Raw genomic sequence first — 56267 nt, forward strand, 5'->3', positions numbered from 1 at the left:
GGTCCCCCCCCCACCAGCTCCCTCCCGGCCCCCCGCTCCCCCCCGCCCGCCCCGCCCCCCGGTCGCGTTCCCGCGCGCCGAGGGCCTCGGCCTCTAGCGCGCCGCCTGGGCCTCGGCCGCCGCCAGGACCGTGGCGAGCAGGCCCGGGAAGAGGGCTTCGAGGTCGTCCTCGCGCAGGGCGTTGAGTTTGGCCGTACCGCGGTACGTCTGCCGGATGACTCCGCCCTCGCGCAGCACCCGGAAGTGGTGCGTCGTCGTGGACTTGGTGACCGGGAGGTCGAAGTACGAGCAGCTCAGCTCGGCGCGCTCGCGCGCCATGTCCCGGACGATCCGCAGCCGTACCGGGTCCGCGAGCGCGTGCAGCACCGCCTCCAGTCGGATCTGGTCGCGCGTGGGGTGTTCGAGGGCGCGAGGGCTGGTGGCGGTCGTCATGGCGGCGGCTCCACTTCATCCGGGATACGGCCATTGTACGAGAACCCTCGTAGTTTGACAGATGCCGTACTACGATGGTTACCGTACTAGCGTCCTTCGAGGCATCCCGAAACGGAGTCCGTCATGAGCGTCGCCCTGTTCGAGCCCTACACACTGCGGTCGCTGACCGTCCCCAACCGGGTGTGGATGGCGCCCATGTGCCAGTACTCGGCGGAGATGACCGGACCGAACGCGGGTGTCGCCACGGACTGGCACTTCGCCCACTACGCCTCCCGGGCCACCGGCGGCACCGGACTGATCCTGGTCGAGGCGACCGCCGTCGCCCCCGAGGGCCGGATCAGCCCGGCGGACCTCGGCCTCTGGAACGACACCCAGACCGAGGCCCTCCGCCGCATCGCCGGCTTCCTCAAGGACCACGGCACGGTTCCCGGCATCCAGATCGGACACGCCGGACGCAAGGCTTCGACCAAGCGCCCCTGGGAGGGCCGCGGGCCCGTCCCCGCGGGCGGTCCCGGCTGGCAGCCCGTCGCTCCGAGCCCCGTCGGGTTCGCCGACGGCTACCCGGTGCCGACCGAACTGACCGTCGAGAAGATCCATGAGATCACCGGGCAGTTCGCGGACGCGGCCCGCCGCGCGCTCGACGCCGGTTTCGAGGTCGTCGAGGTGCACGGCGCCCACGGCTACCTGATCGGCGAGTTCCTCTCCCCGCACAGCAACCACCGCACCGACGCGTACGGCGGTTCCTTCGAGAACCGGACCCGGCTCGCCCTGGAGGTCGTCGACGCCGTGCGGTCCGTGTGGCCCGAGGAACTGCCCGTCTTCTTCCGCATCTCCGCCACCGACTGGCTGGAGGAACAGGGCTGGACGGTCGACGAGACCGTGCGGTTCGCCGCGCTCCTCCGCGAGCACGGCGTCGACCTCCTCGACGTCTCCAGCGGCGGCAACGGCGGACCGGCCGAGATCCCGGTCGGCCCCGGCTACCAGGTGCCCTTCGCCGCCCGCGTCAGGGCCGAGACCGGGCTGCCGGTGGCCGCCGTCGGTCTGATCACCGAGAGCGAGCAGGCCGAGAAGATCGTCGCCGGCGGCGAGGCCGACGCGGTCCTCCTCGGCCGTGAGCTGCTGCGCGACGCCTCCTGGGCCCGCCGCGCCGCCCGCGACCTGGGTGCGTCGACGCACGCGGCGCCGCCGCAGTACGCCTGGGCGATCTGAGCACCACGACGTGACCGCCGCCCCTCTGGATCACAGGGGTACGGCGCGGCGCGGGCGCCCCAGGGAGTGTCCGGGAGCCGTTGTCAGTGGCCGGGTGCAGACTGGCCCGTATCCGCGACAACGGCGTCCTGGAGGTTGGCAGACATGCCCGACGTTCTCCTCACCGTAGGCACCCGCAAGGGACTCTTCATCGGCCGCAGGCACGACGGCCGATGGGAGTTCGACGATCCGGCCTTCCCCGCGCAGGCGGTCTACTCGGTCGCCATCGACACCCGCGGTCCGACCCCACGGCTGCTCGTGGGCGGGGACAGTGCCCACTGGGGGCCGTCCGTCTTCCACTCCGACGACCTCGGCAGGACCTGGACCGAACCGGCGCGGCCGGCCGTCAGGTTCCCCGAGGACACCGGCGCCTCCCTGGAGCGCGTCTGGCAGCTGCATCCGGCACCCGAGCACTCCCCCGGCGTCGTGTACGCGGGGACGGAGCCGGCCGCGCTCTTCCGGTCCGGGGACGGCGGGGAGTCCTTCGAGCTCGTCCGGCCGCTGTGGGAGCACCCGACCCGCTCCCAGTGGGTGCCGGGCGGGGGCGGCGAGGCCGTGCACACCGTGGTGACCGACCGGCGCGACCCGGAGGCGGTCACCGTCGCCGTGTCCACCGCCGGGGTGTTCCGCTCGCAGGACGGCGGGGCCGCCTGGGAGCCTTCCAACGAAGGTGTGTCGGCGGTGTTCCTGCCGGACCCGCATCCGGTCTTCGGGCAGTGCGTCCACAAGATCGCCCAGGACGCGGGCAATCTCGACCGGCTCTATCTGCAGAACCACTGGGGTGTCTTCCGCAGCGACGACGCGGGTGCCAGCTGGACGGACATCGGCTCCGGCCTGCCGTCCGACTTCGGCTTCGCTGTCGCCGCGCACCCGCACCGCCCGGACACCGCCTATGTCTTCCCCATCACCGCGGACTCCGACCGGGTCCCGGCCGGCCGTCGGTGCCGGGTCTACCGTACGACCGACGCCGGAGCCACCTGGGAGCCGCTGAGCCGGGGCCTGCCCGAGGGAGACCACTACGGCACGGTGCTCCGGGACGCACTGTGCACGGACGACGCGGACCCGGCGGGCGTGTACTTCGGCAACCGCAACGGCGAGCTGTACGCGAGCGCCGACGACGGCGACAGCTGGCGACTCCTCGCCGGACACCTGCCGGACGTGCTGTGCGTGCGGGCGGCCGCGATCTGAGCCGGGCGGTTCCGAACCGGAGCGGTTCCGAGCCGGGTGATCCGAGAAGGTGCCCCGGGAAGGGTGATCCGGACCGGATGACCCGGACCGGATGACCGAGCCGGGTGCGTCCGTGGCCTCCGCCGTACGGAGGGGGCCACAGCCGGATCAGGGCAGGCGCCAGTCCACCGGCTGGGCGCCCTGCTCCAGGAGGAGTTCGTTGGCGCGGCTGAAGGGACGGGAGCCGAAGAAGCCGCGGTCCGCCGACATCGGGGACGGGTGCGCGGACTCGATCGCCGGCAGGTTGCCGAGGAGCGGGCGGGCGTTGCGCGCGTCGCGGCCCCACAGGATCGACACCAGGGGCTTGCCCCGGGCGGCGAGCGCGCGGATCGCCTGCTCCGTCACCTCCTCCCAGCCCTTGCCGCGGTGGGCGGCCGGCTTGCGGGGGGCGGTGGTCAGCGCCCTGTTGAGGAGGAGGACGCCCTGCCGGGTCCAGGGGGTCAGGTCGCCGTTCGACGGGCGGGGCATCCCGAGGTCGGTGTGCAGCTCCCGGAAGATGTTCTCCAGGCTGCCCGGCAGCTGGCGGACCTCGGGCGCGACGGCGAAGCTGAGCCCGATCGCCATTCCCGGTGTCGGATAGGGGTCCTGACCGACGATCAGGACCCGCACGTCGTCGAACGGCTGCTGGAACGCCCGCAGTACGTGCTGTCCGGCCGGCAGATAGGTCCGGCCCGCGGCGATCTCCGCCCGCAGGAAGTCACCCATCTCCGCCACGCGCCCCGCCACGGGGCTCAGGGCCTCCGCCCAGCCGGGCTCCACCAGTTCCTTCAAAGGTCGCGCTGTCACGGTCCGTCACTCTACCGGCCTACAGTGACACCCGGTTCGGGCGCCGTCCCCGGCCACCCCCTAGACTCCGCCCACTCCCCCGCCCCACGCGTTTCGAGGACGGTGCACCGTGACCTCTGTCGTCTCCGCGGCTTCCGTGAACGACCCTTCCGGCGCTCTGGTCGTCGGTGTCGACTCCGGGGGTTCCGGACTCCGGATCGCACTTGCGGAGGCGGCGGGCGGCGCCGTGCTCGGCACCCGATCGTCGCGCGAACCGGTGCGGACCGGACCCGGCGGCATCTCCGCCCGGCACTTCCTCGACCAGGTCCTGCCGGCCGTCCGGGCCCTGACGGAACCTCACGGCGCGCGGCCGGTCGTCGCCGTGGCCGTGGGCGCCGCCGGCACGGCGACCCTCGGGGACGAACTGCGGGCCGAGCTGCCGGGCGCCTTCGCCGAGGCCTGGGGCGTACGGCGGCTCGCGCTGGCGGCCGACGCGGTCACCGCGTACGCCGGTGCGCTCGGGCAGCGGCCCGGGGCCGTCGTCGCCGGCGGTACGGGGATGATCGCGCTCGGCACGGATCTGACGTCCTGGCGGCGGGCCGACGGCTGGGGCCATCTCCTCGGCGACTGCGGCAGCGGCGCCTGGATCGGCCGGGCCGGCCTGGAGGCGGCCATGCGCGCGCACGACGGGCGCCGCGGCGGTTCGGCGGCGCTCCTGGCCCGGGCGGAGAAGCTGTTCGGTCCGGCGACCGGCCTGCCGGGCGCGCTCTACCCCCGTACCGACCGGCCCGCCGTGCTCGCCTCCTTCGCGCCCGAGGTGGGAGGGTGCGCCGCCGAGGACCCGGTGGCGGCGGACATCCTGACGCGGGCGGCCCGGCACATCGCCGAGGCCGCCGAGGCGGCGTGCCCGGCCGGGCCGGGGGCGCTGGTGGCACTGACGGGCGGCCTGTTCAGGATGGGCGAGCCGCTGCTCGTACCGGTGCGCGCGGCCCTCGGGGAGTTCGTTCCGCAGGCGCGGACGGTGGACCCCGCGGGGGATCCGCTGGCCGGGGCCGTCGCACTCGCGGCAGCGCTCGCCACCGGCACGCTGCTGCTCCCGGAGGACCCCGCACTGCTGCGCCTGTTCGGGGAGGACGCTCCGCGGGCGGCCTCATCCGCCCAGGTGGGAGGCGGTGCGCCGACCCGCGACGAAGGCGGGAACCGCATTCCGGACGCACCTGAGGGGGGACATAGAGGGGCAGAAGGCGCATGATCGTACCTCAGCCGACGCCGCCCCGGACGAAACCAGTAGCATGCGGCGCCATGAGCTCCCCCACTGGGCCTGCTTCCGGCCTGCCTGTACGAATGCCTCGACCCCGTCAGTCCGGGCGGCACCGTCGCCCCGAACCCGCGGCGGCGCCCGAGGGCGCTCCCGCACTGGTTCTCGCTGTGCCCGGCGTGCCGTCCGCCGCCATACGCTCTCTGGCCGAAGAGGTCGTGAGCATCGCCCGTTCCGAGCTGCCCGGCCTCGACGCCCTGATCGGCTTCGTCGAGGGCGACGACAGCGAGTACCCCTCGCTCACGACCGTGCTGACGGCCGCCGCCACGCTGCGCACCGAGCGGTACGAGCTGGCCATGGCCGCCGGCCGCGAGGTCAGCGCTCCCACCGGCCCCGCCTCGGTCGTCGTGCCGCTGCTCGCCGGTCCGGACAGCGCCCAGACGCGCCAGGTCCGCCAGGCCGTCATGGACGCCGGCAACACCGCCGAGCTCACCGACGTCCTCGGCCCGCACCCGCTGCTCGCCGAGGCGCTGCACGTGCGTCTCTCCGAGGCGGGTCTGGCCCGTGCCGACCGCGCCCGGCTGTTCACGGTCGCGACGGCCGCCGACGGCATCATCCTCGCCACGGTCGGCGGCGAGGAGGCGGTGCAGGCCGCGGGGATCACCGGCATGCTGCTGGCCGCGCGCCTCGCCGTGCCCGTCATCGCCGCCGCCCTCGACCAGGAGGGTTCGATCGCCTCCGTCGCCGAGCAACTGCGCGGTTCCGGTTCGGAGCAGCTCGCGCTCGCCCCGTACCTGATCGGCCCGGAGCTGGCCGACGGCCTGCTCGACGAGGCCTCGAAGGAGGCCGGCTGCGCCTCCGCGGAGCCGCTGGGGGCCTACCCGGCGATCGGCAAGCTCGTGCTCTCGCAGTACACGGCCGCGCTCGGCATCCCGCCGCAGCAGCCGCAGGGCGCGCCCTCGTTCTGAGGACCGCCACCCCGCCCGTACGCCGAAGGGCCCGCACCGACGTCCGGTGCGGGCCCTTCGGCGTCGCGACGCACGGTCCCGCGGGTGGCCAGGGGGCTGCGGCCCCGTCCCTCAGCCGAGGACGACGCAGGAGGCGGCGGGGGCCTCGATGGAGCCCCCGCGCGCGGGGACCCCGGTCTCGGGGTCGAGGCCGAACCAGGTGACGTCGCCGGAGCGCTCGTTCGCGGCGTACAGGTGCCGGCCCGACGGGGCGAGCGTGAGGTCGCGGGGCCAGGTGCCACCACAGGGCACGGTGGCGACCAGGGCGGCCTCGGCCCCGTCGGCGTCGAGGGCGAGCACGGCGAGGGTGTCGTCCCCGCGCACGGCGGCCCAGAGGAAGCGCCCGTCGGGGGCGACGACGACTTCGGAGGGGTAGCTGGGGCCGGGGGTGCCCTCGGGGACGACGGGGGTCTCACCGAGGGGTTCGAGGACTCCTGCGCCGGCGTCCCAGCGGCAGACGGTGAGGGTGGGCTCCAGCTCGTTGAGGACGTACGCGTGCGTGCCGGCCGGGTGGAAGGCGAGATGGCGCGGTCCTGTGCCGGGGCGCAGTGCGGTCTCCCCGTGGACGGTGAGGGCTCCCGTACCGGGGTCCAGGGCACAGATCCGTACGGAGTCGGTGCCGAGGTCCACACTGACGATCCAGCGGCCGCTGGGGTCGGGAAGCACCTGGTGGGCATGCGGGCCGGCCTGCCGGGAGGCGACGGGACCGCTGCCCTCGTGCCGGAGGACGCTCGCGGCGGGGCGGGCGGTGCCGTCCTCGGCCAGCGGCAGGGCGGTGACGCTGCCGGAGGTGTAGTTGGCGGTGAGGAGGTGCCCGGCGGCGAGGGCGAGGTGGGTGGGTGCGGCGCCGTCGACGGGGACGGGCGCGCCGAGGAGCCGGGGTTCGGGCCCGCCGACGTCGAAGGCGGCGACGGCCCCCGCCCCGGTCTCGGACACGGCGTGCAGCACAGGGCCCGCGAGGGCGAGGAACGAGGGGTCGTCGAGGGCGTCGCTGCCGCCGGTGACGGTCAGCGCGCCCGTCTCCTCGTCCACGTCGGCGGCGAGGACTCCCCGCCCGCCCGCCGAGGTGAAGGAGCCGATGTACGCCCGCACCGCCCTCGGGTCCCGAACCGTCTCTGTGCCGCCCACGGCGCCTCCCCTGTCCCCGTGGCCGGTCGCGGTCGACCGGCCTGCGTCCGGCCGACGGTAGCAGGCGGTCTAGACCAAAGCGGGTGGGCGGGCCGACGCGACGGGTCGACGGCGGGGGCCGTGGCGGTGACGACGGCGGGGGCCGGTGGCTTGGTCGGCGGGCGGCGGGGGCCGGGGCAGCCAAGGCGGGGGCCGGTGGCGGCGGGGGCCGGTGGCGGCGGGGGCCGGTGGCTGCGTCCGGCGGCGTCCTCCGCGATGCCGAGGACGCGCCGCGGAGGGGCCGCGGATGGGCAGCGGAGGGGCCGCAGACACGTCCGGGAGACGCCGGAGGCGGGGCCCGTCCGTGGCCCGTCTCCGGGCATCTCCCCGGCCCGGCCCCGGGAAGTGCCCCGGAGACGCGCCGCCGGCAGGCCCGGGGAGTGCCCGCAGACACGCCTGGGAAGTGCCGCAGACGCGCCCGGAGACACCCGAGGCGGGCCGTCGGCGGGTCGGAACGGTCAGGAGCGGACGAGCAACGAGCCCGGCGGCGTGCGCAGCGGCTCGTCCAGCGCGGCAAGGAGCTTCTCCAGGCCGCTGACGTGGCCGAGTGCCGCCTGGCCGACGGCCGGGGCGACCGCGCCCTCCGCCGCCACGCGCTCTCCGGCCTCGCGACCGCCCTGGGGTGACGTCAGCCGTTCCACCGCGGCCTCGACGCGCCAGCAGGCCGCGGCGAGGCGCGCGTCGTGGCTCGCGGCCGGGTCGGCCGCCACGGCGGCGAGCCCCCGTACCTCGTCGGCGCACTCGTCGAGCAGCGCCAGGACCCGCCGCGCGCGGGCCTTCCGGCCGCGGAACGGGCTCAGCGGGTGGACCAGCGGGGCGACGGAGAGCCGTACGCGTCCGAGCAGCAGCTCCAGCTCGGCGGCGTGCGGGGTCGGGTCGGCGTCCTCGTCGCCGGACAGGCGCCGCAGGGAGGCGGAGGTGGCGGACCGCACGCCTTGGAGCGCGCGCTGGATCCAGGCGTCGTTGATCGCGTGGGTGGTGACCGGGAGGATGAGCAGCACGGCGAGCGCCGCGCACACCGCGCCCACGGCGGTCTCCTCGAGACGGAGCACCAGCAGCGCCGGGTCGAGCACACCGAGGAGCCCGTAGAGCAGACCCGCCATCACGGTCACGGCCAGCATCATCCAGCTGTACGAGACGGGCGCGGTGTAGAAGATGCCGAAGACGCAGACGGCCACCAGGGCGGCCGTGGGCACCACGGCACCGTCGAGCGGGATGGCGACGATCATGCCGACGGCGATCCCGATCACCGTGCCGAGGACCCGGCGGAAGCCGCGTACGAGCGTCTCGCCGCGTGACACGGTGTTGACGAAGATCCACCACGTCGTGCCGACGGCCCAGTACCAGCGGTCCTCGGAGAGCACCTGGCCGATGGCGAGCGCCACGGCGCACGCGGCCGCGGCCTGGATCGCCTGCCGGGTGGTCACGCGGGAGAGCCCGGTGCCGGGCAGCGGGGCCGGCACGGCGGGCGGAGGCGTACGGCGTTCCAGCCGCCACAGGAGGAAGCGCACCGCGCCGGCGGCTGCCAGGGCGATGCCGACGGCCGCGTACAGCTCGGGGAGTTGCCCGGGGACGGCGTGCAGGAACTGGGTGGTGAAGAAGTTCATGAACGCGAAGATCCCCAGTGCGTGGCCGCGGGGGCCCCAGCGCCGGGCGTAGACCCCGCAGAAGACCACGGCGAGGAAGGCGACGTCCCGCAGCAGTGTGATGTCGTGCAGCGCGGTGGCCAGGGCGAGGACGGGGAAGCCCGCGGCCGGGAGGAGCAGGGTGGTGACGGCCTGCGCGCGGACGGTGGAGTCCATCACGGTGAAGAGCGCGAGCAGCGCGGCCAGACCGCCGGTGATCGACGCGGTGAGCGAGAGGCCGGCGAGCTCCGCGAGCGCGACGGCGAGCGCGATGCCCATGACGGCGCGCAGCGAGTTCTTCAACCTGACGTGCCCCGGATCCGGTGCCACGAACATCCTCTTCACGGCTGTGAACCGCCCCCTCGTCTTGCCTCTCGTCCTGCCTCGCGGCGTCCCGGGGTGGTGGGAGCTCGCGGACATGACGAAGGCGCCGCGGTCCGGACCGGCCTCGTCGCCGCCCCGGCGCTGCGCGGCGCCGAAAGTACCTGGATACGCCAAGGAAACCATCCGTGGCGCCTCTGGCTCAACTCAGGACCCATCGGGTGGACCATTGGCCCAGTGATCGACGGTCCCCGGTGGCCGCCCGGCGGCCAACGGACCACTCCGGATCCGGCACGCGCCGGCGTTCCGGCCGGGTCACTCCCGGCTCCGGCGCTCCAGGTCCTGGACCGCGCGGGCGGCCTGCGCGGCGGCGCGGCGGGCCTCCCGGACGGCGACCTCCGCTGCCGTCACCGCCCTGCCGGCGGTCGTGGACGCCGCCCTCGCCTCCTGTCGGGCCTGCCGGCCGGCGTGCAGCTCACGCTCCAGGCGACTGACCAGCTCGGCCGCCTCTTCGGCGTCCTCCACGGCCGCCTGCCGCGCGTCGCGGGCCTCGGCGAGCTCCCGCTCGCACCGGCCGATCTCGCCGTCGGCTTCCTCCGCCGCCGCGCGGGCACGTTCGAGCTCGCGCGACCGGGCACGTTCGCGCTCGCGCAGCCGCCGCGCGCCCTCGCCACGGGCCGCCTTCTTCTTCGGCGTCGGCGGTTCGGCGGCTCCGGCCGCCTCCTCACTCGCGGTGGTCGCGGTGGTCGCCGTCGTCTCGGTGGTCGCCGTCGTCTCGGCGGCTTCGGCCGCATCGGCGGCCGGGGCCCGGCGGGCGGGCACCGCCTCCGGCGCGATCGCGGGGAACCCGACCGCCGCTTCGGGCACCGTGACGAGCCGGCCCCTCGACCACTGCTCGGCCACCTCCCGGTCGGCGAGAACACCGTGCAGGGTCTGCTCGATCTCGTGCAGCACCGTGTCGCTCACGGACAGCCCCGCTTCCGCCGCGAGCCCGGCGGCCGAACGGGCGAGCGCGGTGATCAACTGCTGCCGCTGCCCGCTCGCCGCCCGCAGCTGCTCGGCGTCGAGCGTGCGGTGGGCCTCCCTCAGGGTCTCTCCCAGGGCCAGGAACTGCCGGGCCTCCTGCTGCCGCTGGCGGGCCAGTCGGTTCGCCGCCCACGCGGCGAGCGACGGGCGCCGCAGCGCGGCGACGGCCTTCGCCGCCCTGGCGTCCTTCGCCGCGCGCGCCCGGGCGACGTACGTGTCCCGCGCGGCCACGAACTCCGCCGGCCTCAGGCCGTACAGCTCCTCGGCGACTTCCTCGACATCCACGCCGCCCACTCTGCGCCGATCGCGCGCCGGGGCCGGGATCACGCTCGGCGCCTCCGCCGGATGCCCGCCTCGATCACTCGCTCGGGGCCCCCGAGGACGGTCGGCTCTCCGCCCCGCGTCCTGTGCCTCTCCGCCGCCTCTTCACCCTGCCGTCCGCTTCACTCCTCCGTCAGTGCGCGCGTGGCCGGGCCCTGGAGGACGCTGCCGTCGGCTGCGAAGCGCGAGCCGTGGCAGGGGCACTCCCAGCTCTGCTCTGCCTCGTTGAAGCCCAGCTCGCAGCCCATGTGGGTGCAGCGTCGTGCCGTCCGCAGGCCCGCCACGTAGTGGCGCGCCACCGTGGACTGGTGCCGTACGACCCCGGGCACCTCGCGTACCGGCAGGTGGCGGCGCGGGTCGACGAGCTCCGTCCAGGCCGGGCGCGGCGCGCCCGTGACGTGCGCGGTCAGCAGGCGGCCGGCGGCGACGCCGTTGCTGAGGCCCCATCCGCCGAAGCCGGTGGCGAGGTAGACGTGCTGGGTGTCCGGGTGCTCGTGGCCCACGCAGGGCATCCCGTCCGGCGTGTGGACGTCCTGGGCGGCCCACCGGTGGATCTCCGTCGCCTCGGCGAAGCCCGGCAGGTGCCCGCGCGCCCAGCCTTCCAGTGTTTCGTACCGCTCGGACACGCCCCCGCTGCCCGGCTCGAACGCCTCGCCCGCCACGATCAGCAATCGCCGTCCTTCGCCCAGCGGAGCCGTACGCACCGACCGGGCGCCGTCGTCCGGTGTCACGTACATCCCGTACGGGGCATGGCGTGCGTCCACGGACGCGGCGACGACGAGTTCCCGGCGCACCGAGAGGCGCACCAGGAGGCTGCTGTGGCAGCGGAGCGGGAAGTGGGTGGCGAGGACGACGTCCCGGGCGTGGACCGCGGCTCCGCCCTCCACCGTGACACGGCATTCGGCGCCGTCGTGGAGCTCGGTGACGCGCGTGTTCTCGTGGAGGCGACCGCCCCGCGCGACGAAGTCGTCCGCCAGGCCGAGCAGGAACCGGCGCGGGTGGAACTGCAGCTGGCCCTCCGCCCGCACGGCCGCCACGATCGGGTACGGGAGCCCCGTGTCCGTCACCGTCGTGGCCCGCAGGCCGGCCTCCCCTGCGGCATCCGCCTCCTCGCGGATCTCCGCCGCGCTCCCCTCGTCGACGGTGTACGTGAAGGCCGGCCGGTGTTCGATCTCCGCCTCGACGCCCAGTTCCGCGCAGTCCCGCACGACCTGACGCAGGGCGTCCTCCTGGGCGTCGGCGTACAGGGCGGTCGCCTCCGCTCCTCGGCGGCGGCGCAGGCGGGCGTAGCTGAGGCCGTGCAGGGAGGTCAGTTCGCCGGCGGCGTGCCCGGTCACGCCGGACGCGATCCGGTCGGCCTCCAGGAGGACCACGTCGGCCCCCGCGCGGACCAGCCCCCGGGCGGTGCACACGCCGGCGACACCGGCCCCCACGACGACCACGTCGGCGAAGAGATCACTGTCCAGGGGCGGGTGCGCGGCGCCGGGCGACGGCGCCGACGCCATCCAGTACGAGTTCCCGGATCCGCGTCGCATGATCGCTCCTCTCCGCGGGTGCCCGGCGGACGGCACGCGGTACTCCTCCTCCGGAGATACCCGCAGCCACCGGGCTCAGTCGCCTTCCGGCCACCGCGGTGCGCTCGCAGGGGCCCTGGAGGAGCGGATTCCGTACCGGAATGAAACGATTCCGACCCCAGGTGCCCCCGCGCGGGGCCGAAGGAACCGAGGAGGACCGCCGAGTATGGCCGTGGACGAGCTCGACACCCGGATCCTGCGGCTGCTCATCGAGCAGCCGCGGACGAGCGTGCGCGAGTACGCGCGGATCCTGGGCGTGGCGCGGGGCACCGTACAGGCCAGGATCGACCGTCTGGAGCGGGACGGGGTGATCACCGCCACCGGTCCGGTGCTCTCTCCGGCCGCGCTGGGGCACCCGGTGCTCGCCTTCGTCCATGTCGAGGTGACCCAGGGACACCTCGACGAGGTCGGCGACGCGCTCGCGGCCGTGCCGGAGATCGTGGAGGCCTTCTCCATCACCGGCGGCGGCGATCTGCTCACCCGGGTGGTCGCCCGCGACGCCGGGCACCTGGAGGACGTCATCCAGCGGCTCATCCAGCTGCCCGGGGTGGTCCGCACCCGTACCGAGATCGCCCTGCGTGAACGGGTGGCCCACCGGCTGCTGCCGCTGGTCGAGGCGGTCGGACGGCGATCGGATTCCAGCTGAATCGCAGGACTTGTCCCACACGATGAGATGTGCGCATTTTCCTTGCATATGAGAGCCCTGAGGACATAATCTCTCGCACATGCAGTCCTACACCATCGGGCAGGCGGCGCGCCTGCTGGGCGTGAGCCCCGACACCGCACGCCGCTGGGCCGACGGCGGCCGGTTCGTCACCCATCGCGACGAGAACGGCCGGCGCCTCATCGACGGACGTGACCTGGCCGCCTTCTCCGTCGAGGTCGCGCAGAGCGGCCAGGGCGACGAGGACCCGGCGTACACATCGGTGCGCAACGCGTTCCCCGGCATCGTCACGGCCGTCAAACTCGGCGACATCGCCGCGCAGGTGGAGATCCAGGCAGGTCCGCACCGGCTCGTCTCGCTCCTCACCCGTGAGGCCGTGGAGGAGCTGGGGCTCGAGGTCGGCATGCAGGCGACCGCCCGCGTGAAGTCGACCAGCGTGCACATCGACCGGATGTGACCTGATCCGACCCGATCCCGCGGGTCGCGACGCAGGCCGACCGGTCGGACCCGGACCGGCCGGATCTCAACGCACCGGACCCGGACCGGCCGGCATCGGTCCGGTCGGAGCGGACCGGCCGGACCCGAGCCCGCCCGCCCCTCCGTCGGCCGACCGACCTGCCCCGCCCCTCTGCGATCCGGAGCCCCCGATGGCCATACCCGCACGGCTCGTCCCTCTCCTCGACCAGTTCGACTTCGCGCGGCGGCGGCTCACCGACCGCATGGCGGGGCCCCTGATGGACAGCGGGAACGGCACGGACGTCGAGGTCGGTCCGATGACCGACGCGGAGTACCTCTGGGAGCCGGGGCCCGGCTGCTGGTCCGTACGGCGCCGCACCGACGGTCCCGGGCCGCGCGCCACCGTGCTGACCGGAACCGACTCCGGCGACTGGGGCCCGATGCGACTCCCGCACCGCACCCGGCCCCGCCGCCGTTCACCACGATCGCCTGGCGGCTGAGCCACCTCAGCGAGCTCCTCGCGCTCCGCGCCGACCACACGAACGGCAGCCGCACCCTCACCCGCGACGACTACCCGATCAGCGGGGACGTCGCGACGGCCGTCGCCGCGTTCGACACCGCCGCCGGCGCCTGGCGGGACGCACTGCTCTCCGCCGACGACGCGGCACTCGACACCGTCGGGTACAGCACCTACCCGCACGGCAGCGATCCGGAGGACCGCTTCCTGGAGACCGTCTGGTGGGTGAACCAGGAGCTCCTGCACCACGGGGCGGAGATCGCCCTCCTCCGCGACCTGTACCGGCTCCGGCACGCGGGAGCCTGAACCCGGCCCACCCCGGACCGACCCGAAGGACGCCGGAGGGACCTCCCTTTCCCCGTACGGGAACTCATCGGGTCGTACGGGCCAGCAGCATCGCCACGTCGTCCTGCGCGGGCCCCGCGAGCAGCTGTCTCAGGATGTCGTCGCACAGCTCGTCCAGGGGGCGGTCGAGGTGCCGCAACGCCCGGGCGAGCTGTCGCATCCCCTCGTCGAGATCGCGGTCGCGGGCCTCGATGAGACCGTCCGTGTACAGGACGAGCAGCCCGCCCTCGGGCAGGGTCACCTCCTCGGTGCCGAAGTCGTGGGCGCCCGTGCCCAGCGGGGTTCCCGGCGGCCCGTCGAGGAAGGTGATCGTCCCGTCCGGGGTGGCCACGGCCGGCGGCAGATGGCCGGCGCGCGCGATGACCCAACCGCCGTCGGCCGGGTCGTGGACGGCGTAGACGCAGGTCGCCATCGTGTCCTCGCCGAGGTCGGCGACGACGGCGTCGAGGGAGCTCAGCATCTCGACCGGCGGGATGTCGTGACGGGCCAGGGTCCGTACCGCCGTGCGCAGCTGGCCCATCACCGCGGCCGCGTGGATGCCGTGTCCCATGACGTCGCCGATGACGAGCCCCGTCCTGCCGCCGGGCACGGCGATGACGTCGAACCAGTCGCCGCCGACGTCGTGGGCGCTCGCGGGCAGGTAACGGCCGGTGAGTTCGAGCCCGGTGACGGCGGGCAGCGCGCTGTTGGTGAGGCTGCGCTGAAGGGTGAGGGCGGCCTCCCGCTGGGTGGTGTAGAGGCGCGCGTTGTCGATGTTGAGGGCGGCCCGCGCCACGACCTCGTCGATGAGGACGCTGTCCTGCGCGTCGAAGGGCTCGCGGGTCCGCAGCCGGGTCACCGTGACCGTGCCGAGCACCTGGCCGCGGGCCACCATCGGGACGAGCCGCGCCGACCCGATGCGGGTGGCGAAATAGGTGCGGAGCGCCTCGGTGCGCGGGTCGGTGAAGAGTTCCGGGATGTCGGACGTGACGAGGTTCGTGGGCCGGCCGCGGGCGACGGCCTGCTCGTACGCGGAATCCAGCGGGATCTGGAAGATCTGCCCGGGCACGAGCTGCGACGTGGGGGACGCGGGGTCCGGGAAGCGGGCCGCGAGTCGCCGCAGCACTCCACGCGTGGAGGCGACCGGGTCGTCCGGCGCGAGGACGGACTCCAGCATCTGGACGTCCGCCGAGTCGGCCAGAGACGGCACGAGGAAACGTACCGCCTCCTCGGCCGTCTGCTGCAGGTCCAGGGTCGTGCCGATCCGCGCCCCGGCCTCGGCGAGCAGGGCGAAACGGTGACGGGCCCGCTCGACCTCGGTGTGCGCCTCCTGGCTCTCGGTGATGTCCACGAGGGACGCGATGAGTCCCAGGGACCGCCGGTCGGTGCGGTCGATGAGCGGGGCGTACGAGCAGGACCAGATGTGGTCGCGATCGGGGTCGGCGGGCGTACGGCCGACCCGGCGGGCGTCGACGACGGCGTGCCCGCTCTCCATGACCTGGCCCATCAGGGATTCGAGCGAGGCGGCGTTGACGCCGGGCACCACCTCCGTGAGGCGACGGCCCACGTGCTCGGCGGCCCCCACCCCGTTCATCTTGGCCAGGGCGTCGTTCACACGGAGGAACCGCAGGTCGGGGCCGAGCAGGGCGAGACCGATGGGTGACTGGGTGAAGAGGCTCTCCATCGCCGCGAGGTTCTCCCGCATGCGCAGGACCTCGGAGGTCTCCACCGCGATGAGCATCGCGCCCGGCAGGCCCTCCGGGTCGGCGGCCGGCACGATCCACATCTCCATGGCGATCGTGTGCCCGTCGCGGTGCCGGACGGGGAGGGTGCCGACCATGGTCTCGCCGGCCTGGACGCGATGGGTGAGCCGTTCGGCGAGTTCGCGGTTGTCGTCGGGGACGAGGAGGGGCGCGGCGAGCCGTCCGATCACGTGCTCGGGTCGGTGGCCGAGCAGATCCTGCGCGGCGAGCGACCATTCGACGATGCGGCCCTCGGCGTCCTCACGCCACAGGGCGATCGGGAGCAGCTCGCGGAGCACGCCCGCGTCCCCGACGGCCGCCCGGGGCGGCTGCGGAACCCTGCTCGACGACTCGTGAGTCTCCAACGCATCGACCTACGCATCGGCCCGGCCCCGGGGGGCGCATTACCTGTCGAATCACCCTAGCCGAGTAACTGGGCGTGGGCTCTGCGTTGTGCGGCCGATCGATGCGGGGGGGGGGAGGGGCGGGACGGGCTGGGCGGAGGCCTGGGGCAGGTGCAGGGGGCAGGGCGTGCGCAGGGCAAGGAAGGGGAGAGAGGAAGGAGGCGGGGGCAGCGGGACCGCGGATTCCGTAGTTCTACGGATGTGCGGGCCGCTCGGGGCTGCGAGAGTCGGTCCGACCTCTGTGTGTGCGGGTTCTGCCGGGTGTGCGGCGCCGTGCGCGCCCCCTTCCCCGCCCGCTCCGCTTCCTCGCCTCCTCCTCATCGCTCGCACTCCGCGTCCCCCTCCGTCCCCTCCTGTCCCCCGCGTCCCCCTCCGTCCCCTCCCGACCTCTCTCCCCGGAGCACCCCCCACATGAGCAGCCGCTCGCCCGACGAGTTCCGCCTCGGTGTGCGTCCGTACGACCGGGGGGCCGGTACCGGCGGCGAGCCGGAGGATCCGCACGAGCTGCTCCACCGGGCCCGGCGGCTCACCGCCCACGGACACCCCTGGGCCGGCAGCGCCTGGGAGCGGGCCGCGACCGCCCTTCAGCGCGCCGGCGGGGCCCTCACCCCCGGGGACCACGCGGACGCCCTCGACGCGACCGCACTCGACTGCCGGGGCGCGGCACGGCCGGCGGCGGGTCCGCTCTTCTTCCGGGCCGCCGACCTGCACGAGCAGGCCGGTCAGCGGGGCAAGGCCCTGGTCTCGCGGGCGCGGGCGCTCGTCGCCGGTCCCAGCCACGGGGCGACGGCCTGCGCCCGGCTCGCGGAGCTGTGCGAGCGGGCCACGGCCCTTCACCGCATCGGGCAGGCCGGAGTCGCCGAGACCGCGACGGTCCGTCTGCTGCGCGGCCGGGCCCGAGCCGATCTGCTCGACACCGCACCCGACCCGACGGCCGAGGCGGCCGCCCTCCGCGAGGAACTCACCCGGCTGATCGCCTTCGCCGCGCCCCACCGGGCGGATCCCTCCGTCCTCGGCGTGCTCGCCGAGGTGCACGCGCTGCTCGGCCGGATCACGGCCCCCGACGACCCGGCCGCCGCCCGGGCCCATCTGCGGACGGCGCTCGACGAGCACCGGGCCGGGGGACGGCTGTGGCCCGCCACCGACCATCAGCTCCAGTTCGCCGCCGTACTGCGGGCCACCGGCGCCCACGAGGAGGCCGCCGCACTCCTCCGAGCCGTCCTCGCCTCCGAGGTGACGGGCCCGCCGCTGCGGGCCGCCGACCGGGCCCGGCTCTGTCTGGCCCTGGCCCGGACGCTCGCCCGGTGCGACGAGCAGGCGCGTACGGCCCGGGGCACGAGGGACGACGTGACGGAGGGAGTACCGGAGGAATCGACGGAGGAGCCGGCGGGCGAAGCGGAGAAGGCGGCTGAGGCGTTGGCGGAGGCGGAGGGGTGGGAGGACGGCGAGCGGCTGTCGCTGCTCGCCGAGGCCGTCCGGCATACCGATGGGCCTGCCCAGGACGTCCGCGTGGGTGCCCTCGCACGGCTCCTGTTCGGTGTCGCGCTCGCGGAGCGCGGACGCTACGGGAAGGCCCTCGGCCTCCTCGAACAGGCGCTGCCCGGGTTCACGGAGGACGACGACACGGCGGCACGCGTACGGACGAGGGCCTGGCTCGCCGAGTGTCTGCTGCACCTGGGCGAACCCGGCCCGGCGGCGCGGGAGTACGCGCTGGCCGCGGCAGAGGCCCGGTCGTGGGACGACGGGCGCCATGGCACGGCCCTGAGCCGGCGGGCGGCGCACGCGCTCGTCCTGGCCGGACCGTCCGGGAAGGCGGCCCACGTGCCGGAGGTCCACGGCCCGGGCGGTACGGTCGACGCCGACGCCGACGCGAAAGCCGAGATCGGGACCGGGACCGGGACCGGGACCGGGACCGGGACGGAGATCGGGACCCGGATCGGGCCCCGGATCGAGGCCGCGGCGGAAGGTGGTGCCCCGGACCGGGGCGCGCAGGGGCCGTGGCCCGCCCTGCGTGAACTCCCGGAGCCGTTCGGACCGCCGGGGCGCTACCAGGTCGACGTGTACGGCGAAGTGGGCGGGGCATGGCCGCAGGCCTCCACCGCCCCGGGGACCCGAGTACAGGGGTGCGAGTGAACAGAGTGATCGACGGCCGCTTCGAGCTGGTGGAGCGGCTGGGCGGCGGCGGGATGGGAACGGTCTGGCGCGCCCGCGACCTGGCCCTCCACCGTGACGTGGCGGTCAAGGAGGTACGCCCGCCGGACCCCGCGCACGCCGAGCACGACGTCGAGGGCGCCCGGACCCTGCGCGAGCGCGTCCTGCGCGAGGCGCGCGCCCTCGCCCGGATCGACCACCCCAACGTGGTGACCATCCATCACATCGTCGACGCCGGCGAAGGCACCTACCCGTGGCTCGTGATGGAGCTGGTCACCGGCGGATCACTCCAGGACCGGCTCGACCGCGGCTCGATGACCCCGGCCGAGGCGGCCACGCTCGGCCGTGAACTCCTCTCGGCCCTGCGGGCCGCCCACGAGCGGGACATCGAGCACCGCGACGTCAAACCCGCCAACGTCCTGCTGCGCCCCGACGGGCGGCCGGTGCTCACCGACTTCGGCATCGCCGCGATCCGCGAGTCCACCGTCCTGACGGCCTCGGGCTCGATCATCGGCTCGCCCGACTACATGGCGCCCGAGCGCATCCGTGGCGGTGGCGGCAGCGGTCCGGCCGCCGACCTGTGGTCGCTCGGCATGGTGCTGTACGTGGCGGTCGAGGGGCACCACCCGTTGCGCCGGGAGAACACCCTCGCGACGCTGGCGGCCGTCCTCTCCGACGACGTACCACCCCCGCAGCGCGCCGGTGAGCTCACCGGCGTACTGAACAGGCTGCTGGTACGGGAGCCGTCCGCCCGCCCGGACGCGGAGGAACTCGACCGCGCGCTCGCCGCCATCACCTCACCGGACCCGACCGCCCGTCCGGCCCACCGTCAGGACGCCCCCGGGGCAGGGGGCCCGGCGGCGGCTCCCGCGAACGGGTCGGGTGCGGGCGCGGCGGGCTTCGGCAAGCCGGGGGCTGCGGGCCAGGGCGAAAGCGAGGCGACGTCGTTCCACCTGGCGCCTCCGGCGAGGCACCCGGGGCCATCGGCGAGCCACCCGGCACCTCCGGCGTCCTCGGGCGCGGGTTGGGCAGGTGCCGCGACGTCGCAGGGCGGCTCGGCCGCGGACACACCCCCGACGGCCGCTCCCCCCGCGGCCGCCGCCGTGTTCGGGCCCGCCGGAGTCTCCCCCACGACCGTTCCCTCCGCCGCCTCCCCGGCCGGTGCCCCCGGCCGGCGGCGGAGTCGTACCGGCCGGTTCCTGGGCTCCGCCGCCGTCGTGGTGCTCGCCGTGGGGATTCCCGTCGGCGCCATGACGTGGGACTGGCGCCCGGGCACCCCGGGAGACGGGCCGAGCAGCGCGGCTCCGTCGCAGCAGGGCCCGGCCGCCCAGCGGCCGGACGCGTCGCACACGAACACCCCGACGCCGACGCCGACACCGACGCCCGCGCCGTCCAAGGCGGCCGACCCGGTGAAGGGCAGTCTGCTGACGCCCGCCGGGGTCCGGTCCGCCATCGCCGCGATCAAGGAGGCCTCGGGCGGGACCATGGTGACCAGCTTCGTCGTGTACCCGGACTACGCGATCGCCGAGTCGCTCGTCAAGGGCAGCACGAAGCTGTACGACCGGTACATCTACCGGGGCGAGGACGCCGCCGTCCGCCAGGGATCCGGCACGGCCTTCCCCGGCTCGGTCCCGACCGATCTGAACGACTTCGACTGGGACGCCCTGCCGGCGCTGATGAAGCGCGCCGACAAGGAACTGGGTGTCGACAAGCCGACCAGCCGCTACCTCGTGCTCACCCCGCCCTCGTCGATCTTCGGGACCAAGGCGGGCATGAACATCTACCTGTCCGACACGTACGGATCCGCGTATCTGACCGCGGATGCGAAGGGCCGGGTGACGGAGACCTATCCCCGCGAGAACTGACCCTCGCCGAACCGACCCTCGCCGACGCCGTCCCTGACCACGAGGGAGGCGAGTGCCGCCCGGGTCTCCACTCCCGTCTTGCGGTAGACCCGGGCGACATGGCTCTCGACCGTGCGCGGGCTGAGACAGAGCCGGTCCGCCACGGCCTGGTTGGTGAGTCCTTCGGCGACCAGGACCGAGATCTCCCGCTCCCTCGGGGTGAGGACCGCGAGCCGGCCCCCGGCCGCACCCTCCGGAGGAGCCGGACGGGTGCGGTCGGCCAGATCGACCAGCATGCGGGCGCCTCCCTCCACGGCCAGTCGCCTGCCTCTGCGCCACTGGGCGGCGGCCCGTGCGCCGTCGCCCGCCGCGTGCGTCTGCGGCGCGGCGAGGAGCAGGCTGTGAGCCTCCCTCAGGACGGCCCCCGAGCGTGCGCTCTCACGTGCCGCGTCGGTGAACGCCCGTGCTGCGGAGGCCGATTCGCCACGCCGGGCCAGGACCTGCCCCCAGGAGCGCAGTGCGGCGGCGCGCTGCACGGGCAGCCCGAGGGGCTCCGCCTCCGCGAGGGCCCGGCGGGCGACCCGCTCGGCCTCCGCCGGGTCTCCGGTGGCGAGTGCCGCACCCGCGAGCAGTTCGAGGTATCCGGGGCGCAGCGAGGGCTGGAGCCGGGAGAGGTTCCGGTCGCCGCCCGCGCGCACGAGCACCTCACGCACCCGGTGCGGGTCCGTGCGGAGCGGCACGGCGTAGCCGAGCAGGGAACGGGTCTGGGTGGCCCACCAGCCTTCGGCGGTCCCCACGACGGCCGCCGCCTCCTCGGCTGCGGCCGACGGCTCGGGGTCGCCCAGGGGTCGGGCGTGAAGGAGGACGACGGCCCGGATCGCCCCGCTGAAGCCGACGAGTTCGGCGCCGCCCAGGGCCCGGGCCACGGCGAGTGACTCCTCGGCCAGTTCGAGCGCGGTTCCGACCCTGCCGGTCAGGAAGTGGACGTAAGCCGAGCAGAGGAGCAGCTGCGAGAGCGCGAAGGGCCGTCCGGCGCGCCGGGCCATCCCGATGCCTCGGGTGGCGTGGCGCTCGGCTCTCCCGTACTCCTCCAGGAAGACCTCGGTCCAGACGAGCCGTACCAACGACTCGGGGTGGGAGGCCAGTCGGCCGTCGGTGAAGGTGTCGGTGAGGGAGGCGGCCTCCGCCGCGTGGAGTCGGGCGGGGCCCGTCTCACCCTCGTACACCTCGCCGAGCGCGGCCAGGGTGAGCACCTCCGCCGTGCCGGCCTCGTCGCACCGCCGCCGGGCCTCGTCGAGGGTTCGGGCGACGACGGACCGGACCTCGGGGTAGCGGGCGGCGAAGAGGGCCCGGCAGCCCCACTCGACGACGAGCCAGGTCCGCAGGTCGGGGCGGGGTCCGGGGGTGCGCTCCAGCTCGCGGCGGAGCAGCGCGTCCGCCTCCGGGTAGCGGCCGAGGTGGCGCTCCATGAAGGCGCAGAGCAGGACGGCGGACGTCCGCAGCTCGGCGGTGTCCGGCGCGTGGCAGGTGTCGATGAGGTGGTGGAGGAGGTCCCTGCTCTCCGCCACCCGGCCGGCTGATCCGAGGGACCGGGCCCGTCGGAGCGTCAGGTCGCGCCAGGTGGCGCGGTGCTCGGCGGTGTCGGGAAGCAGGGCGAGGACGGCTCCCAGCCAGTGGGCGGCGCACGCGGGGTCGGCCGCGCCGATCCGCTCGGCGGCCTCGACCAGCTCGGCCGCGACGTCCGGGTCCCAGGCCGTCACGGCGCGGACCAGGTGCGGGGCACGCTCGGTCAGGGGCGCCCCGGCAGCGGCGAGCGCGCCGGCGGCCCGCCGGTGCAGCTCGCGGCGCCGCCACGGGTCGAGCGTGCCCCGGACGAGCTCGGGCAGGGCGGGGTGGCGCAGCACGAGGAACCGCCCTTCCTCGTCGGGCCGGACGAGGTCGCGGTGGGCCAGCTCCCCGAGGATGCCGTCCAGGGCCGAGAGGCCGGGCGGGCCAGACAGGCCGGACAGGACGGACAGGTGCGCCAGGTCGGCCGACCGCGGGGCGACGGGGGGTGGGGCGGCCGGGGGCAGGGCGGCCTGCTGCGAGGCGGCCGGGAGCGGGGCGCCAGCCAGCGGGGCGGCCGGGGGCGGGGAGACGATGGCGGCGAGCAGTTCGGCCGTGGCGCGCCCGTCGAGTACGGCGAGCGCCTCGACCACCGCCCGCTGCGCCCCGTCGAGCGGGGCGAGCTCGTCGAGGACCACCGCGACGGGACCGGTCCCGGGCGCCCCTCCTTCGTGCGTGCGCGCGTGGGCGAGGGCGCGGTGGTAGAGCGGGTTGCCGAGGCTGACGGCGTGGATGTCGCGGGCGAGGCCGGTCGGCAGCCCGGGGAGGAGTCCCCCGGCGCAGTCCTCCGGTGCCAAGGGCCCGAGGGCGAGCCGGGCGAGGTCTCCCGAGTCGGCGGCGCGGGCGAGGACGGATGCGAGCGCGGGCGTGGTCTGGCGCTCGCGCCGGGCGAGCATGAGCAGGACGGGCGCCCGGAGCGGATGCCGGAGGAGATGGTCGACGAGCGCGGCGGAGGCGGGGTCGGCAGCGTGAAGGTCGTCGAGTGCGAGCACGACGGCGGGCCCGTCCGCCGGTACCCGCCCGAGCGCCGCCGCGATGCGTCGCACCTGCCCGGCGACGTCACCACCGGACCGCACGGCCTCCGCGTCGAACGCTCGGCCTGCGGAACGGGCGTCGTCCCGGGCGCCGATGACGCCGTCCTCCGTGACCGTACGCGCGGACGTGCCCGATTCGACCTCGGGGCTCGGTGTCGTCGATCCGGCCCCGGATCCCGTGTCTCCCGCGGAACCCGCCCCGGTGTCGGCGCGGAGCGCCGCGGGTGGCGACTCGACGAGCTCCGCGAGGGCCGACAGGGCCGGGGAGAGAGCGCGGTCGTGGTGGTCCAGGTCCGCGAAGGCGTCCGCGAAGGCCTGGAACGGTGGGCTCCCGTCCCGGGCGGAAGGGACGGTGGAGCCGACGGAGACGGTGGAGCCGACGGGGGCAGTGGGTGCGGCAGGGACACTGGGTGCGGCGGGGACGGTGGAGCCGGCGGGGACGGTGGGGACGGTGGGTCCCGCGCGGCCGCGGAGGACCGTCGCCCCGTGCCGCCTCGCCCGTACCGCGAACTCGGCGAGGAGCCTGCTCTTGCCGATGCCCGGCTCGCCGACCACCTCCACGGCCACCGGGCCCGTGCCTTCGGCGCGGTGGCGCAGCAGCACGTCGAGCCGGTCGAGTTCACCGGCCCGCCCGACGAAGGGCGCACGCCCGTCACTTCCCGGATCCGCGAAAGTGTCCACGTGCAGTCCCCCTCGTGCGGTCGTTCTCTTCCCCGCTCCCAGTTGTACGGCACGCCACCGACAACGGCGTCAGCCGGTGGTCAGGGTCTTGAAGGCGTGGGTCTCGCCGGCCGGCGCGGCGTCATGGCGGGTCCGCGGTCCCCGGGAGTTCCGGGGGCCCTCCTCCAGGGCCCTCAGGGGTGCATCCGGGCGCCCTTGAGCACCTTGTCGACCGCGTTGCGCGGCCCGTACACGGCGAGGCCCGCCAGATCCAGGCCGTCGGCCCCCACGGCCCGTACGGCCGCGCGGTTGTCGCGGTCGTTGCCGGTGGTGAACAGCTCGGTCGTGAACACCGCCCGCGGGAGCGCGCGGGAGAGAGCGCGGGCGTGCGCCGCCGTCAGCGTCTCCTTCGTCCCCTCGAAGACGAGCACGGGCTGCCGGAACATCGGCAGGTACGGGGTGCCGTCGGCGTCCGCGTACGGTTCGCCGATCACCTCGGGCAGGTCCGTGCCGAGGCCGCTGACCAGGAACGCGGTGACGTTCAGGCGCTGCCAGGTCTCCAGGTCCTCCCGCAGGAGTACGGCGATCTTCGTGTCGAAGCGGACGGGGGCGGTGTCGGTGGTCGTCATGCTCCGAGACTGCCGACCGGCCCGTCGTTCCGTCTTGTACATTTCTTGCATGGTGGCCGGTCAGCAGGTTTCGGCATGGCGCCCGCACGTGCCGGGAGTCGTGGAGGTCTTCCACGCCCACTTCACCGCGCACGCGTACCCGATGCACGTGCACGACGTGTGGACCCTGCTCATCGTCGACGACGGGGCCGTCCGCTACGACCTCGACCGGCGCGAGCACGGCACCCCGGCCGACACGGTGTCGCTGCTCCCGCCGCAGGTGCCGCACAACGGTTCGCCGGCGACCCCGCACGGCTTCCGCAAGCGGGTCCTCTATCTGGATCTGACCCAGCTGGACGAGAGCTTCATCGGCGCGGCGGTGGACGGGCCCGATCTCGTCGATCCGCTGCTGCGCCGTCGCGTCGGCCAGCTGCATGCGGCACTCGCGGACCGGGGCGGCGTGCTGGAGGCACAGAGCCGGCTCGCCCTCGTCCGCGAACGGCTCCGCACCCGGCTGCGGCCCCAGGCGGTCGCACCCGCGCGACCAGCCGATCCCGGAGTGGCCCACCGACTCCGCGAACTCCTCGACGCCCGGCTGCTCGAAGGGGTGACCCTGGACGAGGCGGCGGGGCTCCTGCACGCCCATCCCACCCATCTGGTACGGGCGTTCAGCGGCGCCTTCGGCATCGCCCCGCACCAGTACCTGACCGCCCGCAGGCTCGACCGGGCCCGCCGACTGCTCCTGGACGGGCAGCCGCCCGGGGAGGTGGCGGCGGCGACCGGCTTCTACGACCAGTCGCACCTGAACCGCTCGTTCAAGCGGCTCGTCGGCACGACCCCGGGGCGCTTCGCCCGGGGTTACGCCGGGGGAAGCGCCGCCCATGTCGTGAACCGGCCGCGCTCCGCGGCGTGAGCGGGCCGCGGCACGTGGCGCGGTGGGCCTGACGGGTGATGCGGCATTGCGCCGGTCCGACGGACCGACGGTCCGACCGCGAGGCCTGAGGAGTTCTCGTCCGGGGAGCCGGCCGTCCGCGTCCCGGGCAGGCGTCTTCGCGCGATGCCTCAGGTGGCAAACGCCTTCGCGTGATGCCTCAGGCAGACGTCCTCGCGTGATCCGATTCGCTGCGGAGGACACAGAACTCATTGCCCTCGGGGTCGGCGAGGACCGCCCAGCCCGTGCCGTCGGGGTTCCGGTGGTCGGCGGCCAGGGTGGCTCCGAGGGCCAGCAGCCGCTCGACCTCCTCCTCGCGCGAGGTCGTCGGGCGCAGGCACAGGTGGAGGCGGTTCTTGACGGTCTTCGCCTCCGGCACCTGGTTGAAGTACAGCACCGGGCCGTCCTGGAGCAGCACCTGGGTCTCCGGGTCGCCCGGTCCGCTCTCCGGATCCACCGGACACCCGGTCACCTCGCTCCAGAACCGCGCCAGCCCATAGGCATCCGCACAGTCGACCGCCACGTTCTGCACCACCGCATACATGCTGCTCAGCCTGCCCGAGAAGCCTGCGGCCCGCCACCAGGAATCGCGGCGGGACAACGGTGCCGGAACCCATCCCGACCGCTCGTCCGGGCAGCGGGGGAAATGATCGACGTCGACGGGCAGCGCGTCCACACCTCGCACCAGGAGTGGGACGCGGCGGAGCAGCGGAGCGCTCCGCCGACGGCGCTTCGTCAGGTTCTCAGGGGGTCTTCTCCCGGGGTGCCGGGGCCCGGAGGTCGGTCGGCAGGTCCGGCCGGCCCGCGAGGACACCGGAGAGGATCGTGCGGGCGGTCATGAGGAGTTCGGCCACCCGGGGGCTCGTCAGCGCGTAGTACACGGCGGTGCCTTCACGCCGGGCGACGACCATGTTCGCCCGCCGCAGCACCGCCAACTGCTGTGAGAGATAAGCCGGTTCGACGCCGGTGTCACGGAGCATCTCGGCGACCCCGTGCTCGCGCTCACTCAGCAGCTCCAGGACCCGGATGCGGACGGGGTGCCCCAGCGTCTTGAAGAACTCGGCCTTCAACTGATAGAGCGGCGTACTCATCACACCCACCCCGCACGTCGCATCGACCCGGCACTCTGCAGCATGCCTCCATCCTCGCGCCTGCCGGGACGGAAACGCGCCGGAGACGGGTCAGCGGCCGATCATGGCCGGAACCTGCCAGGACGGCCCGGCACTTGGGCGGTACACGGACCGTACTTGGGCGGTACGTGAGCGGTACTGGCGCCGCCGGGCGATCAGGCGGTCGGCCAGGCGTCGCTGCGCCAGGCCCGCTGTTCCACGCCCGCGTCGCGGTGTGCGGCGAGCGCCGCGGCCAGGTCGCGGTGGACCGGGACCGGGGGGCCTTCGCCCGCCGGGACGAGCGAGCCGTCGGCGGGGATCGCGGCCAGTTCGAGGGCGCGGCCCGCGGCCCGCAGCCGGAGCGCCGCCTCGGCGACGGCGAGCTGTCCGCCGACCGACCAGCCCCGCAGCCGGGTCAGGTCGAGGACGACCGGCCCCGTGCCCCGCGCCACCGCCCATCCCACGGCCCCGGTGAACCGCCCCACGGCGTCGGCTCCGAGGAACCCGGCCAGGGACAGTACGCCCAGGTCCTGCTGGACGGTGTAACGCCATTCGATGGTCATCTGCGTCGTCATCCTTCTCGTACGGCGGTCACTGCGGGAGCACGGGCTGCGGGAGCGGGGGTGGGGCACAGGAGGGCTGCGGGCCCGAGGCGATCTCGGTGAGGATCCGCCGGGCTGCCTGCATCAGCTGGGGCACGTCTCCGCCGGCGAGCGTGTACACGACGGTGGACCCCTCGCGGCTGGCGGTCACGATCCCGAAGCGGCGGAGCACGGCGAGCTGCTGCGAGAGCGCCGCCGGTTCGATCTCGATCCGCGCGAGCAGGTGCCGTACGGGCATCGGCCCGTCCTGGAGCAGCTCCAGGACCCGGACGCGTACGGGATGGCCCAGCATGCGGAAGAACTCGGCCTTGGCCTGGTGCAGCGGGACCGGCACGGTCTGTCCTCCGGAGGCGCGGGTGCGCGGGGCGGGTCGCCGCGGCCCGGCGGACACCCTCGGGCACGGCTCGACCAGGATGTATCGAATTGCAGAAATGTGCAATTTCCCTATTTGCTTATTTCACCCTCTGAGACGGGCCCACCGCGCCTTCCCGCCATGCGCCACGGACGCCGGTTTCGAGGCCGAGCCGAGGCTGGAGTCGAGGCCGAGTCGAGGCTGGTCTCGACGAAACCTCGGAGGCCGGTTCCGGAGAGCGGGAACAGACTCCGGGTTCCTGCGGCTGGAAGGGACAGCTCCACGAGACAGCCGGAACGGACAGAAGGAAGCACCATGAAGATCGGCATCATCGGCGCCGGCAACATCGGCGGCAATCTGACCCGCCGCCTCACCGCCCTCGGCCACGACGTGTCCGTGGCCAACTCCCGCGGCCCGGAGACCCTCACCGCACTCGTCGAGGAGACCGGAGCCACCGCCGTCACCGCTTCGGAGGCCGCGCGGGGCGCCGAGATCGTCGTCGTGACGGTCCCGCTGAAGAACGTCCCCGACCTTCCGGCCGGATTCCTCGACGGCGCGGCGGAGGGCTTCGTCGTCATCGACACCGGCAACTACTACCCCCGCGAGCGCGACGGCCGGATAGCCGCGATCGAGGACGAGGGCCTCACGGAGAGCCGCTGGACCGAACTCCGGATCGGCCACCCGGTGATCAAGGCCTTCAACGGCACCTACGCACAGGACCTCCTGGACCGGCCGCGCCCCGCGGGCGACCCGGAGCGCCTCGCCCTGCCCGTGGCCGGAGACGACACCGCGGCGAAGGAGAGGGTGCGGCTCCTCATCGACGAGCTGGGCTTCGACACCGTGGACGCGGGCGGGATCGACGAGTCCTGGCGTCAGCAGCCGGACACCCCGGTCTACGGCCTGCGGGAGGGCGTGGAGGCCGTGACGAAGGCACTCGGCGCGGCCTCCCCCGAGCGTCCCGAGGGCTTCCGGGGCTGACCCGCGCCGGTCTGACGGTCGCCTTCCCGGACCGGCCGCCCCGCCCCTGCCGGACCCGGGACCTCAGCCGGCGCTCGGGGCGGTCGGGGCCGTGAAGGCGACCTCCGCGGCGCGTACCGTGACCTCCGCGTCGCTCCCCAAGGCGTACGCCGCGACCCGGGAGACCGTCGCGGCCGGCACGGCCTCGCTGATTCCGGGCGCCGCCGGAACGTCCTGGGTGGCGTGGGCGTCGTGCGGTACGACGACGCGGTAGCCGCGCGCCAGGGCCGTACGGGCCGTCGCCTGCACGCACATCTCGGACATCACGCCGCAGACGGCGACCGCCCGCACCCCCGCGTCGGTGAGCACACCGCCGAGCCGGGTCTCCGCGAAGCCGTCGTCGTGCGGCTTGCGGATGACGAACTCCCGGAACCCGGGCTCGACGGGGTGGTGGAGCTCCCAGCCCGGCGTGTGGGGTTCGTCCCCCGCGCCGGGCGGTCCGTCGTTCTGGAGGTGCACGACGAGTGCGCCGTCCCGCCGGGCCCGGGCGAGGAGGTCCGTCGTGCGGTCGACGAGCCGAGCGGCCGCGGGTACGGCGCCGTCACCGGTCACGAACGCGGACTGCACGTCCACGACGATCAGCGCGTCGACGGGCGGGGTGTTCGGCGTGCTCGGGCTGCTCGGGGTGTTCGGGCCGTTCGCGGCGGACAGGGTGGTGTCGGCGGGCGGGTCGGTCTCTGCGGGCTGACTCATCCGGCCATGATCCCGCCCGACCGACCCTGCTGCCAGGCGATTTCGGACCGTCCGGCGACCGGTTCGCACCGGCTCCCACACGCCGCGGACTCCCGGCGCGTGCGGCAAGGAGTCCGTACACCGCGGGCCTGTCGCAGGCATGTGGCGGGCCTGTCGCGGGCGTATCGCGGGCGTATCGAAAAGCGCATACGCCCTCGCAACCGCCCTCCCTCTTCAATGGGCGCATGACACACAGCGCACCCCTGCCCGCGCCACCCCGCCGCACGCGAAGGGTCGTGCTCGCCGGCCTGGCGGCCCTCGGTCTCGCGGGCGCGCTGTACGTCGTGCGGGGACCGCTCATGATGTCCGCTCCACGCTGCATGGCCGGGCGGTGGCACGGCTGCTTCGACACGTTCAACGGTGTGGTGCTCATGACGCTGGTCGCGGTGCCGTCGTCCCTGCTCGTGGTGGGGGTGCTGGCGCTCCGGCGACGGGCCGCCGGTGTCGCGCCGGCGTGGCGGATGTCGCTGGCCGAGGTGGGCATCGTCCACGGGACGGTGCCGTTCGTGTGGCTGACCATGATGCCGGGCGCCGCACCCGGCATCGCCCCCGCCCGGGTGAGCCTGGTACCGCTGAGGGACCTGGTCACGATGGGGACGCTCGGGATCACCGGCAACCTTCTGGTCTTCGCCTCGCTGGGCTTCTTCGCCCCGATGCGGTTCGCGGCGCTGGCGTCCGTGCCCCGGATCCTGGCGCTCGGCGCGGGTTGTTCGCTCCTGGTCGAGACCGCTCAGTACGTCTTCCGGCTCGACCGGGTGTCCTCCGTGGACGACGTCCTGGTCAACGCCACCGGCGCCGCACTGGCCGCGCTGGCGTCACGGCATTGGTGGCGCACCGCGGCGGACGCCCCGTCGGACGGGCCGCGCCCCGCTCTGGCGTCGGCGGCCTGAGCCGTGCGTCCGATGCGCCCCGGACCTCGCACACCCCGGCGCCGTGTTCCGCTGCTTAGGCTTCGGCCATGCGCGTACTGATCGTGGAGGACGAGCCCTACCTGGCCGAAGCCGTCCGTGACGGACTACGGCTTGAGGCGATCGCCGCCGACATCGCCGGCGACGGCGACTCCGCCCTGGAACTGCTCAGCGTCCACTCCTACGACCTCGCCGTCCTCGACCGCGACATCCCCGGCCCCTCCGGCGACGAGGTCGCGCGGCGCATCGTCGCCTCCGGGAGCGGCATCCCGATCCTCATGCTCACCGCCGCCGACCGGATCGACGACAAGGCCTCCGGTTTCGAGCTCGGCGCCGACGACTACCTCACCAAACCGTTCGAGCTGCGGGAGCTCGTCCTGCGGCTGAGGGCGCTCGACCGCCGACGCGCGTACGCCCGGCCCCCGGTCCGCGAGCTCGCGGGCCTGCGGGTCGACCCCTTCCGCCGGGAGGTCTTCCGGGACGGACGGTACGTCGCGCTCACCCGTAAACAGTTCGCCGTCCTCGAAGTCCTCGTCGCCGCCGAGGGCGGGGTCGTCAGTGCCGAGGAGCTCCTCGAACGGGCCTGGGACGAGAACGTCGACCCCCTCACCAACGCCGTGAGGATCACGGTCTCCGCCCTGCGCAAACGGCTCGGAGAACCATGGATCATCGCGACCGTGCCGGGTGTCGGCTACCGCATCGAGGCCGACCCCTGCGCCCTCCGCCCCGGCACCCGACCCGGCACAGCGCATGGCTAGACGCCGGGGGCTCAGCGCCCGACTGAAACTCACCCTCAGCTACGCCGGATTCCTCGCCGTCGCCGGCGCACTGCTGCTGGCCGTGGTGTGGGGGTTCCTGCTGCGCTATGTGCCCGACAACCCGCAGGGCCTGCTCGGGATCTCACCCAACCGCTACCTCCTTACCCGTACCTTCCTCCCGCCGGCCGCCGTGGCGATGGGCTTCCTGCTCGTGTTCGGCCTCGTCGGGGGATGGCTGCTCGCCGGCCGGATGCTCGCACCGCTCACCCAGATCAGGGACGCGGCTCGGAAGGCCGGGGACGGATCGCTGTCCCACCGGATCCGGATGAAGGGCCGCCAGGACGAGTTCCGTGAACTCTCCGACGCGTTCGACGCGATGCTCCAGAAACTGGAGTCGCACGTCGACGAACAGCGCAGGTTCGCCGCGAACGCCTCCCACGAACTGCGCACCCCCCTGGCGATCTCGCGGGCACTCCTCGACGTCGCACTCAAGGACCCCGCCCGCGACCGGGAGGAGCTCGTCGCACGCCTGCAGGCCGTCAACACGCGGGCGATCGACCTCACCGAGGCCCTCCTGCTGCTCAGCCGAGGAGACACCGGCACCTTCACCCGCGAGAGCGTCGACCTCTCGCTCCTCGCCGAGGAGGCCGCCGAGACGCTGCTCCCCCTCGCCGAGCAGCGCCGGATCACGCTCGACGTCACCGGCGGCGCGGCCCGGACCAGCGGCTCCGCGGAGCTCCTGCTGCGGATGGTGACGAACCTCGTCCAGAACGCCGTCGTCCACAACGTCCCCACCGGCGGCACCGTGACGGTCCACACCGAGACGGTCCGCACCGAGACGGTCCACACCGCGAAGGACGGCACGACGACGGACGGCACGACGAGCGTGCTGCGGGTCGAGAACACGGGCCCGCCGCTCCCACCGGAGCTGGTACCGACCCTCACCGAACCGTTCCGGCGGGGAGCGGAGCGCGTGCGCACCGACGAACACGCGGGCGTCGGTCTCGGCCTGGCCATCGTGCACAGCGTCGTCCGCGCCCACGACGGCTCCCTCGACCTCACGCCCCGCCCCGCCGGCGGCCTCCTCGTCACGGTCAGGCTTCCCGGCGTGCCCCGGGTGCAGTGACCCGCGGCTGCCGGAGGCGACTGTCGCGTTGCCATGCCGACGAGCGCGGCCGTGAGCTGGCGTGGCCGTGGCCCGGCGTGGTCGTGTCAGGCGCCGTTCGCGAAGGGCGCGCCGCCATGGTGTCCGGTGACGGCCCGGTACTCGGGGGACGGGTCGGCCAGGCCTCCGCGCGGTTCACCGTCCACGGCACGAGCGCGCCCCAGAAGTCGGGGAAGGCGAGCAGCCCGGCGCCGATGCCGAGCCATCCCGAGCCGACGACGGCCAGCGGCGGCTTCGACCAGCCGGGCAGCGGTACGACCGGCTGCCGCGGCTCCGCGCCCGCGGGCCCCGCGGGCCTCCGGTACTGCGCGACGAGGCAGCCGACCGCGCCGAGGGCGAGCGATCCCAGGGTGGCGACCCAGCCGAGGCTGAAGAGGGCGAGGAACAGCGGGCCGCCGTCGACCGCCCGGAGGGACCCTGCGTTCAGCAGGCTCACCGTGAACAGGCCGGTCAGCACGATCACCAACGGCAGCACCAGGCTCCGTACGTCCTCCCAGAGGCGTGCCCGCCCGATCGTGAAGAGCGCGGGGGCCACTCCGGCCATCGCGGCTCCGATGAGCCCGGGGCTCAGCGCCTCCGGGGACACCCAGGCGCCCGCAGCGTACCCGCACAGGCTCGTGACGCTGAGCAGGGCGCCGGTGGTGAGGCTGATGCCGCCCACGACGGCGCTCAGGACGACGATGCCGGGCGACAGTTCCTTCTGGTCAGGCATCAGTTGCTCCCGTCCGCTCCGACACCGACACACCCGCACCCGCATCCGCACCGATACCCACATCGGCGCCGGCAGCGGCAGCGACGTCGACACCGGTCGGATTCGCGGTCGCCTGAGCCGGTGGGCCCGGCGGAACGTCCGTGGACTCGCCCTGTCGCCTGAGGACTTCACGTCCGTGCAGGACCCGCAGGCTCACCACCGTGACCGCCGCGTACGACAGCATTCCCGCCCCGATGCCGACTCCCGCGATCAGGGACGTGAGCCGGTCCAGGCCCGTCGTCCGCTCCAGAACGGGCACGGTCACCGCCGAGAAGGCGGGCGCCAGGCACTGGGCCGCCAGGTGCAGCCGCCACTCCTCACGCGCCCAGGCCTCTCCGCGCGCGCGGGCACGTGTCGCGCGGACCGCGACGACGGCGTACGTCAGCACGTACGGGACGAGGTAGGCGACGAGCAGCCGGCGCCCCTGCGTCCCCTGGCCGAGGAGGGCGTACGTGACCCAGCCCAGGCCCGCGGCGCCCAGGACATGGGCGGCGGCGAGGACCGGGCCCGGAGCCCACGTTCCGGTCAGGCCGGGAACCCCGGTCCGACGGTCGAGGGCCCGGGAGGCCAGGAGCGCGCCGAAGGCGACGAGGGCGCCGAGGTGCATGATCGCGACGCGGTTGACGTCCTGGAGGGAGAGGCCGGGGTACAGCGCGGGCAGCACACCCCATTCGAGCCGCAGCAGTGGAGCGGTCATCAGAAAGCCGTAGCAGAGCAGCAACCAGCGCTGGTGCAGGTCCGGGAAGCCGCGCACGGCGGCGAGGACCCCGAAGGTCACACTGCCGACCGTGCCCACCAGGATCGTCGCGAGGACGATCCAGAACGAGGCGCCGCTGAAGGCCTCCGCCGGCGGGGTGCGCAGGAGGTAGAGCGCGGCACCGGCCATCGACGCGTACACGGTGCCGGCGAAGACGGTTCCGAGGACGCGGTGCAGCCGGATGCGGCGGCGCACCGCCGAGAGCAGCTGCACGGGGCCGAGCAGCATCAGGAGGCCGCCGAGGACCGAGTGGACGATCAGCGGGACCAGGCTGCGCGTGTACGGTCCCATCCGGTCGCGGACCGCGTCGGCCACGAACTCCGCGGACACGGACCGGCCGAGGAGCCACTCTCCGATGGCGGGCGCTCCGGGTGTGGCGTAGGGCCAGAGTTCGGTCATGGCGATCGGCGCGTACACGAGGCAGACCACCGTCACGGCGACGGCGGACACCCTCCCCCATCTGATCCCCGCGCTCGTTCCCGCGTCTGTCTCCGTGGCTGTTTCCGTGTCCGTGCTCGTCGAACGTCCCACGGCGCCTCCCCCTCCACCGTCCACGGCGCCGGAGCCGCCGCGATAGTCCTTTCTGGACTATGGAGGAAGGTAGGGCGGGGCACCGCCGGGGTCAACCGGTCGGTAACAGGAATCGGGGACCCGCGACCGGAGATCAGGATTCGCGACGCTCGACCCAGTGCCAGAAGTCGACCATCATCCGCTCGTACCGGATGCCGAACTCCAGGGCCTCGCGCTGCCCGCGCGTCAGCGACTCGCCCACCTCACCGGCGAGTTCCTCGTACTCGTCCAGTGTCCGCCGGTGCTCCTCGATCTGCACCGGGGCATGGACACCCGGGCTCGCCCCGAACCACAGCTTGAGGATGCCGCGTTCGCGCGCCTCGACCGGGACGAAGGCGGGATCGGCCAGCCAGCCGCGGAGCGCCTCCGCGCCCTCGTCGGTGAGCTTCATCAGGCGCCTGTTCCGGCCACCGGACTGCCTGACCTCCGAGAGCAGCCCCGCCTCCAGAAGCCGGTCGCACTGGGCGTAGACCTGCGCGTGCGGCATCGACCAGAACGGCGCCACGGTCCGCGCGGCTTCGACCTTCACGTCGTACGGGCTGGCCTCACCCAGCTTGTCGATGATGCCCAGCACGAGGAAGGAGGGCGTGGTCAACCGGACTTCAGACATGCGTCCGACGGTATCGCGAGGGCTCGGCGCGGGCGGTCCGTGATCGCCTCCTACGAGAGAGGTCTCGTCGCCCCGGGTTCGGACAGCAGGGGGCCCGTCGGATCCCAGCGGGGGGCCGTCATGTCCGGCAGCCCACCCGACGGCAGCGCGCCCCACTCTTCCGGGAACACCGCCGACGGCTCCCCCGACAGCTCTCCAGACGGCTCCCCTTCCGACTCCACGGCCGTCTCCCTCTCCGGTTTCAGGACGTCGTCGAGTTCCGTCAGGCGGATGAGCCGGAGGATCCACGGCTGGTCGCAGACGAGCCGCCAGCGCGCCCCGCGCCGCCGGGTGCGTCCGGCGCAGTGGGCGAGGAGGCCGAGCCCCGTGGCATCGCAGAAGGTGAGGCGCCGGATGTCGACGGTCAGGGCGTCGGACTCCCGCACGAGGGCGTCGAGCTCAGGCCGCAGGTGCCGTACCAGGACGAGGTCGAGTTCGCCCCGGAGGGCGGCGACGGTGACGCCGTCGGCCGAGCGGACGACCATGTACGGGTCATGACGGGGGATCAGCTGCATCGGGTGCTCCACAGGGTGGCTCCATGTGTCGCTTCGAGCGTGGACGCCCTCGTTCCGGGAGGGACGTTTCGCCTCGGCCGCTGTCACCTGAATCGGTGAATGTTCGAGCCACTTCCCCTCGTACGGACGACCGATGTGCGTACGTACGGCCGCGCAGCCCGCCTCCTGCTCCCCTCACACATCCAGCTCCACGTCCGTCAGGGGGTACGCGACGCACGCGTGCGCGTACCCCGAGTCCGGGTCGGAGAGCCTGAGCCGGGCCTCCTCCGCGTGGTGGACCTCGCCCTTGAGGACGCGCACCCGGCACAGACCGCACTCGCCCGAGCGGCAGGCGGACTCGGGGCGGATGCCGGCGTCCTCCAGGGCGTCCAGGAGGGGGCGGCCCCGCGGGGTGCGGAAGGCGGTGGCGCGGGCCGCGACGGTGACCTGCTCCGCCGGATCGGCACCTGTCGGCCAGTGCGGCTGCCGGGTGGGATCGGCGGGGGCGCCGTTGGCCTCGAAGCGGATGCGGCGCCGGGGGTGCCCGAGCCGCCCGGTGAGCTGGCCGAGGGCGTACGGGTAGAGGGCCTGGGGCCCGCACACGTACACCATCCGCCCTTCGAGGGGCCCGGCGAGTTCCGTGACGAGTGCGGCGGTCAGCAGTCCGGCGGGGCCCGGCCACCGCGGGTCCGGTTCCTGGAGGACGTGGTGGACGCGGATGCCGGGGTGCTCGGCGGCGAGCGTGTCGAGTTCAGCGCGGAACAGGATGTCGTCGAGGGACCGGGAGCCGTAGAGGAGGTGGAAGCGCCGGCCGAGGCCCCGGTCGGCGATCTCCCGGACCATGCTCATCGCGGGGGCGACACCGGAGCCGCCCGCGAGGAAGACGACGTCCTCGCCGTGGAAGAGCGGATTGTGGTGGAAGGTGCCCTGGGGGCCGGTGGTCGTCAGGGTGTGACCGGTGGCGAGGGTGTCGAGCAGGTGGTTGCTGATCCGCCCGCCGGGCACACGGCGCACGGTCAGGTCGTAGCGGCTCAGGTCGGCCGGGCTGGAGGAGATCGCGTACGGGCGGTTCGTCCCGTCCGCGAACACCCCGACGTACTGCCCGGCGAGGAAGGGCGGCAGGTCGGCGCCGTCGGGGCGGCGGAGCCGGAAGGTGCGGGTGCTCGGCGTCTCGTCGACGATGCGGTCGACCCGGAGGTCGAGGCGGCGCGGGTGGTACGTGTCGAGGGCGCGGCGGGTCCGCGCGGCGTGGTCGGCGGTGTCGGCCGGGCGGCCCGCGATCTCGTCCCGGATGCGTTCCGCGCCGGCGAAGCGTGCGGCGAGGTGATGAGGCGTCACAGGTGTCTCCCGGGTCTCTTCAGGCGGCCTTGGACCGCAGCAGGCGCCGGGCCACGCGCGCGCCCGCTTCGAGGGTGGGCTGGAAGCCGCCCATGCCGGACCAGGATCCGGCGAGGTACAGGCCCGGCACGTGCGGGCGGAGTTCGCTGTCGCGGAACTGCCAGCTCTCGGTGGCGTCCTGGTCGTAGCCGTAGATCGCCCCGCCCGGGTGGCCCAGGTAGCGGCTCATGGTCAGCGGGGTGGCGACGTCGACCTCCTCGATGACGCCCCGGATGCCGGGGGTGACGGTCTCGGCGAGGTCGAGCAGCGTCTCGGCGTAGGCGAACTTCTCCCGGGCGTACCCGGCGGGTTCGACGTCGTCCCAGGCTGAGCCGTACTGGAGGGTCATGAGGCTGACGTGGGTGGCCCCTGGGGGCGCGAAGCCGATCGGCTCCACGTCGTACGAGGTGACGCAGATGCCCCGGGCCGGGGCGCGGGTGCGCCAGGAGGCGGAGGTACGGTCGGCGTCCAGGTCGGTGTTCACGAAGGTGGTGCTCGCGGTGAAGCCGAGTTCCGCCGGGGTGGCGTCGAGGCCCATGTGCAGGACGAAGCCGGAGACCCCGATCCGGCGCGAGGCGAGGTCGGCGCGGACGGCGCCGGGGACGGCGAGGCCGTCGAGCATGCCGTAGGTGAGGGGCAGGGAGGCGTTGGAGACGACGTCGGTCGCGCCCACCTCCTGGCCGTCGTCGAGACGCACGCCGACGACCTTCCCGCCCCGCGTCAGGATCGCGTCGACGGCGGTGTGGAACCGGACGTCGCCGCCGGCCTCCAGGAACGTGTCGAGGATCGCGCCGGACATCGCCTGCGATCCGCCGCGGAGGTGCCAGGGCTTGAACTCCAGGTAGGCGAAGAGGACCAGCGCCAGGTCCTGGAAGGGGAGCCGGGACGGGGGCTGGCCGAGGTAGCCCCAGTAGGAGGCGAGGACGGCCTTGAGCCGCTCGTCCTCGAAGTGCTCGTCGAGGACGTCCCGCGCGGGCCGCAGGCCGTGCCGGAACAGGAGCTCGTCCACCTGGTCGGCAGGAGTGCCGCGCATCGCGGCGATCTGCCAGAAGGTGAGGTCCCGCACGAGGGCGAAGAACCGTTCCAGGCGGGCCCGGTTGCCCGGGAAGTGCGCCTCCAGGGTCGCGGTCGCGCCCTCCCAGTTCGCCGGGAGGGTCACGTCGAAGGAGCCGGGCACGACCGTGCGGTAGAGGTCGGGTTCCTCGACCCAGGTCAGCCGGTCGCCGATGCCCAGCTCGTCGAAGAGGGGCCGCAGCGTGAACGCCTGCCCCTCGGCGCCGATGCCGGAGAGCTGGTGCAGCGCCACCTCGAACTCGAACCGGCCCCGGCGGAAGGAGGTCGCGCAGCCGCCGGGCACGCTGTGCCGCTCGACGAGCAGCGTGCGGACGCCGGCGCGCTGGAGGGTGGCGGCGGCGGTGAGCCCGGCGTTGCCCGCGCCGATGACGACGGCGTCGTAGTCCGCGCCGCTCACCGCTCGCCCTCGGCGGACGATCCCGTGTCGGCCCCGGCGAAGGCCTCCGCCTTGATGCGGTCGAACTGGGCGCCCATGGCGACGGAGAGCGCCTGCGCGGCGGAGAGCGGCCGGACCATGACCATGAAGTCGTCGATCCGTCCCTCCTCGTCGAAGTGGAGGAAGTCGCAGCCGTTGATCTCCATGTCGCCGACCTTCGCGGTGAAGACGAGGGCGTGGTCCCGGCCGTCGTCGCTCCCGATCTCGCGGACGTACGTGAAGTCGGTGAAGACGCGCATCACTCCGCGCAGGATCGCGGCGGTGATGGCCTTGCCGGGGTACGGCCGGAAGGCCACCGGGCTGGTGAAGACCACGTCCTCGGCGAGCAGGGCCTCGATGGCGGCGTGGTCGCGGTTCTCGACGGCGGCACGGAAGGGATGCACGACGACTCCATATGCAACTTGTTGATTAGGTGCAAGTGCAGCTAACCGCATCGTCGGGGAGACGTCCAGGGGTCGACCGGCCCCACCCCTGCCGCTTCCCCTGCCCCCGCCTCCGTCACCCCCGGGGCGCCTCGTCACCCCTGGGGCGCCTCCGACTCCTCCGACCTCTCCGTAGCCTGCGCCGACCCCGTCACCGCCGACCGCTCCGTCACCGCCGCCCCGTCCGTCGCCTGCGGGCGCCTCAGGGGTGGCCACGTCAGCGTGGTCCAGGCCCGCAGCAGCCATTCGACCGGGCCGTACCGGTGACGCCGGAGCCACCACCGGCTCGCGACGACCTGAACGGCGAAGAGCACGACCGCGATCGCGAGGACCCCGGGCGGTGGAACGCGCCCGACCAGGCCCGCCCCGTACCCGGTGAACAGCAGGGCGCAGACCAGCGATTGAGCCAGGTAGCAGGTCAGCGTGACGCTGCCCACCGGCCCGAGCACGGCCACCGTCCGCCCGCCGAACCGCCCCTGGGTGACCCGGAGCACGGTGGCGGCGTACGCGGCGGCGAGCAGCGGCGCGGTCAGGACGTCGACCGCGACGGCGAGGGCCTGGTACGCGCCGTCCGTCGCCATCAGGTTCGCGTGCGCGTAGACCACCGCGCCGAGCAGCCCGAGCGTGAATCCCACCCACTGGAGCCGGATCAGGTTCTTCCGATGACGCGCGAGGTCTCCGAGCGCACGGACCCGCCCGGCGGCGAATCCGAGGAAGAAGGCCGCGAGGGCGGCCGGAGCCTGGAAGAAGAGCACCACGACCGCGAACTCGGCAAGCTGCCCCAGGTGCTCCCCGATCACTGCGCCGGGACCGCCGCGCAGCTCCCGCACGGCCCGCTCGGCCTCGTCGGCGGCACCCGGATCGGCCCCCGAGTCGCCGGCCAGGTGCACCCCCACCGCGAGGAGGAGGTACAGGGCGGCGGTGACGGCGAGGAGGATCACGGCGGTACGCACCGCGGCGCGGGGCCGGACACGGCGGGCGGCCGGCAGGACCAGGCCGAGGACGGCGTACGTGGTGAGGATGTCACCGGGGAACAGCAGGACCGCGTGCAGCACACCGAGGACGAACAGGCCCGCGAGGCGCCGCAGGAAGCGCGGGGCGAAGCGGACGCCGCCGCGCTCGGCCGAGGCGAGCTGCAGGGTGAAGCTGTAGCCGAAGAGGAAGGAGAACAGCAGGAAGAACTTGGCCTCGAAGAACACCGTGCCGAACCAACGGACCGCGGTGTCGAGAGGCGAGTCGAAGCCAGGGTCCGCCAGACCCACGCCGTGGTAGGCCGACGCGAAGTATCCGATGTTGACGACGAGGATGCCGAACAGGGCGAACCCGCGCAGGGCGTCGACGTGCGCGAGCCGTGCACCACCCCCGGGCCCCGGATCCCCGGCACCTCGCGCCGTAACCGTCGCTTGCAGTGTCATGCCTTCCCCCGTATCTATCGTTCCCAGAACGCTCGTATCGAGCATGAACGTATTATCATCGATAGCGCAAGCTCGAACCAGAAGCACGACGGAGGAGGACCGATGGACACACGACCGGTGGTGCGCCGGGGCGTGCCCGAGGGCTGTGAGGCCAGGGTCGCCGCGCTGTACTGGGAGGCCTTCGGGCGCAAGCTCGGCCCCGCCCTGAACCCCCCCGACAAGGCCCGCGCCTTCCTCGCCGCCCACCTCCACCTCGACCGGGGCGTCACCGCCCTCGTCGACGGCGAAGTGGCGGGCGTCGCGGGCTACCGGCTCGACGGGCGCGGGCTCACCGGCGGCGGCGCGGCGGACGTGCTCACGGCGTACGGGGCGCTGCGCGGGCTGCCCCGCCTCGCCCTGCTCGCGCTCTTCGAGCGCCGGCCCGCCGCCCGTGAGCTGGTGATGGACGGCATCGCGGTCGCCCCCGAGCACCGGGGCACGGGCATCGGCGGACTCCTCCTGCGCGAGATCGCGGCCGTGGCCGCCGAAGCCGGCTGCCGCCGCGTCCGGCTGGACGTCATCGACGTCAACCCGCGCGCCCGTGCGCTGTACGAGCGGCACGGCTTCGTCGCCGTCCGCACGGAGAAGACGCCCTACCTGCGCGGCCTGACGGGCTTCGGCGCCGCCACGACGATGCACCGGCCGGTCACGGCCGCCGACTTCCCGCACGGCCAGGAGGCCTGATGAAGCACCGCAACACCCCGACGGGGGCCGGGCAGGCGGCATCCGCCGAGGACTCCGGGCGCGCCTGGCAGGCGGACGCCGCCGGACGCTCCGGACGCGGCGAGCAGCCGGAAGCCGCCGAACGCCCCGGGCCCACCGCGCACGCCGCACGTACCGAACCCGACGCACGTACCGAGGCCGACGCCCGTGTCGACGTCGACGCCCTCGTCGAAGCCGGCGCACCCGATGCGTCCGGCGACGGCTCCGCGTGGAACCCCGTCCCCACCCGCACGCTCGTGCACGCTCTCGTCCGCACCGACGGCACCGTCGACGCCGGGGAGCTCTACACCGTCGCCGGGCTCCTCTCCATGTCCGACCAGCAGGTCCGGCTCTGCGTCAAGCGCCTCGTCGCCGAGGGCCGTTTCACCCACGAGGGACGAGGGCGCAAGGCCGTGCTCCGCGCGGTCGCCGACCCCACCGGCGCGATCGCTCCGGACGCCGCCCATGTCGGCCACGCCTACCGCCAGGACCACGGGCTCGCCCCCTGGGACGGCAGGTGGCACCTCTTCGCCTTCGCCGTGCCGGAGTCGTCGCGGGCCGCCCGCGACGCGCTCCGCGACACCCTGCTCCACCTCGGCGCCGCACCCCTCCACGCGGGTCTGTACGCCGCCGCCAATCCGATCGAACCGCTCGTCGAGGCCCAGGCCCGCCACCTCGGCGTCGCCGGCCAGGTCACGTACCTCACCAGCACCGACCTGCGGGTCGGGGACGTCGCCGAACCGCGGGAGCTGGCCGCCGCGCTCTGGCCGCTCGACGAGATCGCCGCCCGGCACGGCCGACTGGCCGCCTTCGCCCGAAACTGCCTCGACCGGCTGGAGCACCCGGACGGCGCGGAGCACCGCGGCGAGAGCCCGACGGCGCCCGAGCGGCTGACGCTCGCCGTCCAGCTCGCCGCCGCCTTCACGTACGCCATGGGGCCCGATCCCCTGCTGCCTCCCGAACTGCTCCCCGCGCCCTGGCCTGGAGCCCGTGCACGTCGGCTCTTCGCCACTGCGTGGACCGCGCTGACGCACCGCCGCGGAGGCCCGGACTCCGGCCCTCCGCTCCCCCGCCTCTTCGCCCTGTACGAGGACCTCACGGCCTTCGCGTGAACCGTGCCCGGCTCTCCCCGGCGGGCGAGAGACCGCGGGTGACGCCCGGCGGAGGGTCGGCCGTACTCGCCCGCGGCATGCTGAGGTACCGGGCCGCGTACGAGCCGGCGGGTCTGTCGGCCGGACCCGAGGGCATGCGCCCGGTGGTGGCCGCCGGTCCGGCCGAGGATCCGGAGCAGAGGCCCGGCAGGACACAACCCGCCTCACCCCGACCCGCCGGGAAGCCCGGTGTCCCCGGGTTCCGGTGCACGTGCGAGCGCAACCCGCCGCGCGGGAACCCGGGGACGCGTCCGGGTCCGGCTAGCCCGCGAAGCGGGCCATCCAGGACTCGACCTCGGCCGAGCTGCGCGGAAGGCCGGCGGACAGGTTCTCGTGGCCGTCCTCGGTGACGACCAGGTCGTCCTCGATCCGGACGCCGATGCCCCGCCACTCCTCCGGCACGGTCAGGTCGTCGGGCTGGAAGTACAGGCCGGGCTCGACGGTGAGCACCATGCCCGGTTCGAGGACGCCGCCGACGTACTCCCCCGTGCGGGCCTGCGCGCAGTCGTGGACGTCCAGGCCGAGCATGTGCCCGGTGCCAGCCATCGTGAAGCGGCGCTGGAGCCCCAGGGCGTACGCGCGGTCGACGGGGCCCTCGATGAAACCCCACTCGACGAGCCGCGCCGCCAGGTGCCGCTGGGACGCCTCGTGGAAGTCACGGTACGGGGCACCCGGCTTGACCGTGGCCATGCCGGCCTCCTGCGCCTCGTACACCGCGTCGTACACCTGGCGCTGGACCGGGGTGAACGTGCCGCTGATCGGCAGCGTGCGGGTGACGTCGGCCGTGTAGAGGGAGCGGGTCTCCACGCCGGCGTCGAGCAGGAGCAGCTCGCCGGGCCGGACCGGGCCGTCGTTCTCCGTCCAGTGCATGATCGTGGCGTGCTCGCCGGCCGCGCAGATGGAGCCGTATCCGACGGCGTTGCCCTCCAGGCGCGCCCGGCGGAAGAAGGTGCCCTCGATCCACCGCTCGGAGGAGGCGACGGCCTTCGAGAGCTCGGCGACGCAGTCGGTGAAGCCGCGGACGGTCGAGTCGACCGCCTTGCGCATCTCGCCGATCTCCCAGGCGTCCTTGACGAGCCGGAGTTCGGAGAGCGCCTCCTCCAGCTCGTCGTCGCGGTCCTCGTCCGTGGTGACCGCGGCTTCGAGTGCCGGGTCGATGCCACGGACGATCCGGGTCGGCACACCGGAACCGGCGGCGAGGTCCTCGGCGACGGTCCGGACGTCGCGGCAGGGCAGTCCGAGGACGACCTCGGCCTCGGCGAGCGAGCGGCGCCGCCCCATCCAGAGCTCGGCCGTGTAGCCGATCCAGAACTCGTCGTTGTCGCGGCTGTCGCGCGGCAGCTGGTAGCAGTAGGCGTCGTGGCCGCCGTCCGCGCGGGGTTCGAGCACGAGGGCGCCGTCGCGCGCCTGGTCGCCGGTCATGTGCACGTATCCCGTGTACGGGCGGAAGGGGTACGTGTCGTCGTTGGAGCGGGTCTTGAGGTTGCCGGAGGGGATCACGAGGCGCTCGCCGGGGAAGCGCGCGGAGAGCACGGCGCGGCGGCGGGCCGCGTACGGCGCCTGCTCGTCGGGCTCGAGCCCGTGCCGCTCGGTGTCCGCCCACCCCGACCTCATCAGGGTGGAGAGCTCCTCGGAGACGCCTTCGTAGAGGCCGTTCTTGCGACCCTTCGCCACGTCCTGCACCTTCTTCCGGATGAGTTCCTCGACCGCCGTGGGCCGGCGACGTCCGGAAGGTACTCCGCGGCGCGGGCGCCGGTTGCCGAAGACCGCCAGTGGCACGGATCGGCCAGACCGGCGACGTCCACCGGTGCGTCCGGGCGGCGGCCGGCACCACGCGTGGGCGCTGCTCCTCCGAACCTCAGGGCACTGCGTCCACCGAGCCGCCACCCGGAGTACACCTGGGCCAGCCGGGCTTCGAGGCCGGGAGCTGCGGCGTCCCTGGCGCTCTCGAACGGGACGCCGGGCCCGTCGTCGGCGACCCGGACGCCGCCGTCGGCCGTGAGCGTGACGTCGACGGTGCCCGCGCCACGCGCCAGGACCTCGTGGACGGCCGCGCTCAGGGCTTCGTGGACCATCTGGTGCAGACCCCGTGCCGAGGTCGATCCGACGTACATCCCGGGCCTCTTCCGGATGGCTTCCGGTCCCTCGAGCACGTGGATGCGGCTGGCGTCGTACGTGTGCGCGTCGTCACTCATGAAGTCCCCTCCGACGGTGTCTTCCAGGCCTCCGCCAGCCCAGGAGAATTCCAGGAGAACACCAGGTCAGAGCGGTTGTACCGAGCGCCTGAGGGGGGAGGGGGCGCCCGCCCGGAGGCGGTCGGAAACGGGGTCGCCGCCCCCGCCGCCGGCCGTCCGAGGCGCCCCACAGGCCCGGCGCGGCACATGAACGGAGGGGACCGACGGCCCCGAATCGAAGAGGTCGATAATCGGTGCATGGCAAACGAAAGACTCGGCGAGGCACTCCGGCTTCTGGGCATCGGACAGGAGGGCGCCGAGGTCTACCGGGCGCTTCTGGACTGCGGGCCCGCGCCGCTGCGTTCGATCGGTGCCGAGGCCGGGCTCGGGGACGAGGCGCTGGCGGCGGCGTACCGCGAGCTGGTCGACTGCGGTCTGGCGAGCGCCGCCGAGGAGGGCTCCGACGTCGTGGCGCCGGTGCCGCCCGCCGCTGGTCTGGAGATCCTCGGGCGGCGCCGGGCGGCCGAGCTCGACGAGTCCCGGATCACCGTCGGGGGCGCGTTCGACTCGTTCCGGCGGCACCGGCTCGCCGGGTATCACGACCAGCTGGTGGAGGTCGTGACCGGTGACGCCATCGGGCCCCGGATGCGTCAGGCGTGGGCGAGCGCCCGGGAGCAGATCCGGCAGTTCGACTCGCCGCCGTACTTCCCCCTCGCCGGCGCCACGGACGACGCGCTGGCCACGCTCGCGCGTGGGGTGACCCAGCGGGTCGTGTACTCGCGGGAGTCCCTTGAGCATCCCGGGCAGTTGGAGAACTCGATCGAGCCGTGCATCGAGGCCGGCGAGCAGGCCCGGGTGCTGCCGTCGGTGCCGGTCAAGCTGTTGATCATCGATGACGCGTACGCCCTGGTCGCGCTCTCGATCAAGGAGACGGACGTCTACAACACGATGCTGGTCGTGCAGCCCTGCGGCCTGCTCTCCGCGCTCGTGGCACTGTTCGAGCAGGCCTGGCAGAACGCGCTGCCGTTCCACGGCCGTTCGGCCCGGCCGGCGGGGCTGCTGCCCGCCGACCGGCGTCTGCTCCGGTTGCTCGCGGCCGGCGCGAGCGACGAGGTCATCGCCCGGGAGATCGGCGTGAGTCGCCGCACGCTCTTCCGCCGCGTGCAGGTCCTGATGGCCCGCCTGGGGGCTACGAGCCGGTTCCAGATGGCGCTGCAGGCGCAGCGGTCGGGGTGGCTGTGAGCGGCCCGGGGATGGTCGGCCCGTCCGCTCCCGCCTCCGCTTCTGTTCGTGCCTCTGCCCCCGCAGCCGCGAGCTGCTGCCAGAGGTAGGTGTGCACGAGCGCGCTGTTGTGGGCGGCCTGTTCGTTGTCGCCCGCGCCCGCGTGGCCGCCGCCGGTGTTCTCGTGGAAGAGGACCCGGTGGCCGAGTTCCCGCAGCCGGGCCGCCGTCTTCCGGGCGTGCCCGGGGTGGACGCGGTCGTCGCGGGTCGAGGTCATCAGGAGGACCGGTGGGTAGTCCCGGTCGGCCGCGAGCCGGTGGTACGGGGAGAGTGCGAGCAGGTGGGGAAGGTCGGCCTCGTCGTCGGGATCGCCGTACTCGGCGATCCAGGACGCGCCCGCGAGGAGCTTGTGGAAGCGGGTCATGTCGAGGAGCGGCACCTGGGCGACGATCGCGCCGAAGAGCTCGGGGTGGCGGGTCAGCATGGCGCCCATGAGGAGCCCGCCGTTGCTGCCGCCCTTGGCGCCCAGCATGGCCGGGGTGGTGATGCCGCGGGCGACGAGGTCCTCGGCGACGGCGGCGAAGTCCTCGAAGGCCCGGGGGCGTTCGGCGCCGAGTGCGGCCTGGTGCCAGTCGGGGCCGTACTCGCCGCCGCCGCGGATGTTCGCGATGACGTAGGTGCCGCCGCGTTCCAGCCAGGCCCGGCCGGTCACCCCGCCGTAGAACGGGGTGAGGGAGACCTCGAATCCGCCGTAGCCGTAGAGCAGGGTGGGGCCGGGGCCGGGCGCGGTGGTGCGGTCGGGGCCGATGACGAAGTACGGGACGCGCGTGCCGTCCCGGGAGATCGCGAAGTGCTGGTCGACGGTGAGGCCGGTGGTGTCGAAGTGGTGCGGGGCCTGCTTGAGGGGTTCCGAGCCTGCGCCGATCCGCCCGTGGTGGAGTGTGGAGGGCTGGAGGAAGCCGGACACGTCGAGGAAGTACTCGTCGGACACGTCGGGGTCGGTGTCGACGACGCCGACGGCGGACAGGGCCGGGACGCCGACGAGCGGCTCGCGCGTCCAACCGCCGCCGTCGGGGACGGGGGTGAGGACCTCGATGTGGGTGCTGACGTCCCGCATCGTCTCCAGAAGGAGGTGGTTGCGGGTCCAGGTGTGTCCGGCGAGGGCGGTCCGGGCATCCGGGGTGAACAGCACGTCGGGCGTACGGTCGCCCGCGAGGAAGGCGTCGAAGCCGAAGGCGAGCAGTGAGCCCGTCGGCTGCCCGAGCCACGCGGACTTGAGGGTGACGATCAGGTACTGCCGGTGGGCGTAGACGCTCGCGTCGTCGGGCACGTCGATCCGTACGCGGGTGCCGTCGGGGCGCAGGAGGTACGTCTCGCTGTGGAAGAAGTCCAGGGAGCGGCCGACGAACTCCCGCTCGAACCCGGGCGTGCTGTCCCGGTAGCCCCAGGCGGCTACATCCGCCGGGTCGGCTTCGTAGACGAGGGTGGCGTCCTCGACGGGTGTGCCGCGCCGCCAGCGACGGACGGTACGCGGATAGCCGGAGTCGGTCAGCGAGCCCGGGCCCAGATCCGTACCGACGAGGACGGTGTCGTCGTCGGCCCATCCGATCCGTGTCTTGGCCTCGGGCAGCCGGAAGCCGTCCTCGACGAACTGCCGGGCGACGAGGTCGAATTCACGGACGACGACGGCGTCCCCACCGTCACGGGAGAGCCGCACCAGGGCCCGGTCGTACTCCGGCCGCCGGACCCGCGCCCCGTCCCAGACCCACTTCTCGCCCTCGGCGGCGGCCAGCGCGTCGACGTCGAGGAGCACCTCCCACTCGGGGTCGTCGCGGCGGTACTGCTCCAGAGTCGTCCGCCGCCACACTCCGCGCAGGTGGTTCGCGTCCCGCCAGAAGTTGTACAGGTGCTCACCGCGCCGCACGGTGTAGGGAATCCGGTCGGAGGCGTCGAGCACCTCCCGGAGGCGGGCCTTCAGGTCCCCGAACGCGTCGCCGGCGGCCACGGCGTCCGCGGTCTCCGCGTTCCGCTCGGCCACCCATGCGAGCGCGGCCTCGCCGGACACGTCCTCGAGCCACAGGTAGGGGTCGTCGTCGTTCTGGTTCCGCATGGTGCTACTTCCCGTCCTCGCGCCGGAGCCGTGCCGAAAGGTGGTGCTGGAGCCGCTGCCCCACGGCCGCCAGGTCGTGGACGAAGTCCAGGGTGTCGGCCTGCGTCAGGGTGTAGCGGCGGCGGGTGGCCTCGACGTGCTTGGCGGTGGGCGCGAGGGCCACGGTGTGGGTGGTGAGGTCGATCGCTCCGTCCTCCACGCGGCCGACCATGATCTCCACGATGCCCGTGGGCTGGGTGATCAGCGCCTCGATCGTGCCCTCGGGCTTGAGGCGCCACCAGCCGCTCTCGCGGGCCGCCGGGCGGAGCGGGGTGCCGTTGTCGTCGATCAGCCAGGCGCGGGCCTCGTAGTGGAGGAACGGGCGGCCGTCGTGGCTGAAGGTGACCTCCTGCGCGTACGTGAAGTCCTCGGCGAGCGTCGGGTACCCGCCCCGGCCCTCACCGGTCCAGGTGCCGAGCAGTCCGGTGACCGGCGCGAGGAACTCGTGCGGGGCCGGCGCCGCGTCCGGCCGGAAGGCGTCGGGGTACGGATGCTGCCGGTCGCGGTCGGTCATGGTGCGTACTCCTGGGTCGAGGCCTGTGCCGGAGGGCAGCTTAGGTCGTCCGCCCTCCGGCCGGGCCTCGTGCACCCGTGACACGGTCTACCCGCGGCGGCTCCGTACCAGCAGGTAGAGGAAGTACGGCGTGCCGATCACCGCCGTCATCAGGCCCGCGCCGAGCTGGGCCGGGGCGATCACCGTACGACCGACGAGGTCGGCGGTGCAGACGAGGACCGCTCCGAGGAGGACGGCGACCGGCACCACGCGCGCGTGCTGACGGCCGACCAGGGCGCGGGCCGCGTGGGGTGCGACGAGGCCCACGAAGCCGATCGTTCCGGCGGCGGCGACGGCGGTGGCACTGAGCAGGACGGCGAGGGCGAGGAAGCCCAGGCGGTCGCGGCCCAGGTTCAGGCCGAGGAGACGCGGGGTGTCCTCGTCGAGCGAGACCAGGTCGAGTTCGGTGCGCCGGGCGGCCGCGACGACCACACCCACGGCGAGGACCGCCGCCAGGGGCACGACATCGGGCAGGGTCCGCCCGTACGTGGAGCCCGAGAGCCAGGTCAGCGCCTTGATCGCGTTGAACGGGTCGGTGAGGATGACGAGAAGGCTGATCAGGGCCGATGCTCCGGTGGCGACGCCGAAGCCGACGAGGACGAGCCGGTTCTGCCGGAATCCGCCCTTCGCGGCGAGGCCGAAGACGAGGACGGAGCTGACGGCGGCACCGGCGAAGGCGGCGCCGGCCACGCCCCACGATCCGGCGGACGGCACGGTCGTGACCAGGAGGACCGCACCGAGCGCGGCTCCGTTGGAGACGCCCAGGATGCCGGGTTCGGCGAGGGGGTTGCGGGTCACGGCCTGGACGAGGGTGCCGGCCAGTGCGAGGGCGGCGCCCGCGAGGAGCGCGGCCAGGACGCGGGGCACGCGTGTGTCGAGGACAAACGCGGTGGTCCGGCCCGCCTTGCCCTGGGCCCAGTTCAGCACGTCGCCGAACAACAGCTTGGCGTCGCCGAGGAGCAGGGCCGCGACCACCACGCCGAGGAGGACGACGACCAGGACGGCGGTGGTGGTGAGGAAGACGCCCCGGCTGCGGATCCGCAACCGGTCGGTCGCGGCGGCCGCCTCCGTGTCCCGGCTCCGCGTCGCCATGACGACGAGGAAGAGCGCGCCGACGAGGCTCGTGACGACACCGGTCGGTACCGCGACGGCCACGTCGGCGGGGACGAGGACGCGCAGGACCACGTCGGAGCCGATGACCAGGGCCGCGCCGATGAGGCCCGCGAGGGGCAGACCGCCCCGGGTGCGGGTGAAGCCGCGGAAGCGTCGGGCGAGCGGCCGGACGAGCGCGGGCGCGCAGAGGCCGACGAAGCCGATGGGGCCGGCGAGGGTGACGGCGGCCGTGGAGAGCAGGGAGGCGAGGATGACGGCGGTGAGCCGGGTGGCCCGGACGGGGACGCCGAGACCGCGCGCGGCGTCGTCGCCGAGGGCGAGGGCGTCGATCCGGCGGGCGAGGAGCAGGAGTCCGACGAGTCCGACGACGGCGAGCGGCAGCATCTGGAGGACGCCGTCGAAGCCGTTCTGGGCGATGCTGCCCTGGTACCAGTGGCGAATGCCGTCGGTCTCCATGGGGAACAGCAGGAGCAGGCCCTCGGTGACGGCGGTGAGGCCGAGGGTGAGGGCGCTGCCCGCGAGAACGAGCCGGACGGTGCCGGTGCCGAGGCCGGAGAGGCCGAGGACGACCGCGGCCGCCGCGAGGCCGCCGACGAACGCGATGCCGGAGGACGCGAACAGGGGCAGCGAGACACCGGTGACGGTGGCGACGCTGAGGGCGAAGTAGGAGCCCGCGTTGACCGCGAGGGTGTCGGGCGAGGCGAGGACGTTGCGGCTGACGGCCTGGAGGGCGGCGCCCGCCATGCCGAGGACGGCGCCGATGAGCAGGCCCGCGGCCATCCGGGGCAGCCGTGAGGCGATGACGACGGACGCGTCGGCCGGGTCGGCCCGGCCGGTGAGCGCCTTCCACACCTCCGGGGCGCCGACCGCGGCCGTGCCCTGGGTGATGTCGACGACCGCGAGTGCGACGACGAGGAGGATGAGGGCGGCCGTCACCGGGGCCGCGCCCGTCCGGGACGTGGCCGTCGGCGGACGGGTGGCGGGGGTGGTTGCGGTGACGGCCATGGTGTTACTTCGTCAGGGCGGCGACGACGGAGTCGACGTACTTGTTCATCGAACCGGGACCGCCGAACATCCAGACGCCGTCGGGCAGACGGTGGACGTTGCCCTTCTTGACGAACGGCAGCGAGGTCCACACCTTGTCCTTGGCGAGGACACCGGCGAACGGGTTGCTGGAGGCGTCGCCGTCGTTGCCGATGTAGGCGAAGTGCACGTCGCCGATCTTGGTGAGGCCCTCGACGTCGGAGGAGCCGAGGCCGTAGGCCGGGTCGCCCTTGACCGTCCAGGCGTTCTTCAGGCCGAGCTTCTCGTTGACGGCGCCGATGAGCGAACCGCTCGTGTAGGGGCGGATCGAGACCTGGTTGGAGACGACGTACCCGTCGGCGAAGGCGTACTTGGCGCCGGCGAGCTTCGCGTCGGCCAGGGCCTTCCTGCCCTCCTCGAGCTTCGCCTCGAACTGCTTCTTGAGCTCCGTGGCCTTGTCCGTGGTGCCGGTGGCCTTGGCGATCAGGTCGAGGTTCTCGGTCATCCGGCCGATCGGGTCGGCGGCGTCGGCGGCCTTCACCTCGAGGACCGGGGCGATCTTGCGGAGCTGCTTGACGGCGGCCGGCGGCAGGTCGGAGGTCGCGAGGATGAGATCGGGCTTGAGGGCCGCGACGGTCTCCATGCTCGGCTCGCCGCGCGTGCCGATGTCCTTGGGCTCGTTCTTCAGCGGGACGGCCGTGTCCCAGGTCTTGTAGCCCTTGACGTCGGAGACGCCCACCGGGTCGACGCCGAGCTCGATGAGGTGCTCGACGACGTTCCACTCGGTGCCGACGACCTTCTTGGCGGGGCCGTCGAGCTCCACCTTGGTACCCGTGGCATCGGTGAGGGTGATGCGCTCGGTGGTCTTCTTCGCGTCGTCGGCGGCGGGCTCGGTGGTGCCGCAGGCGGTGAGGGTGAGGGCCGCGGTCGTGGCGACCGCCGTGGTGAGGAGGAGGCGTCTCATGAGGTGGTGCTGAGCCTTTCGCTTCGCGAGTGGTGCCGGCCTATCGCACGGGTGCGCAGCCGGCCGGTGAGGGGATCGGTGTCGACCTCGATGCGGATGCCGTACGTCTCGGTCAGCCGCTCGGGCGTCAGGACGTCCGAGGGGCTGCCGTCGGCGACGACGCGTCCCGTGTCGAGCAGGACGATCCGGTCGGCGACTGCTGCCGCCTGGTCGAGGTCGTGGAGGACGGCACCGACGGCGATGCCGTGGTCGTCCGCCAGGTCACGCATGAGGTCGAGGAGTTCGACCTGGTAGCGCAGGTCGAGGTAGGTGGTGGGCTCGTCGAGCAGCAGCACGCCCGTCTGCTGGGCGAGGCAGCCGGCGAGCCAGACGCGCTGGAGCTGACCGCCGGAGAGGTGCTCGGCGCCGCGCCCGGCGAGTTCGGTGACGCCCGTCATGGCGAGGGCGTGGTCCACCGCCGCCTTGCCGTCCGGGTCGGCCCTGCCCCAGCGACCCCGGTAGGGGTAGCGGCCGAATTCGACCAGGTCCCGGACGGTCAGTCCACTGGGGGTGGGGCGTCCCTGGGTGAGCAGGGCGACATGGCGCGAGAACTCACGGGGGCTCAGGGCGAGGCCGTCGACGGCCCCGTCGAGCATGAGTGTGGCGGTGCGCGGCTGCTGGAGCCGTGCGAGGGTGCGGAGCAGCGTCGACTTGCCGCTGCCGTTGGGCCCGACGAGTACGGTCACTTCGCCGGGGCGCAGCGTCATGGAGGCGTCGTGGACGACATCGACGCCTTCGTACGCCACGGTGACACCCGTGGCCGAGAGTTCATGACCGCGGGGACGGGGGGTCGCGTCGGTCTGTTCACCTGCTTGCACGTCGCAGAGGTTAGCCTAACCTTATCGATAGGCAAAAGAGGGGGCTGAGTCGCGGACACAAGACGCATTCAGGCCAAGCTGATCTCCCTATGCCGCCCCGCCCTCGTCACGCCGGAACCGTGTGCGCCCTCGAAGCGCGTCCACGCTCCGAGACACCGTTGACCCCGGGCGCGAGCGTCGCTACCTTCGCGCCATGTTGCGTACAGCCCTGCTCACCACGCGCGGTCACATCGACCTGCTGCGGGTGGCCTCCGCCGCGTGTCGCCGCGGCTGCTGACGCCCTTTCACGTATTCGACGCCCCCCGCGTCCTCGACCCCGCCGTCTCCGACGCCGCGCGCCGTACCCGTACACGTGCCGGTACACGCACCCGTGCACGTACCCGTGCCCCCCGCTGACGCCCTGATCGCCGTGTGCCCGCGCTCGCCGCGCGCCGCCCGCGGTCGCTGACGCGTACCCACACGCCCTCCCCCACCCCACTCCCCCGGAGTCCCGCCATGACGGTCGACCATGCCCCACCCCAGTCACCGCCCGACATATCGCCTTTGCCAGATGTCGAACCCCTCACCCCCGATCGCGGCCCCGGCCGCACCCCCGCCGTCCCGCGCTGGCTGCGCCGCACGGTGGGACCCCTGCTGCTCCTCGCCCTCTGGCAGACCCTCAGCACGACAGGGGTGCTGCCGGCCGAGGCGCTCGCCTCGCCGGGGACCATCGCCCGCGCCGGCGGTGAGCTGATCGGCGACGGGACCCTCCCCACCGCGATGGGCGTCTCCCTGCGCCGGGTCGCCGCCGGACTGCTGATCGGGGGGATCGTCGGCATCGCGCTCGCCCTGCTCTCCGGGCTCTCCCGGCTCGGCGAGGACCTCGTCGACGCCCCGGTCCAGATGCTGCGGACCGTGCCGTGGGTCGGCCTGATCCCGCTCCTCATCATCTGGCTGGGCATAGGGGAGGCGCCCAAGGTGGCGCTGATCGCGCTCGGCGTCGCCTTCCACCTCTACCTGAACGTGTACGCCGGAATCCGCGGCGTCGACGCCCAACTCGTCGAAGCGGGCCAGTCCCTGGGGCTCGGCCGCTGGGGTCTCGTCCGGCACGTCGTGCTGCCGGGCGCGCTGCCCGGAGCCATGACCGGCCTGCGGTACTCCCTCGCCACCGCCTGGCTGGCGCTGGTCTTCGGCGAGTCCATCAACGCCGACGCAGGCATCGGCTTCCTCATGAACCAGGCGCGGGAGTTCTTCCGCACAGACGTGATCGTCGTCTGCCTGGTCGTCTACGCCTTCCTCGGCCTTGTCGCCGACGCCGTCGTCCGTACTCTCGAAAGGCTGCTGCTGCAATGGCGACCGACCTTCACCGGGCAGTGACCGTCCAGGGCCTCACCCGTTCCTTCGACGGGCGACCGGTCGTCGACGGTCTCGATCTCACCCTGTACGCCGGGCAGTTCACCGCACTCCTCGGCCACAGCGGCTGCGGCAAGTCCACCCTCCTCCGGGTCCTCGCCGGGCTCGACCGGGAGATCTCCGGCACCGTCCTCGTCCCGCGCCGGCGCGCCGTCGCCTTCCAGGCGCCGCGCCTGATGCCGTGGAAGCGGGTCTGGCGCAATGTGCTCCTCGGGCTGCCGGGGAAGCCCGGCCGGGCCGTGGCGGAGAAGGCCCTGGCGGAGGTCGGGCTCGGTCACCGCTCGGGCGCCTGGCCGAAGACGCTCTCCGGCGGCGAGGCCCAACGCGCCTCCCTCGCCCGGGCCCTGGTACGGGACCCGGATCTGCTGCTGCTCGACGAGCCGTTCGGCGCGCTCGACGCGCTGACCCGGATCAAGGCACAGCGGCTCGTGGCCGAGCTGTGGCAGCGGCGTGGCTGCACGGTCCTGCTCGTCACCCACGACGTGGACGAGGCGCTGCAGCTCGCGGACCGTGCCCTGGTGATGCGGAACGGTGTCATCGCGTACGACACCGCCGTCGACCTGGACCGGCCCCGCTCCGCCGGCGATCCCGCCCTGGCCGCGCTCCGGACCCGACTCCTCGCGGAACTGGGTGTCAGCGAGGCCGAGTTCGCCGGGCACGCGGCCTGACGCATGCCCCTTCCCATCCGTCTCACCCATCGCCTTCCCCTCTCCCATCCCTTCCCCCTCGCTCGTCCCCTCCTCAAGGAGCGCTCCCTGTGAAGTCCTTCCGTCTGTCCACCGCGGCCCTGCTCGTGCCACTCGCGCTCCTCGCCTCCGCCTGCTCCGGAGCCTCAGCGGCCGGTTCGTCCTCGAACTCCGACGGCAAGGGCTCCGTCGTCCTGAACGTCGGCGACCAGAAGGGCGGCGCCGAGGCGCTGCTGCGGGCCGCCGGCGAGCTGGAGGACCTCCCGTACCGGGTCACATGGTCGACGTTCACGTCAGGACCACCCCTGCTGGAGGCGGTGAACGCCAAGGCCGTCGACATCGGTTCGGTCGGCAACACCCCGCCCGTCTTCGCCGCCGGCGCCGACTCGAAGATCACGGTGGTCTCCGCGACGCACGGCGACTCCGCGGGCGAGACGATCCTCGTCGCGAAGGACTCACCCCTGCGCACCGTGGCGGACCTGAGGGGAAAGCGGGTCGCCGTCGCCCAGGGCAGCTCCGCCCACTTCCAGCTGATCTCCTCGCTCAAGAAGGCCGGCCTGACCCTGCGCGACGTCCGGGTGACGCTGCTGCAGCCGGCCGACGCACTGGCCGCGTTCACCAGCGGCAAGGTGGACGCCTGGGCGGTCTGGGACCCGTACACCTCGCAGGTCCTGCTCAGCGGCAAGGGCCGGGTCCTCGCCGACGGGCGCGGGCTCGTCAACGGCCTCGGCTTCCAGGTCGCCGCCCCGTCGGCACTCGCCGACCCCGCGAAGGCCAAGGCCATCGGCGACTTCGTCGAGCGGCTCCGGCGGGCCCAGGCCTGGGTGTTCGACCACCCCGAGGCCTGGGCGAAGGTCTGGGCGAAGGAGACCGGGCTGCCGTACGACGTGGCGCTCGCCGCCGTGAAGCGCAGCAACGGCACCCGTATCCCGGTCGCCCTCGACGACGCCGCCGTCGCCTCCGAGCAGAAGATCGCCGACACGTTCGCCGCCCTGGGGCTCATCCCGCGCACGTTCCGCTTCGCCGACTACGTCGACACCCGTTTCAACAAGGACCTGCCGCCGTCCACCACCCCGGCGCGCAGCTACGGAAAGGCCTCCTCCTCATGACCGTCCATCTGCACTGGTTCCTGCCCACCGGCGGTGACGGCCGGACCCTCGTCGACCGGCACGCCTACACGGACGGCGGCATCACCCGCGACCGCACGGTGTCCGGGGTGCGGGCGCCGGACATCGACTATCTGATCCAGATCGCCAAGGCGGCCGAGCAGTTGGGGTTCGAGGCCGTACTGACCCCGACCGGGACGTGGTGCGAGGACGCCTGGCTCACCACGGTGGCGCTCTCCCAGCACACCGAACGGCTCAAGTTCCTGGTGGCGTTCCGACCGGGGGTGATCTCGCCGGTGCTCGCGGCCCAGATGGCGTCCACGTACCAGCGGATCACCCGCGGCCGGCTCCTCCTCAACGTGGTGACCGGCGGGGACTCCACCGAGCAGCGCCGCTTCGGCGACCACCTGGACCACGACCGGCGGTACGCACGCACGGCCGAGTTCCTGTCGGTCGTACGGGGCGCGTGGAGCGGGCGGCCGTTCGACTACGAGGGCGAGCACTTCCGGATCGAGGGCGGGCTCACCGCGCTGCCGCCGGACCCGCTGCCCGAGATCTTCTTCGGCGGCTCGTCCGCCGCGGCCGGTCCGGTGGCCGCCGAGCACGCGGACGTCTATCTGACCTGGGGCGAGCCGCCGTGGCAGGTCAAGGAGAAGATCGACTGGATCCGGGGTCTCGCGGAGGAGCGCGGTCGCACGGTCCGCTTCGGCATCCGGCTGCACACGATCTCGCGTGACTCGGCGCGCGAGGCCTGGGCGACGGCCGACCGGCTGCTCGCCGATCTCGACACCGAGACGGTCGCCGCCGCGCAGCAGGTGCTGGGCCGGAGCGAGTCGGTCGGCCAGCAGCGGATGCTGGCGCTGCACGAGGGCGGCTCCCTCGGCCGCGACCGGCTGGAGATCTCACCGAACCTGTGGGCGGGGGTCGGTCTCGTGCGGGGCGGGGCCGGCACCGCGCTCGTCGGCAGCCACGCCGAGGTCGCGGACCGGATCGAGGAGTACCACGACCTGGGCGTGGAGCACTTCGTCCTGTCCGGCTACCCGCATCTGGAGGAGGCGTACTGGTTCGGTGAGGGCGTGCGGCCGGAGCTTGCGGCGCGCGGTCTGCTGCCGACGGTCGTGCCCTCCCCGCTGCTCGGTGTCCCGGCCGCGAACGGCCGGCCGGCCTCGGCGCCGGGAGGTGCTCCGCTGCTCGTGGCCGGCGGGCGATAGGACGCGGCCGGCCCGTCGGCTCCCGTCGCGGGGCACGGGAGGGCTCCCGTCGCGGGGGCGCGGGAAGATCCGCGCCCCCGCCTCGGTTGGTAGAACCGTGAACGATTACGGGGTCGAAGAGTCAGGAACCGCGGCCGAGGCGCCGAAGCCGGTGGACGTCGTCGTCATCGGCGCGGGACAGGCCGGGCTCTCGGCCGCCTTCCATCTGCGCCGCACCGGTCTGGAGCCGGACCGGGACTTCGTCGTCCTGGACCACGCCCCGCGGCCGGGCGGCGCCTGGCAGTTCCGCTGGCCGTCGCTCACGTACGGCAAGGTCCACGGGATGCACGCGCTGCCCGGCATGGAGCTGACCGGCGCCGACCCCGCGCGGCCGTCCTCGGAGGTGATCGGCGCGTACTTCGACTCGTACGAGCAGACCTTCGGCCTG

General features: G+C 73.8%; 50 protein-coding genes and 1 pseudogene (1 of these 51 only partly in view). 23 read left to right on the forward strand and 28 right to left on the reverse strand.

Annotated features, from left to right (window positions below; genetic code table 11):
- Nucleotides 1-93: 93 nt before the first annotated feature.
- Nucleotides 94-432, reverse strand: coding sequence for an ArsR/SmtB family transcription factor (locus tag ACZ4XX_RS08875; RefSeq protein WP_468507243.1), 339 nt, complete (start codon nt 430-432; stop codon nt 94-96).
- Nucleotides 433-555: 123 nt separating this feature from the next.
- Between ACZ4XX_RS08875 and ACZ4XX_RS08880 the strand changes: the two genes are divergently transcribed.
- Both ACZ4XX_RS08880 and ACZ4XX_RS08885 read left to right on the forward strand, forming a co-directional pair.
- A complete protein-coding gene (locus tag ACZ4XX_RS08880) occupies nt 556-1641 on the forward strand; it encodes an NADH:flavin oxidoreductase/NADH oxidase (protein ID WP_468507244.1) in 1086 nt (361 codons plus the stop codon).
- Nucleotides 1642-1785: 144 nt separating this feature from the next.
- A complete protein-coding gene (locus tag ACZ4XX_RS08885; protein WP_468507245.1) occupies nt 1786-2868 on the forward strand; it encodes a WD40/YVTN/BNR-like repeat-containing protein in 1083 nt (360 codons plus the stop codon).
- A gap of 147 nt (nt 2869-3015) precedes the next feature.
- Here ACZ4XX_RS08885 and ACZ4XX_RS08890 read toward each other — a convergent pair whose 3' ends face one another.
- Nucleotides 3016-3693: a uracil-DNA glycosylase gene (locus ACZ4XX_RS08890; RefSeq protein ID WP_266975221.1), complete on the reverse strand. Its 678-nt coding sequence runs from the start codon at nt 3691-3693 to the stop codon at nt 3016-3018.
- A 109-nt stretch (nt 3694-3802) separates the two neighbouring features.
- Here ACZ4XX_RS08890 and ACZ4XX_RS08895 point away from each other — a divergent pair, with 109 nt between their 5' ends.
- Both ACZ4XX_RS08895 and ACZ4XX_RS08900 read left to right on the forward strand, forming a co-directional pair.
- On the forward strand, nt 3803-4924 hold the full coding sequence (locus tag ACZ4XX_RS08895) for an N-acetylglucosamine kinase (RefSeq protein ID WP_468507246.1): 1122 nt from the start codon (nt 3803-3805) through the stop codon (nt 4922-4924).
- Nucleotides 4925-4974: 50 nt separating this feature from the next.
- Nucleotides 4975-5898: a sirohydrochlorin chelatase gene (locus tag ACZ4XX_RS08900; protein WP_468507247.1), complete on the forward strand. Its 924-nt coding sequence runs from the start codon at nt 4975-4977 to the stop codon at nt 5896-5898.
- Between the two features lie 111 nt (nt 5899-6009).
- On the opposite strand, the gene ACZ4XX_RS08905 is transcribed toward ACZ4XX_RS08900, so the two are convergent.
- The 4 genes from ACZ4XX_RS08905 to ACZ4XX_RS08920 form a co-directional block, all read right to left on the reverse strand.
- Nucleotides 6010-7065: a lactonase family protein gene (locus ACZ4XX_RS08905; RefSeq protein ID WP_468507248.1), complete on the reverse strand. Its 1056-nt coding sequence runs from the start codon at nt 7063-7065 to the stop codon at nt 6010-6012.
- A gap of 497 nt (nt 7066-7562) precedes the next feature.
- Nucleotides 7563-9065 carry an FUSC family protein gene (locus ACZ4XX_RS08910; protein WP_468507331.1) on the reverse strand — a complete coding sequence of 501 codons (1503 nt, stop codon included), beginning with the start codon at nt 9063-9065 and terminating at the stop codon, nt 7563-7565.
- Nucleotides 9066-9365: 300 nt separating this feature from the next.
- Nucleotides 9366-10361 carry a hypothetical protein gene (locus ACZ4XX_RS08915; protein WP_468507249.1) on the reverse strand — a complete coding sequence of 332 codons (996 nt, stop codon included), beginning with the start codon at nt 10359-10361 and terminating at the stop codon, nt 9366-9368.
- Between the two features lie 158 nt (nt 10362-10519).
- A complete protein-coding gene (locus tag ACZ4XX_RS08920) occupies nt 10520-11932 on the reverse strand; it encodes an FAD-dependent oxidoreductase (RefSeq protein WP_468507250.1) in 1413 nt (470 codons plus the stop codon).
- Nucleotides 11933-12137: 205 nt separating this feature from the next.
- Here ACZ4XX_RS08920 and ACZ4XX_RS08925 point away from each other — a divergent pair, with 205 nt between their 5' ends.
- The 3 genes and pseudogenes from ACZ4XX_RS08925 (at nt 12138) to ACZ4XX_RS08935 (ending at nt 13914) form a co-directional block, all read left to right on the forward strand.
- Nucleotides 12138-12617, forward strand: coding sequence for an Lrp/AsnC family transcriptional regulator (locus ACZ4XX_RS08925; RefSeq protein WP_266975232.1), 480 nt, complete (start codon nt 12138-12140; stop codon nt 12615-12617).
- A 79-nt stretch (nt 12618-12696) separates the two neighbouring features.
- On the forward strand, nt 12697-13092 hold the full coding sequence (locus ACZ4XX_RS08930) for a TOBE domain-containing protein (RefSeq protein ID WP_468507251.1): 396 nt from the start codon (nt 12697-12699) through the stop codon (nt 13090-13092).
- A gap of 190 nt (nt 13093-13282) precedes the next feature.
- Nucleotides 13283-13914, forward strand: a pseudogene (locus ACZ4XX_RS08935) (DinB family protein).
- 64 nt (nt 13915-13978) lie between these two features.
- Here ACZ4XX_RS08935 and ACZ4XX_RS08940 read toward each other — a convergent pair.
- A complete protein-coding gene (locus ACZ4XX_RS08940) occupies nt 13979-16039 on the reverse strand; it encodes a SpoIIE family protein phosphatase (RefSeq protein ID WP_468507252.1) in 2061 nt (686 codons plus the stop codon).
- A 450-nt stretch (nt 16040-16489) separates the two neighbouring features.
- Here ACZ4XX_RS08940 and ACZ4XX_RS08945 point away from each other — a divergent pair, with 450 nt between their 5' ends.
- Together ACZ4XX_RS08945 and ACZ4XX_RS08950 are read left to right on the forward strand one after the other, a co-directional pair.
- Nucleotides 16490-18211 (forward strand): hypothetical protein, encoded by a 1722-nt coding sequence (locus ACZ4XX_RS08945; protein ID WP_468507253.1) that lies wholly within the window; start codon nt 16490-16492, stop codon nt 18209-18211.
- Complete coding sequence (locus ACZ4XX_RS08950; protein WP_468507254.1) at nt 18208-20094, forward strand: serine/threonine-protein kinase; 1887 nt, start codon at nt 18208-18210, stop codon at nt 20092-20094. The genes ACZ4XX_RS08945 and ACZ4XX_RS08950 overlap by 4 nt, the downstream gene beginning before the upstream one ends.
- On the opposite strand, the gene ACZ4XX_RS08955 is transcribed toward ACZ4XX_RS08950, so the two are convergent.
- Nucleotides 20076-23393 (reverse strand): LuxR C-terminal-related transcriptional regulator, encoded by a 3318-nt coding sequence (locus ACZ4XX_RS08955; RefSeq protein WP_468507255.1) that lies wholly within the window; start codon nt 23391-23393, stop codon nt 20076-20078. The two genes, ACZ4XX_RS08950 and ACZ4XX_RS08955, sit on opposite strands and share 19 nt — an antisense overlap.
- A gap of 173 nt (nt 23394-23566) precedes the next feature.
- Nucleotides 23567-24052 carry a DUF2000 family protein gene (locus ACZ4XX_RS08960; protein WP_468507256.1) on the reverse strand — a complete coding sequence of 162 codons (486 nt, stop codon included), beginning with the start codon at nt 24050-24052 and terminating at the stop codon, nt 23567-23569.
- Here ACZ4XX_RS08960 and ACZ4XX_RS08965 point away from each other — a divergent pair.
- Entirely contained in the window at nt 24051-24893 is an 843-nt protein-coding gene (locus tag ACZ4XX_RS08965; protein ID WP_468507257.1) for an AraC family transcriptional regulator, read from the forward strand. The genes ACZ4XX_RS08960 and ACZ4XX_RS08965 overlap by 2 nt on opposite strands.
- A gap of 178 nt (nt 24894-25071) precedes the next feature.
- Here ACZ4XX_RS08965 and ACZ4XX_RS08970 read toward each other — a convergent pair whose 3' ends face one another.
- The 4 genes from ACZ4XX_RS08970 to ACZ4XX_RS08985 form a co-directional block, all read right to left on the reverse strand.
- Complete coding sequence (locus tag ACZ4XX_RS08970; protein ID WP_468507258.1) at nt 25072-25455, reverse strand: VOC family protein; 384 nt, start codon at nt 25453-25455, stop codon at nt 25072-25074.
- A 199-nt stretch (nt 25456-25654) separates the two neighbouring features.
- Entirely contained in the window at nt 25655-26002 is a 348-nt protein-coding gene (locus ACZ4XX_RS08975) for an ArsR/SmtB family transcription factor (RefSeq protein WP_468507259.1), read from the reverse strand.
- A 194-nt stretch (nt 26003-26196) separates the two neighbouring features.
- Complete coding sequence (locus tag ACZ4XX_RS08980) at nt 26197-26583, reverse strand: STAS domain-containing protein (protein ID WP_468507260.1); 387 nt, start codon at nt 26581-26583, stop codon at nt 26197-26199.
- Nucleotides 26584-26611: 28 nt separating this feature from the next.
- Nucleotides 26612-26956 (reverse strand): ArsR/SmtB family transcription factor, encoded by a 345-nt coding sequence (locus ACZ4XX_RS08985; RefSeq protein ID WP_468507261.1) that lies wholly within the window; start codon nt 26954-26956, stop codon nt 26612-26614.
- A 159-nt stretch (nt 26957-27115) separates the two neighbouring features.
- Here ACZ4XX_RS08985 and ACZ4XX_RS08990 point away from each other — a divergent pair, with 159 nt between their 5' ends.
- Complete coding sequence (locus ACZ4XX_RS08990) at nt 27116-27952, forward strand: NADPH-dependent F420 reductase (RefSeq protein ID WP_468507262.1); 837 nt, start codon at nt 27116-27118, stop codon at nt 27950-27952.
- A 63-nt stretch (nt 27953-28015) separates the two neighbouring features.
- Here the strand turns inward: ACZ4XX_RS08990 and ACZ4XX_RS08995 are convergent, their stop codons facing one another.
- Complete coding sequence (locus tag ACZ4XX_RS08995) at nt 28016-28684, reverse strand: isochorismatase family protein (protein WP_468507263.1); 669 nt, start codon at nt 28682-28684, stop codon at nt 28016-28018.
- 224 nt (nt 28685-28908) lie between these two features.
- Between ACZ4XX_RS08995 and ACZ4XX_RS09000 the strand changes: the two genes are divergently transcribed.
- From ACZ4XX_RS09000 to ACZ4XX_RS09010, 3 genes are all read left to right on the forward strand, one after another.
- On the forward strand, nt 28909-29613 hold the full coding sequence (locus ACZ4XX_RS09000) for a VanZ family protein (RefSeq protein ID WP_468507264.1): 705 nt from the start codon (nt 28909-28911) through the stop codon (nt 29611-29613).
- Between the two features lie 68 nt (nt 29614-29681).
- Nucleotides 29682-30389: a response regulator transcription factor gene (locus ACZ4XX_RS09005; RefSeq protein WP_468507265.1), complete on the forward strand. Its 708-nt coding sequence runs from the start codon at nt 29682-29684 to the stop codon at nt 30387-30389.
- The gene (locus ACZ4XX_RS09010) at nt 30382-31515 is read left to right on the forward strand and encodes a sensor histidine kinase (RefSeq protein ID WP_468507266.1); all 1134 of its coding nucleotides are present in this window, start codon (nt 30382-30384) and stop codon (nt 31513-31515) included. Before ACZ4XX_RS09005 ends, ACZ4XX_RS09010 begins: the two co-directional genes overlap by 8 nt.
- Here the strand turns inward: ACZ4XX_RS09010 and ACZ4XX_RS09015 are convergent.
- From ACZ4XX_RS09015 to ACZ4XX_RS09050, 8 genes are all read right to left on the reverse strand, one after another.
- The gene (locus tag ACZ4XX_RS09015) at nt 31484-32266 is read right to left on the reverse strand and encodes a hypothetical protein (protein ID WP_468507267.1); all 783 of its coding nucleotides are present in this window, start codon (nt 32264-32266) and stop codon (nt 31484-31486) included. The two genes, ACZ4XX_RS09010 and ACZ4XX_RS09015, sit on opposite strands and share 32 nt — an antisense overlap.
- Entirely contained in the window at nt 32259-33512 is a 1254-nt protein-coding gene (locus ACZ4XX_RS09020) for a DUF2306 domain-containing protein (RefSeq protein ID WP_468507268.1), read from the reverse strand. The genes ACZ4XX_RS09015 and ACZ4XX_RS09020 overlap by 8 nt, the downstream gene beginning before the upstream one ends.
- Nucleotides 33513-33726: 214 nt before the next feature.
- Complete coding sequence (locus ACZ4XX_RS09025; protein WP_468507269.1) at nt 33727-34242, reverse strand: helix-turn-helix transcriptional regulator; 516 nt, start codon at nt 34240-34242, stop codon at nt 33727-33729.
- Nucleotides 34243-34292: 50 nt separating this feature from the next.
- The gene (locus ACZ4XX_RS09030) at nt 34293-34796 is read right to left on the reverse strand and encodes an STAS domain-containing protein (protein ID WP_468507270.1); all 504 of its coding nucleotides are present in this window, start codon (nt 34794-34796) and stop codon (nt 34293-34295) included.
- Nucleotides 34797-34970: 174 nt separating this feature from the next.
- Nucleotides 34971-36113: a 2Fe-2S iron-sulfur cluster-binding protein gene (locus ACZ4XX_RS09035; protein ID WP_468507271.1), complete on the reverse strand. Its 1143-nt coding sequence runs from the start codon at nt 36111-36113 to the stop codon at nt 34971-34973.
- Between the two features lie 19 nt (nt 36114-36132).
- Entirely contained in the window at nt 36133-37623 is a 1491-nt protein-coding gene (locus tag ACZ4XX_RS09040; protein ID WP_468507272.1) for a phytoene desaturase family protein, read from the reverse strand.
- Nucleotides 37620-38045: a nuclear transport factor 2 family protein gene (locus ACZ4XX_RS09045; RefSeq protein WP_468507273.1), complete on the reverse strand. Its 426-nt coding sequence runs from the start codon at nt 38043-38045 to the stop codon at nt 37620-37622. The genes ACZ4XX_RS09040 and ACZ4XX_RS09045 overlap by 4 nt, the downstream gene beginning before the upstream one ends.
- Nucleotides 38046-38179: 134 nt before the next feature.
- Nucleotides 38180-39499 carry a DUF418 domain-containing protein gene (locus ACZ4XX_RS09050; RefSeq protein WP_468507274.1) on the reverse strand — a complete coding sequence of 440 codons (1320 nt, stop codon included), beginning with the start codon at nt 39497-39499 and terminating at the stop codon, nt 38180-38182.
- Between the two features lie 102 nt (nt 39500-39601).
- Between ACZ4XX_RS09050 and ACZ4XX_RS09055 the strand changes: the two genes are divergently transcribed.
- Nucleotides 39602-40222: a GNAT family N-acetyltransferase gene (locus ACZ4XX_RS09055; RefSeq protein ID WP_468507275.1), complete on the forward strand. Its 621-nt coding sequence runs from the start codon at nt 39602-39604 to the stop codon at nt 40220-40222.
- On the forward strand, nt 40222-41352 hold the full coding sequence (locus tag ACZ4XX_RS09060; RefSeq protein ID WP_468507276.1) for a PaaX family transcriptional regulator C-terminal domain-containing protein: 1131 nt from the start codon (nt 40222-40224) through the stop codon (nt 41350-41352). The genes ACZ4XX_RS09055 and ACZ4XX_RS09060 overlap by 1 nt, the downstream gene beginning before the upstream one ends.
- Nucleotides 41353-41652: 300 nt before the next feature.
- On the opposite strand, the gene ACZ4XX_RS09065 is transcribed toward ACZ4XX_RS09060, so the two are convergent.
- Complete coding sequence (locus ACZ4XX_RS09065) at nt 41653-43065, reverse strand: aminopeptidase P family protein (RefSeq protein ID WP_468507277.1); 1413 nt, start codon at nt 43063-43065, stop codon at nt 41653-41655.
- Nucleotides 43066-43823: 758 nt separating this feature from the next.
- Here ACZ4XX_RS09065 and ACZ4XX_RS09070 point away from each other — a divergent pair.
- Nucleotides 43824-44807 carry a LuxR family transcriptional regulator gene (locus tag ACZ4XX_RS09070; protein WP_468507278.1) on the forward strand — a complete coding sequence of 328 codons (984 nt, stop codon included), beginning with the start codon at nt 43824-43826 and terminating at the stop codon, nt 44805-44807.
- On the opposite strand, the gene ACZ4XX_RS09075 is transcribed toward ACZ4XX_RS09070, so the two are convergent.
- The 5 genes from ACZ4XX_RS09075 to ACZ4XX_RS09095 all read right to left on the reverse strand — a co-directional run bounded on the left by ACZ4XX_RS09075 (nt 44755) and on the right by ACZ4XX_RS09095 (nt 51445).
- On the reverse strand, nt 44755-46896 hold the full coding sequence (locus ACZ4XX_RS09075) for a prolyl oligopeptidase family serine peptidase (RefSeq protein WP_468507279.1): 2142 nt from the start codon (nt 46894-46896) through the stop codon (nt 44755-44757). The two genes, ACZ4XX_RS09070 and ACZ4XX_RS09075, sit on opposite strands and share 53 nt — an antisense overlap.
- Before the next feature lie 4 nt (nt 46897-46900).
- A complete protein-coding gene (locus ACZ4XX_RS09080; RefSeq protein WP_468507280.1) occupies nt 46901-47449 on the reverse strand; it encodes a nitrobindin family protein in 549 nt (182 codons plus the stop codon).
- Between the two features lie 87 nt (nt 47450-47536).
- Nucleotides 47537-49606 (reverse strand): iron ABC transporter permease, encoded by a 2070-nt coding sequence (locus tag ACZ4XX_RS09085; protein WP_468507281.1) that lies wholly within the window; start codon nt 49604-49606, stop codon nt 47537-47539.
- Between the two features lie 4 nt (nt 49607-49610).
- Nucleotides 49611-50588 (reverse strand): ABC transporter substrate-binding protein, encoded by a 978-nt coding sequence (locus tag ACZ4XX_RS09090; RefSeq protein WP_468507282.1) that lies wholly within the window; start codon nt 50586-50588, stop codon nt 49611-49613.
- Nucleotides 50585-51445, reverse strand: coding sequence for an ABC transporter ATP-binding protein (locus ACZ4XX_RS09095; RefSeq protein ID WP_468507283.1), 861 nt, complete (start codon nt 51443-51445; stop codon nt 50585-50587). Before ACZ4XX_RS09095 ends, ACZ4XX_RS09090 begins: the two co-directional genes overlap by 4 nt.
- Before the next feature lie 193 nt (nt 51446-51638).
- Here ACZ4XX_RS09095 and ACZ4XX_RS09100 point away from each other — a divergent pair, with 193 nt between their 5' ends.
- From ACZ4XX_RS09100 to ACZ4XX_RS09125, 6 genes are all read left to right on the forward strand, one after another.
- Entirely contained in the window at nt 51639-51722 is an 84-nt protein-coding gene (locus ACZ4XX_RS09100; RefSeq protein ID WP_351816447.1) for a putative leader peptide, read from the forward strand.
- 218 nt (nt 51723-51940) lie between these two features.
- The gene (locus ACZ4XX_RS09105) at nt 51941-52801 is read left to right on the forward strand and encodes an ABC transporter permease (protein ID WP_468507284.1); all 861 of its coding nucleotides are present in this window, start codon (nt 51941-51943) and stop codon (nt 52799-52801) included.
- Nucleotides 52774-53505: an ABC transporter ATP-binding protein gene (locus ACZ4XX_RS09110; protein WP_468507285.1), complete on the forward strand. Its 732-nt coding sequence runs from the start codon at nt 52774-52776 to the stop codon at nt 53503-53505. Before ACZ4XX_RS09105 ends, ACZ4XX_RS09110 begins: the two co-directional genes overlap by 28 nt.
- An 89-nt stretch (nt 53506-53594) precedes the next feature.
- A complete protein-coding gene (locus tag ACZ4XX_RS09115; RefSeq protein WP_468507286.1) occupies nt 53595-54632 on the forward strand; it encodes an ABC transporter substrate-binding protein in 1038 nt (345 codons plus the stop codon).
- Complete coding sequence (locus ACZ4XX_RS09120) at nt 54629-55840, forward strand: LLM class flavin-dependent oxidoreductase (protein WP_468507287.1); 1212 nt, start codon at nt 54629-54631, stop codon at nt 55838-55840. Before ACZ4XX_RS09115 ends, ACZ4XX_RS09120 begins: the two co-directional genes overlap by 4 nt.
- Nucleotides 55841-55937: 97 nt before the next feature.
- On the forward strand, nt 55938-56267 hold the 5' end (the start) of the coding sequence (locus tag ACZ4XX_RS09125) for an NAD(P)-binding domain-containing protein (protein ID WP_468507288.1). 960 nt of this gene lie beyond the right edge of the window; only the first 330 of its 1290 coding nucleotides appear in the window; its start codon is at nt 55938-55940; its stop codon lies off the right edge, out of view.

This window comes from Streptomyces sp. NPDC029956 (assembly GCF_055574655.1).

Excerpts from the sequence above, each read along its gene's own strand:
- ACZ4XX_RS08880 (WP_468507244.1), top strand. The coding sequence starts at position 556 with ATGAGCGTCGCCCTGTTCGAGCCCTACACACTGCGGTCGCTGACCGTC.
- ACZ4XX_RS09015 (WP_468507267.1), bottom strand. The coding sequence starts at position 32,266 with ATGCCTGACCAGAAGGAACTGTCGCCCGGCATCGTCGTCCTGAGCGCC.
- ACZ4XX_RS09120 (WP_468507287.1), top strand. The coding sequence starts at position 54,629 with ATGACCGTCCATCTGCACTGGTTCCTGCCCACCGGCGGTGACGGCCGG.
- ACZ4XX_RS08930 (WP_468507251.1), top strand. The coding sequence starts at position 12,697 with ATGCAGTCCTACACCATCGGGCAGGCGGCGCGCCTGCTGGGCGTGAGC.
- ACZ4XX_RS09055 (WP_468507275.1), top strand. The coding sequence starts at position 39,602 with ATGGACACACGACCGGTGGTGCGCCGGGGCGTGCCCGAGGGCTGTGAG.
- ACZ4XX_RS08990 (WP_468507262.1), top strand. The coding sequence starts at position 27,116 with ATGCGCCACGGACGCCGGTTTCGAGGCCGAGCCGAGGCTGGAGTCGAG.
- ACZ4XX_RS08960 (WP_468507256.1), bottom strand. The coding sequence starts at position 24,052 with ATGCAAGAAATGTACAAGACGGAACGACGGGCCGGTCGGCAGTCTCGG.
- ACZ4XX_RS08970 (WP_468507258.1), bottom strand. The coding sequence starts at position 25,455 with ATGTATGCGGTGGTGCAGAACGTGGCGGTCGACTGTGCGGATGCCTAT.
- ACZ4XX_RS08885 (WP_468507245.1), top strand. The coding sequence starts at position 1,786 with ATGCCCGACGTTCTCCTCACCGTAGGCACCCGCAAGGGACTCTTCATC.
- ACZ4XX_RS08925 (WP_266975232.1), top strand. The coding sequence starts at position 12,138 with ATGGCCGTGGACGAGCTCGACACCCGGATCCTGCGGCTGCTCATCGAG.
- ACZ4XX_RS08920 (WP_468507250.1), bottom strand. The coding sequence starts at position 11,932 with ATGCGACGCGGATCCGGGAACTCGTACTGGATGGCGTCGGCGCCGTCG.
- ACZ4XX_RS08995 (WP_468507263.1), bottom strand. The coding sequence starts at position 28,684 with ATGAGTCAGCCCGCAGAGACCGACCCGCCCGCCGACACCACCCTGTCC.
- ACZ4XX_RS09085 (WP_468507281.1), bottom strand. The coding sequence starts at position 49,606 with ATGGCCGTCACCGCAACCACCCCCGCCACCCGTCCGCCGACGGCCACG.
- ACZ4XX_RS09100 (WP_351816447.1), top strand. The coding sequence starts at position 51,639 with ATGTTGCGTACAGCCCTGCTCACCACGCGCGGTCACATCGACCTGCTG.
- ACZ4XX_RS09105 (WP_468507284.1), top strand. The coding sequence starts at position 51,941 with ATGACGGTCGACCATGCCCCACCCCAGTCACCGCCCGACATATCGCCT.
- ACZ4XX_RS09110 (WP_468507285.1), top strand. The coding sequence starts at position 52,774 with ATGGCGACCGACCTTCACCGGGCAGTGACCGTCCAGGGCCTCACCCGT.
- ACZ4XX_RS08875 (WP_468507243.1), bottom strand. The coding sequence starts at position 432 with ATGACGACCGCCACCAGCCCTCGCGCCCTCGAACACCCCACGCGCGAC.
- ACZ4XX_RS08980 (WP_468507260.1), bottom strand. The coding sequence starts at position 26,583 with ATGACCATCGAATGGCGTTACACCGTCCAGCAGGACCTGGGCGTACTG.
- ACZ4XX_RS09070 (WP_468507278.1), top strand. The coding sequence starts at position 43,824 with ATGGCAAACGAAAGACTCGGCGAGGCACTCCGGCTTCTGGGCATCGGA.
- ACZ4XX_RS09030 (WP_468507270.1), bottom strand. The coding sequence starts at position 34,796 with ATGCAGCTGATCCCCCGTCATGACCCGTACATGGTCGTCCGCTCGGCC.
- ACZ4XX_RS08910 (WP_468507331.1), bottom strand. The coding sequence starts at position 9,065 with ATGTTCGTGGCACCGGATCCGGGGCACGTCAGGTTGAAGAACTCGCTG.
- ACZ4XX_RS09090 (WP_468507282.1), bottom strand. The coding sequence starts at position 50,588 with ATGAGACGCCTCCTCCTCACCACGGCGGTCGCCACGACCGCGGCCCTC.
- ACZ4XX_RS09075 (WP_468507279.1), bottom strand. The coding sequence starts at position 46,896 with ATGCGGAACCAGAACGACGACGACCCCTACCTGTGGCTCGAGGACGTG.
- ACZ4XX_RS08965 (WP_468507257.1), top strand. The coding sequence starts at position 24,051 with ATGGTGGCCGGTCAGCAGGTTTCGGCATGGCGCCCGCACGTGCCGGGA.
- ACZ4XX_RS08900 (WP_468507247.1), top strand. The coding sequence starts at position 4,975 with ATGAGCTCCCCCACTGGGCCTGCTTCCGGCCTGCCTGTACGAATGCCT.
- ACZ4XX_RS08945 (WP_468507253.1), top strand. The coding sequence starts at position 16,490 with ATGAGCAGCCGCTCGCCCGACGAGTTCCGCCTCGGTGTGCGTCCGTAC.
- ACZ4XX_RS09025 (WP_468507269.1), bottom strand. The coding sequence starts at position 34,242 with ATGTCTGAAGTCCGGTTGACCACGCCCTCCTTCCTCGTGCTGGGCATC.
- ACZ4XX_RS09005 (WP_468507265.1), top strand. The coding sequence starts at position 29,682 with ATGCGCGTACTGATCGTGGAGGACGAGCCCTACCTGGCCGAAGCCGTC.
- ACZ4XX_RS09080 (WP_468507280.1), bottom strand. The coding sequence starts at position 47,449 with ATGACCGACCGCGACCGGCAGCATCCGTACCCCGACGCCTTCCGGCCG.
- ACZ4XX_RS09060 (WP_468507276.1), top strand. The coding sequence starts at position 40,222 with ATGAAGCACCGCAACACCCCGACGGGGGCCGGGCAGGCGGCATCCGCC.
- ACZ4XX_RS09010 (WP_468507266.1), top strand. The coding sequence starts at position 30,382 with ATGGCTAGACGCCGGGGGCTCAGCGCCCGACTGAAACTCACCCTCAGC.
- ACZ4XX_RS09000 (WP_468507264.1), top strand. The coding sequence starts at position 28,909 with ATGACACACAGCGCACCCCTGCCCGCGCCACCCCGCCGCACGCGAAGG.
- ACZ4XX_RS09050 (WP_468507274.1), bottom strand. The coding sequence starts at position 39,499 with ATGACACTGCAAGCGACGGTTACGGCGCGAGGTGCCGGGGATCCGGGG.
- ACZ4XX_RS08975 (WP_468507259.1), bottom strand. The coding sequence starts at position 26,002 with ATGAGTACGCCGCTCTATCAGTTGAAGGCCGAGTTCTTCAAGACGCTG.